This window comes from Leptospira borgpetersenii serovar Javanica, assembly GCF_003046425.1.
GTDB classification, from domain to species: Bacteria; Spirochaetota; Leptospiria; order Leptospirales; family Leptospiraceae; genus Leptospira; species Leptospira borgpetersenii.
Window position 1 is genome coordinate 100,001 of the sequence record NZ_QAJG01000004.1, and the last position, 57,500, is coordinate 157,500.

57 protein-coding genes and 4 pseudogenes (1 of these 61 cut by a window edge) are annotated in these 57,500 nt (G+C 38.4%); 33 read left to right on the forward strand and 28 right to left on the reverse strand.

The window, feature by feature from the left end; all coding sequences use genetic code 11:
- Positions 1–397 precede the first annotated feature (397 nt).
- Both CLV95_RS04345 and CLV95_RS04350 read right to left on the reverse strand, forming a co-directional pair.
- Complete coding sequence (locus CLV95_RS04345; protein WP_002732428.1) at positions 398–886, reverse strand: immunity 26/phosphotriesterase HocA family protein; 489 nt, start codon at positions 884–886, stop codon at positions 398–400.
- 148 nt (positions 887–1,034) lie between these two features.
- A complete protein-coding gene (locus CLV95_RS04350) occupies positions 1,035–2,807 on the reverse strand; it encodes an apolipoprotein N-acyltransferase (RefSeq protein ID WP_016561343.1) in 1,773 nt (590 codons plus the stop codon).
- Positions 2,808–2,996: 189 nt separating this feature from the next.
- Between CLV95_RS04350 and murA the strand changes: the two genes are divergently transcribed.
- Together murA and CLV95_RS04360 are read left to right on the forward strand one after the other, a co-directional pair.
- Positions 2,997–4,295, forward strand: a complete 1,299-nt coding sequence (murA, locus tag CLV95_RS04355) for a UDP-N-acetylglucosamine 1-carboxyvinyltransferase (protein WP_002721370.1) — start codon at positions 2,997–2,999, stop codon at positions 4,293–4,295.
- Positions 4,292–4,999, forward strand: a complete 708-nt coding sequence (locus CLV95_RS04360; RefSeq protein WP_002721403.1) for a 4Fe-4S dicluster domain-containing protein — start codon at positions 4,292–4,294, stop codon at positions 4,997–4,999. The genes murA and CLV95_RS04360 overlap by 4 nt, the downstream gene beginning before the upstream one ends.
- Before the next feature lie 416 nt (positions 5,000–5,415).
- On the opposite strand, the gene CLV95_RS04365 is transcribed toward CLV95_RS04360, so the two are convergent.
- The 6 genes from CLV95_RS04365 to CLV95_RS04390 all read right to left on the reverse strand — a co-directional run bounded on the left by CLV95_RS04365 (position 5,416) and on the right by CLV95_RS04390 (position 9,618).
- Entirely contained in the window at positions 5,416–6,147 is a 732-nt protein-coding gene (locus CLV95_RS04365; RefSeq protein WP_016762560.1) for an esterase/lipase family protein, read from the reverse strand.
- Positions 6,148–6,586: 439 nt separating this feature from the next.
- Complete coding sequence (locus CLV95_RS04370; protein ID WP_002721389.1) at positions 6,587–7,075, reverse strand: hypothetical protein; 489 nt, start codon at positions 7,073–7,075, stop codon at positions 6,587–6,589.
- A 9-nt stretch (positions 7,076–7,084) separates the two neighbouring features.
- Complete coding sequence (locus tag CLV95_RS04375; RefSeq protein ID WP_016749379.1) at positions 7,085–7,405, reverse strand: LIC13255 family lipoprotein; 321 nt, start codon at positions 7,403–7,405, stop codon at positions 7,085–7,087.
- A gap of 308 nt (positions 7,406–7,713) precedes the next feature.
- A complete protein-coding gene (locus CLV95_RS04380) occupies positions 7,714–8,271 on the reverse strand; it encodes an LEA/WHy family protein (RefSeq protein WP_002721418.1) in 558 nt (185 codons plus the stop codon).
- Positions 8,272–8,275: 4 nt separating this feature from the next.
- Positions 8,276–9,295, reverse strand: coding sequence for a zinc-binding dehydrogenase (locus CLV95_RS04385; RefSeq protein ID WP_002721388.1), 1,020 nt, complete (start codon positions 9,293–9,295; stop codon positions 8,276–8,278).
- Positions 9,292–9,618: a (2Fe-2S) ferredoxin domain-containing protein gene (locus CLV95_RS04390; RefSeq protein WP_002721413.1), complete on the reverse strand. Its 327-nt coding sequence runs from the start codon at positions 9,616–9,618 to the stop codon at positions 9,292–9,294. Before CLV95_RS04390 ends, CLV95_RS04385 begins: the two co-directional genes overlap by 4 nt.
- A gap of 513 nt (positions 9,619–10,131) precedes the next feature.
- Here CLV95_RS04390 and CLV95_RS04400 point away from each other — a divergent pair.
- Complete coding sequence (locus tag CLV95_RS04400) at positions 10,132–10,599, forward strand: LIC13259/LIC11441 family protein (RefSeq protein ID WP_002732541.1); 468 nt, start codon at positions 10,132–10,134, stop codon at positions 10,597–10,599.
- Positions 10,578–11,560: pseudogene (locus tag CLV95_RS04405) on the forward strand (hypothetical protein). The gene CLV95_RS04400 and the pseudogene CLV95_RS04405 overlap by 22 nt, the downstream one beginning before the upstream one ends.
- Positions 11,561–11,883: 323 nt before the next feature.
- Here CLV95_RS04405 and purF read toward each other — a convergent pair.
- Complete coding sequence (purF, locus tag CLV95_RS04410) at positions 11,884–13,356, reverse strand: amidophosphoribosyltransferase (protein ID WP_002724420.1); 1,473 nt, start codon at positions 13,354–13,356, stop codon at positions 11,884–11,886.
- Positions 13,357–13,396: 40 nt separating this feature from the next.
- On the opposite strand from purF, the gene CLV95_RS04415 reads away from it, so the two are divergent.
- The 12 genes from CLV95_RS04415 to CLV95_RS04470 all read left to right on the forward strand — a co-directional run bounded on the left by CLV95_RS04415 (position 13,397) and on the right by CLV95_RS04470 (position 24,787).
- Positions 13,397–14,563, forward strand: coding sequence for a ribonuclease D (locus tag CLV95_RS04415; RefSeq protein ID WP_002732559.1), 1,167 nt, complete (start codon positions 13,397–13,399; stop codon positions 14,561–14,563).
- A gap of 32 nt (positions 14,564–14,595) precedes the next feature.
- Positions 14,596–15,267 (forward strand): NUDIX hydrolase, encoded by a 672-nt coding sequence (locus tag CLV95_RS04420; RefSeq protein WP_002724372.1) that lies wholly within the window; start codon positions 14,596–14,598, stop codon positions 15,265–15,267.
- Between the two features lie 323 nt (positions 15,268–15,590).
- Positions 15,591–15,764 (forward strand): LIMLP_16695 family PerRB-regulated protein, encoded by a 174-nt coding sequence (locus CLV95_RS04425; RefSeq protein WP_002724453.1) that lies wholly within the window; start codon positions 15,591–15,593, stop codon positions 15,762–15,764.
- Positions 15,761–16,153 carry a hypothetical protein gene (locus tag CLV95_RS04430; protein WP_002732754.1) on the forward strand — a complete coding sequence of 131 codons (393 nt, stop codon included), beginning with the start codon at positions 15,761–15,763 and terminating at the stop codon, positions 16,151–16,153. The genes CLV95_RS04425 and CLV95_RS04430 overlap by 4 nt, the downstream gene beginning before the upstream one ends.
- Positions 16,150–16,749: an RNA polymerase sigma factor gene (locus CLV95_RS04435; RefSeq protein WP_002724486.1), complete on the forward strand. Its 600-nt coding sequence runs from the start codon at positions 16,150–16,152 to the stop codon at positions 16,747–16,749. The genes CLV95_RS04430 and CLV95_RS04435 overlap by 4 nt, the downstream gene beginning before the upstream one ends.
- On the forward strand, positions 16,733–17,128 hold the full coding sequence (locus tag CLV95_RS04440) for a hypothetical protein (RefSeq protein WP_002732537.1): 396 nt from the start codon (positions 16,733–16,735) through the stop codon (positions 17,126–17,128). Before CLV95_RS04435 ends, CLV95_RS04440 begins: the two co-directional genes overlap by 17 nt.
- Entirely contained in the window at positions 17,125–17,571 is a 447-nt protein-coding gene (locus CLV95_RS04445) for a hypothetical protein (protein WP_002732548.1), read from the forward strand. The genes CLV95_RS04440 and CLV95_RS04445 overlap by 4 nt, the downstream gene beginning before the upstream one ends.
- 228 nt (positions 17,572–17,799) lie before the next feature.
- The gene (locus CLV95_RS04450; protein ID WP_107694870.1) at positions 17,800–18,504 is read left to right on the forward strand and encodes a response regulator; all 705 of its coding nucleotides are present in this window, start codon (positions 17,800–17,802) and stop codon (positions 18,502–18,504) included.
- Positions 18,494–19,885 (forward strand): HAMP domain-containing sensor histidine kinase, encoded by a 1,392-nt coding sequence (locus CLV95_RS04455; protein WP_107694872.1) that lies wholly within the window; start codon positions 18,494–18,496, stop codon positions 19,883–19,885. Before CLV95_RS04450 ends, CLV95_RS04455 begins: the two co-directional genes overlap by 11 nt.
- A 69-nt stretch (positions 19,886–19,954) precedes the next feature.
- The gene (gene argJ, locus CLV95_RS04460; protein WP_002724367.1) at positions 19,955–21,106 is read left to right on the forward strand and encodes a bifunctional glutamate N-acetyltransferase/amino-acid acetyltransferase ArgJ; all 1,152 of its coding nucleotides are present in this window, start codon (positions 19,955–19,957) and stop codon (positions 21,104–21,106) included.
- Positions 21,087–22,391, forward strand: coding sequence for a hypothetical protein (locus tag CLV95_RS04465; protein ID WP_002732542.1), 1,305 nt, complete (start codon positions 21,087–21,089; stop codon positions 22,389–22,391). Before argJ ends, CLV95_RS04465 begins: the two co-directional genes overlap by 20 nt.
- The gene (locus CLV95_RS04470; protein WP_002724446.1) at positions 22,391–24,787 is read left to right on the forward strand and encodes a PP2C family protein-serine/threonine phosphatase; all 2,397 of its coding nucleotides are present in this window, start codon (positions 22,391–22,393) and stop codon (positions 24,785–24,787) included. Before CLV95_RS04465 ends, CLV95_RS04470 begins: the two co-directional genes overlap by 1 nt.
- Before the next feature lie 341 nt (positions 24,788–25,128).
- Here CLV95_RS04470 and CLV95_RS04475 read toward each other — a convergent pair whose 3' ends face one another.
- From CLV95_RS04475 to CLV95_RS04530, 11 genes are all read right to left on the reverse strand, one after another.
- Entirely contained in the window at positions 25,129–25,824 is a 696-nt protein-coding gene (locus CLV95_RS04475; RefSeq protein WP_002732253.1) for a hypothetical protein, read from the reverse strand.
- A 116-nt stretch (positions 25,825–25,940) separates the two neighbouring features.
- Positions 25,941–27,074: a suppressor of fused domain protein gene (locus tag CLV95_RS04480; RefSeq protein ID WP_002732514.1), complete on the reverse strand. Its 1,134-nt coding sequence runs from the start codon at positions 27,072–27,074 to the stop codon at positions 25,941–25,943.
- Complete coding sequence (locus tag CLV95_RS04485; protein WP_002732319.1) at positions 27,071–27,325, reverse strand: hypothetical protein; 255 nt, start codon at positions 27,323–27,325, stop codon at positions 27,071–27,073. The genes CLV95_RS04480 and CLV95_RS04485 overlap by 4 nt, the downstream gene beginning before the upstream one ends.
- Before the next feature lie 403 nt (positions 27,326–27,728).
- Positions 27,729–27,956: a hypothetical protein gene (locus CLV95_RS04490; RefSeq protein ID WP_002732483.1), complete on the reverse strand. Its 228-nt coding sequence runs from the start codon at positions 27,954–27,956 to the stop codon at positions 27,729–27,731.
- Between the two features lie 78 nt (positions 27,957–28,034).
- On the reverse strand, positions 28,035–28,391 hold the full coding sequence (locus tag CLV95_RS04495) for a hypothetical protein (RefSeq protein WP_016749376.1): 357 nt from the start codon (positions 28,389–28,391) through the stop codon (positions 28,035–28,037).
- Between the two features lie 19 nt (positions 28,392–28,410).
- Positions 28,411–29,934, reverse strand: coding sequence for a thiolase C-terminal domain-containing protein (locus tag CLV95_RS04500; RefSeq protein ID WP_002724438.1), 1,524 nt, complete (start codon positions 29,932–29,934; stop codon positions 28,411–28,413).
- A 204-nt stretch (positions 29,935–30,138) separates the two neighbouring features.
- Complete coding sequence (gene ligA, locus CLV95_RS04505; protein ID WP_002724370.1) at positions 30,139–32,184, reverse strand: NAD-dependent DNA ligase LigA; 2,046 nt, start codon at positions 32,182–32,184, stop codon at positions 30,139–30,141.
- A 16-nt stretch (positions 32,185–32,200) separates the two neighbouring features.
- Positions 32,201–33,172, reverse strand: coding sequence for a M23 family metallopeptidase (locus CLV95_RS04510; RefSeq protein WP_002724482.1), 972 nt, complete (start codon positions 33,170–33,172; stop codon positions 32,201–32,203).
- 448 nt (positions 33,173–33,620) lie between these two features.
- Positions 33,621–33,983: a hypothetical protein gene (locus tag CLV95_RS04520; RefSeq protein WP_002724460.1), complete on the reverse strand. Its 363-nt coding sequence runs from the start codon at positions 33,981–33,983 to the stop codon at positions 33,621–33,623.
- Between the two features lie 12 nt (positions 33,984–33,995).
- A complete protein-coding gene (locus CLV95_RS04525; RefSeq protein ID WP_002724432.1) occupies positions 33,996–34,505 on the reverse strand; it encodes an RNA polymerase sigma factor in 510 nt (169 codons plus the stop codon).
- A 7-nt stretch (positions 34,506–34,512) separates the two neighbouring features.
- A complete protein-coding gene (locus tag CLV95_RS04530) occupies positions 34,513–35,058 on the reverse strand; it encodes a Spy/CpxP family protein refolding chaperone (RefSeq protein WP_002730453.1) in 546 nt (181 codons plus the stop codon).
- 166 nt (positions 35,059–35,224) lie between these two features.
- Between CLV95_RS04530 and CLV95_RS04535 the strand changes: the two genes are divergently transcribed.
- Positions 35,225–35,917: a SanA/YdcF family protein gene (locus tag CLV95_RS04535; RefSeq protein ID WP_002724472.1), complete on the forward strand. Its 693-nt coding sequence runs from the start codon at positions 35,225–35,227 to the stop codon at positions 35,915–35,917.
- A gap of 629 nt (positions 35,918–36,546) precedes the next feature.
- On the opposite strand, the gene CLV95_RS04540 is transcribed toward CLV95_RS04535, so the two are convergent.
- Entirely contained in the window at positions 36,547–37,500 is a 954-nt protein-coding gene (locus tag CLV95_RS04540; protein WP_002732362.1) for a GDP-mannose 4,6-dehydratase, read from the reverse strand.
- Positions 37,501–37,584: 84 nt separating this feature from the next.
- On the opposite strand from CLV95_RS04540, the gene CLV95_RS04545 reads away from it, so the two are divergent.
- From CLV95_RS04545 to CLV95_RS04560, 4 genes are read left to right on the forward strand one after another with little or no spacing between them, the layout of a single operon-like run.
- Positions 37,585–38,589, forward strand: coding sequence for an LIC_10202 family protein (locus CLV95_RS04545; RefSeq protein WP_002724490.1), 1,005 nt, complete (start codon positions 37,585–37,587; stop codon positions 38,587–38,589).
- Positions 38,586–39,647, forward strand: coding sequence for a glycosyltransferase family 4 protein (locus tag CLV95_RS04550; RefSeq protein ID WP_002732552.1), 1,062 nt, complete (start codon positions 38,586–38,588; stop codon positions 39,645–39,647). The genes CLV95_RS04545 and CLV95_RS04550 overlap by 4 nt, the downstream gene beginning before the upstream one ends.
- Entirely contained in the window at positions 39,644–40,693 is a 1,050-nt protein-coding gene (locus CLV95_RS04555; protein WP_002724488.1) for a glycosyltransferase family 4 protein, read from the forward strand. Before CLV95_RS04550 ends, CLV95_RS04555 begins: the two co-directional genes overlap by 4 nt.
- Positions 40,677–42,125 (forward strand): glycosyltransferase, encoded by a 1,449-nt coding sequence (locus CLV95_RS04560; protein WP_002737339.1) that lies wholly within the window; start codon positions 40,677–40,679, stop codon positions 42,123–42,125. The genes CLV95_RS04555 and CLV95_RS04560 overlap by 17 nt, the downstream gene beginning before the upstream one ends.
- A gap of 95 nt (positions 42,126–42,220) precedes the next feature.
- Here the strand turns inward: CLV95_RS04560 and CLV95_RS04565 are convergent, their stop codons facing one another.
- On the reverse strand, positions 42,221–43,036 hold the full coding sequence (locus tag CLV95_RS04565; RefSeq protein ID WP_002732543.1) for an inositol monophosphatase family protein: 816 nt from the start codon (positions 43,034–43,036) through the stop codon (positions 42,221–42,223).
- The gene (locus CLV95_RS04570) at positions 43,033–43,347 is read right to left on the reverse strand and encodes a YkvA family protein (protein ID WP_002724384.1); all 315 of its coding nucleotides are present in this window, start codon (positions 43,345–43,347) and stop codon (positions 43,033–43,035) included. Before CLV95_RS04570 ends, CLV95_RS04565 begins: the two co-directional genes overlap by 4 nt.
- 76 nt (positions 43,348–43,423) lie before the next feature.
- Here CLV95_RS04570 and CLV95_RS04575 point away from each other — a divergent pair, with 76 nt between their 5' ends.
- Genes CLV95_RS04575 through CLV95_RS04590 form a run of 4 tightly spaced genes read left to right on the forward strand, consistent with a single transcriptional unit; the run spans position 43,424 to position 46,953 of the window.
- The gene (locus CLV95_RS04575; RefSeq protein WP_002732551.1) at positions 43,424–44,299 is read left to right on the forward strand and encodes a 5'-methylthioadenosine/S-adenosylhomocysteine nucleosidase family protein; all 876 of its coding nucleotides are present in this window, start codon (positions 43,424–43,426) and stop codon (positions 44,297–44,299) included.
- The gene (locus CLV95_RS04580) at positions 44,271–45,308 is read left to right on the forward strand and encodes an SPL family radical SAM protein (protein WP_002724401.1); all 1,038 of its coding nucleotides are present in this window, start codon (positions 44,271–44,273) and stop codon (positions 45,306–45,308) included. Before CLV95_RS04575 ends, CLV95_RS04580 begins: the two co-directional genes overlap by 29 nt.
- On the forward strand, positions 45,305–46,114 hold the full coding sequence (locus CLV95_RS04585) for an SDR family NAD(P)-dependent oxidoreductase (RefSeq protein ID WP_002724506.1): 810 nt from the start codon (positions 45,305–45,307) through the stop codon (positions 46,112–46,114). Before CLV95_RS04580 ends, CLV95_RS04585 begins: the two co-directional genes overlap by 4 nt.
- Positions 46,111–46,953: a carbon-nitrogen family hydrolase gene (locus CLV95_RS04590; protein ID WP_002724484.1), complete on the forward strand. Its 843-nt coding sequence runs from the start codon at positions 46,111–46,113 to the stop codon at positions 46,951–46,953. Before CLV95_RS04585 ends, CLV95_RS04590 begins: the two co-directional genes overlap by 4 nt.
- Here the strand turns inward: CLV95_RS04590 and CLV95_RS04595 are convergent.
- Entirely contained in the window at positions 46,922–47,860 is a 939-nt protein-coding gene (locus CLV95_RS04595) for an RluA family pseudouridine synthase (protein WP_026053983.1), read from the reverse strand. The two genes, CLV95_RS04590 and CLV95_RS04595, sit on opposite strands and share 32 nt — an antisense overlap.
- Before the next feature lie 139 nt (positions 47,861–47,999).
- Here CLV95_RS04595 and loa22 point away from each other — a divergent pair, with 139 nt between their 5' ends.
- From loa22 to CLV95_RS18745, 3 genes and pseudogenes are all read left to right on the forward strand, one after another.
- Positions 48,000–48,587 carry an OmpA family outer membrane lipoprotein Loa22 gene (gene loa22, locus CLV95_RS04600; protein ID WP_002732641.1) on the forward strand — a complete coding sequence of 196 codons (588 nt, stop codon included), beginning with the start codon at positions 48,000–48,002 and terminating at the stop codon, positions 48,585–48,587.
- A 288-nt stretch (positions 48,588–48,875) separates the two neighbouring features.
- Positions 48,876–49,178, forward strand: a pseudogene (locus tag CLV95_RS19245) (transposase); the annotation flags it as partial.
- Between the two features lie 542 nt (positions 49,179–49,720).
- Entirely contained in the window at positions 49,721–49,879 is a 159-nt protein-coding gene (locus tag CLV95_RS18745) for a hypothetical protein (protein ID WP_002737316.1), read from the forward strand.
- Here the strand turns inward: CLV95_RS18745 and CLV95_RS04610 are convergent, their stop codons facing one another.
- Positions 49,880–50,269 carry a helix-turn-helix domain-containing protein gene (locus CLV95_RS04610; protein ID WP_016749370.1) on the reverse strand — a complete coding sequence of 130 codons (390 nt, stop codon included), beginning with the start codon at positions 50,267–50,269 and terminating at the stop codon, positions 49,880–49,882.
- A gap of 129 nt (positions 50,270–50,398) precedes the next feature.
- Here CLV95_RS04610 and CLV95_RS19250 point away from each other — a divergent pair.
- The 5 genes and pseudogenes from CLV95_RS19250 to CLV95_RS20025 all read left to right on the forward strand — a co-directional run.
- Positions 50,399–50,674, forward strand: a pseudogene (locus CLV95_RS19250) (hypothetical protein).
- Complete coding sequence (locus tag CLV95_RS04620; protein ID WP_002732603.1) at positions 50,671–50,976, forward strand: LIC13344 family protein; 306 nt, start codon at positions 50,671–50,673, stop codon at positions 50,974–50,976. The pseudogene CLV95_RS19250 and the gene CLV95_RS04620 overlap by 4 nt, the downstream one beginning before the upstream one ends.
- 32 nt (positions 50,977–51,008) lie before the next feature.
- Positions 51,009–51,188: a hypothetical protein gene (locus tag CLV95_RS04625; protein WP_002730381.1), complete on the forward strand. Its 180-nt coding sequence runs from the start codon at positions 51,009–51,011 to the stop codon at positions 51,186–51,188.
- A gap of 4 nt (positions 51,189–51,192) precedes the next feature.
- Positions 51,193–51,624, forward strand: coding sequence for a hypothetical protein (locus CLV95_RS04630; protein WP_002732495.1), 432 nt, complete (start codon positions 51,193–51,195; stop codon positions 51,622–51,624).
- Between the two features lie 910 nt (positions 51,625–52,534).
- Positions 52,535–52,635: pseudogene (locus CLV95_RS20025) on the forward strand (host-nuclease inhibitor Gam family protein); the annotation flags it as partial.
- A 94-nt stretch (positions 52,636–52,729) separates the two neighbouring features.
- Here CLV95_RS20025 and fumC read toward each other — a convergent pair.
- The 3 genes from fumC to CLV95_RS04650 form a co-directional block, all read right to left on the reverse strand.
- A complete protein-coding gene (fumC, locus tag CLV95_RS04640) occupies positions 52,730–54,124 on the reverse strand; it encodes a class II fumarate hydratase (RefSeq protein WP_002732457.1) in 1,395 nt (464 codons plus the stop codon).
- A gap of 90 nt (positions 54,125–54,214) precedes the next feature.
- A complete protein-coding gene (locus tag CLV95_RS04645; protein WP_002724426.1) occupies positions 54,215–56,293 on the reverse strand; it encodes a hypothetical protein in 2,079 nt (692 codons plus the stop codon).
- A gap of 425 nt (positions 56,294–56,718) precedes the next feature.
- Positions 56,719–57,500, reverse strand: partial view of a malic enzyme-like NAD(P)-binding protein gene (locus CLV95_RS04650; RefSeq protein WP_002732711.1) — the 3' portion only. 481 nt of this gene lie beyond the right edge of the window; 782 of the gene's 1,263 nt are visible here — the last part of the coding sequence; the start codon falls outside the window, past its right edge; its stop codon occupies positions 56,719–56,721.

Below are 57,500 nucleotides of genomic sequence, written 5' to 3' on the forward strand. Positions count from 1 at the left end.
TCGAGCGACCGTAGAAGCGAGACGCTGAGTTTAAGGAAAGCGTTGTGCTTTAGTTTCCAACGCGATCCGTAGTTCCCACATTTGAAACGTTAGAACAACATCCTTATTTAAAATACTTTAAAGTTTATTAGAATTATTAAAAAGTTCAATAGTTGATCTAAACGAAATCATTTCAATAAAATGAAAATTAATTTTTCAACAATTCTATTTTACTCATCCCTATAAAATTGAGTATCTCAATGTTTATCACGAAAGATCGTTTCATGTAAGTAATGTAAAGGGACTCAGCGTTTCGCTTCTATAATCAATTGAAACTATAGATGATTGTTGTACAATGTTCCATGCAATTTATTGACTATTAATACTTTATTATACAACTCCGAGCAGTGAAGAAATTTTAAATCTTCTTTGATACTGACAATTCTTCCGCCAGAACACGAATCACATCATAACCCCAAGTAGAAAAAGTGGGATAAAGATCCGATTCATCTTTTGTCAAAGGCCGGATTTCTTGATATCCTTTCATCAATTTAGAAGTTCCCGACTGATAACCATCCTGAGATTTGAAAAAATCCGGTTCTATTTTATCCAAAGATAAATTTCTATACCCGATTATCATTCCATTCAATCCGGTTTGATGGATTGTTTTAATATGAACTTGACCTTGTTTTATAGTTTGTTTTCCAGCCAAATCGTTTTCTTTTGGAACGACTTCTCCAATCCAATTCATCAAACCTGCCAAAAACATTTTCGTTTCAAAAGGATGAACTTCGATGACTCTTCCACAGGCAAATTTCCCGTTATTCAACGGAATTACCCAAAATTGACCTGGGATCAAAGATCGATTGGATTTTGGAACAAACGGATATTTGACCTCATTTAACATTTATTAGTTTATAATATAAAATATTCGCTCTTTTTTTAGATTCAAATTTCCTTCTAAACAAACCCTAAAAAACGAATCTTCAGATTTATGTGCGCTTAAACAAAATACGAATAGGTTCAAATCCATTTTTCCTAAAAGAATTTTTCAATTAGGAGGACTTTCCCCTTCGAATTCCGATCAAAAGATTGAGATAATAAAGTCCCGTTAAAAAAAGCATCAACCAAGGAACTATATTTCCGTATTGAGTATAAAATGTAGGCGGAGAATCAATCACTTCGATCGTTTCGGAAATAGTTTCCGCAGTCATTAATCCTGTTTTTTTATCTCCTACAAATCTTCCCAAATGGTCTATGTTTGCGGAAATTCCCGAATTCGTAGAACGCACCATCCATCTTCGAAGTTCGATCGAACGCAATCTTCCGAGTTCCATATGTTGATCACTTTCGGTCGTTGTTCCATACCATTTATCGTTTGTAAGATTCACGATAAATTCAGGATTTCCCGCGGTCCTAAATTCTCTTACAAACTCAGGAAGAATTACTTCGTAACAAATCAAAGGAAGAAATTTACCAGACACCTGAACTTCCGTCTTCGCCGCCTCATAATAAGAACGAATCGCCTCGTGACTCAAATTTTCCGTATCATTCCAACCCAAATGTAATCCCTTCGGCGACTTATCTTTATCGGCGGGAGTATAATATCGAATCAGGTTATGAGTCAAACCCGGTTCAAATCTTCCGGTTTGTTGGCTGAGTTCGTAGAGAAAATCAAAGGGCATATATTCCCCGAACATTAAAAGAAATTTCTTTTGGTAGGAATCCCTTCGATCCCCGTTCGGATCGTATAATACGTTATTATTATAATATCTTAAATTACGAGCGCTTGGTTCCCCTTTATATCTAGCGTCAATTTCGTTAAAAAACACGTTGGCCTTATATCGATTGGCAAGTAAAAACATCAAAGAATCGAAACGATGCCAATACAATCTGCGTGTAACCGTCGTAACCGTCGTATTGTGGGCCGAAAAAAACGGAACTCCCGCTTCGGGAAGAACGATAAGATCCGGTTTTTTTTCCATTTTTTTGACACCTTCATCGGTCAGCTTTTCGATCCGAACCATAAGAGATTCGATCGACTCTTTGAGTTCCCTTCCATCTCTAAAACTCAATGGAGCATTCGGCTGAACGATTAACACACTTAAGGATTTAACGGGCTTTACATTCTCCCATTTTTTATAAAGGACAAAGCCTGAAACGATAAAGCTCAAAAGTAAAAGAACAGGTAATGATACAAAACGAAAATATTGTTTCCTTTTTTCTTTGGAATGAAGGATTTCCTTCCAATACCAAGGATTGGATTGAAAGAGAGTGTAAGAAACAACAAATACCAAAAAACTGATTCCGTAAACTCCAGTGATCTCCACGTTCTGTGCGAGGATGATATTTCCGGCCGCAAGATTGCCCCAATACCAAGGAAACAGCTGAGGTCCCACTAACTCGGACAAAAGTCCGCAAAAACCCGCGACCCAAATCGAATGACGGCCGACCTTTCCCGAAAGAAAAGAAAAACTCATCATAAAGATCGGAAACTTTAAACTGAATAAGGCGCCGGCAAGCAGAAGGATAAGAACCGCAACCATATACGGAAAATCTCCGAAGGTGATCGACATGTGAACAATCCAATGAAAAGAGATTGTGTAAAAAACGATTCCGACGATAAGCCCTTGGTAAAATAATTGTTTATACTTTCCATGGTATTTCAAACTCAACCAGAAAAAACCGAAAGGTGCAATCCATACGAAGTGAGTCAGAGAAACTGGAGCAAATGCTAAGAAAGAAAAAAAACCGGTCCAAAAATAACAGAATATGTTGAACCAGATTGTTTTCTGGAACTTCTGAAAACGATTGTGTAAATTATTCATGAATAAAACGTTTATCTCCTCTTTGGAACGAGAAGTCAACAGAATTCATTTAGAACGGCACTTGATTCAATCGAATGCGACCATTTCGGAAAAGCGAGTTTGAAACAAGCCAAAATCTGAAATGAAAACGATTTGAACGTAGTGTTACAATTCGATTGCCAGAAAGACCGTATCCTACAGCTTATCATTATGAGATCTTCGTATTTCAAGATCATTGGAAAAACCCCTCTTCATGGAACAGTGGTTCCACAGGGAAATAAAAATGAAGCTTTGCCATTACTCGGTGCAGTTTGTATGGTTCCGGGAACCGTTCGTATTAGCAACATTCCGGTTATCTCAGACGTACTCATGCTCATGGAAGTTCTCCGCCACTTAGGTATGGAAATCACCGAAGAAGAACCTGGAACTTATACTTTCAAACACGACGGTAATCTAAAGAACCAACTTCCCGAAGAGCTTTGTTCTCGCATTCGTGGCGCCGTCACTTTAGCGGGTCCGATTCTTGCGATTACGGGAAGAGTTTTCTTACCGAAGCCTGGAGGAGATAAAATAGGAAGAAGAAGATTAGATACTCATCTTCTCGCGTTACAAGCATTAGGCGCCAATATAGAAGTTTTTCCGGACGGTTACGAAATTAAGGCAGACCAATTGAGAGGAACGGATATTCTAATGGACGAGGCTTCCGTAACCGGAACGGAAAATGCAGTAATGGCTGCAGTCCTTGCGGAAGGAGTCACGATTCTTCGACATGCGGCGAGTGAACCTCATGTACAAAGACTTTGTCATTTTTTAAACTCCGCGGGAGCAAAAATTTCTGGAATCGGTTCAAACATCCTTACAATCGAAGGAGTAACCTCTTTAAAACCTCCCACAAAAGAACACAAAATCGGATCGGACTATCTCGAAGTCGGCTCGTTTATCAGCTTGGCCGCTGTCACGGGCGGAGAACTGATGATTCGAGATGTAGAACTGGAAGACATTCGTATGATTCGAATGGTTTATTCCCGGCTTGGAATAGAGGTACGCCCACATGAAAACGGAATCCTAGTTCCTTCCGACCAAAAGATGGAAATCATTCCAGATTATCACGGAGCTACTCCTAAGATAGACGATTCTCCCTGGCCGGGTTTCCCCGCGGATATGACCTCGGTTGCTCTTGTAACCGCAACTCAGTGTAAAGGAACGGTTTTGATCCACGAGAAAATGTTCGAATCCAGACTTTTCTTCGTGGATAATATCATCGCAATGGGAGCCCAGATCATCCTTTGCGATCCTCATAGAGCCATTGTTATCGGACATTCCAGATTGTATGGACAAAAGGTGGCCAGTCCGGACATACGCGCCGGGATGGCGATGATTATTGCCGCTCTTTGTGCGGAAGGGACGAGTACTATCCATAATATAGGTCAGGTCGATCGAGGTTTTGAAAATATTGATACTCGTCTGCGTGCGTTAGGTGCAAGAATCGAAAGAGTAAACGCAGATTGAACCGAAAAGATTTTTTTAAAAAAGGTTTTGCGAAGATATTCGACTTCGCTCAGGAAAATGCGGCGGATCTAGTTTCCGGTTTTCAAGAAATCGTTTCCGAAGATTCTCCCTCTTCCAAACCGGTGAAAAATCAACAAACTCAAACCGGATCAGCTCTCAAAAAAACAAAGGCAAAAAAATCTTCGAAAGAAGTTGAATTCATTTTTCCTCAACAAATCAAACCGAATCGAAAACGAAAAATCCGAAACGTTCAATCCCCGCCAGGAGCATTAGACAAGACGGAGTTCTTCAAAAAATGCACGGGTTGCGGAGATTGTATTTATGCCTGTCCTTACAGCGTTTTGTTTCCCGTTTTTGACGAGACCACGGAAAAACATATTCCTCGAATGGATGTCAATCTCAACGCTTGTATGCTTTGTAAAGATTGGCCCTGTATCAACGCGTGCAAGGACGAGGCCCTGCTTCCTTTGAGCGGTCCTCCCAAATTCGGACAGGCAAAAAGATTTTTCGAGTTCTGTATCAACTTTAAAACTGGAGAACTCACTTGTTCCAATTGTAAGGACAGTTGTCCCGTGGAAGGAGTCGTCAACTTTAAAGGAAATAAACCTTCTTTCTCAAAAAATTGCACAGGTTGCGGTCAGTGTGTTAGTGCTTGTCCTACGTTTCCGAAAGCGATTCGAGTCGAGCAAGGGCATACAAACTAATTAGAATTTCATAAATCTCCTTACTATTAATTTCTAATAAATCTGAGCTCAGAGCAAAAACCGAACTTTTATAAAACTGAATTTTTCCGTAAAAAGTTAAACGCTGGAACGACAAGAAGTCCAATGATAAAAAAGCTTATACGCTTATAAGAGATATAATTTGTAGGAACTCTTACAAATCGCGATTTTATTAACATATGCTGAAAGTGTAGGAATTCACACGTAGAAAGTTCTCTCGTATTTTCTTATGTCGAATTCACGTTAATTAGAGCCCGTCTCAAAACTGTCTTCTGTGGGAGCGGCATTGCCGCGACACTGTCCTTAGTCCTCTGAATGTAGGAGTTCCTACATCCGAGGTTTTGGGGCAAGTTCTTAATTTATGATAATGCGAAAATCATACTGAATTGATCTCCTTTTTACTCAGATTTTAAAAACTCACCTGTCTGAATAAAATGTAAGGAAGCTTCTTGCACTTCTGTAGCATCCATTAGAAAAGTATGAGTTTTATCTACTAACAGAAAGTCCTTCATATTTGCCAACTTACTCTTATCAACCGAGACCCTCCCGTCGTCATCGCCTGGTATGATCATGGAAGAAATCGGATCTAACGTTGAATTTCCCATGATTACTCCATATTCAAAATTCGGAATTCCAAGAGAATTTACAAAGCTCATTTTATTAGTTCCTAATTCTTTTAGCATTGGACCTAGTAAATAGTTAATGAGTGAAAATTGTGAAAGAAAATCCGCAACCTCACTGCCTCTATTAGGAGGAGCCAACATCACTACTCTTCCGAGATTTTTTAAATGATATTTTCCTAAAAAGTATCTAACGACCACTCCACCGGCAGAATGAGTAACAAAATGAATTTTATCATGATTACCACAATTTGATTGGACTACTGGTAAAACATAAATATCTGAAATTTCTGCAATCTGATTTACCCGAGAAAGATAGTCAACATAATGAACTGAATAACCGTACTTTAAAAAATAATCCCCTATTTTCTTCAAATGAGACGATGATCTTAAAAATCCATGAATCAATACGACACATTCATTCGATTTATAATTACGTTCGGCGTTATTGTCCTTACTAAAAACGCTTATCGAGTAAAACAGGATCACTGCGTAAAAAACGATTCTCATACAATAGAACAACTTTATTAAAATACAATACTTTGCAAAGAGGTAGAAATTATCAAAAATTACGTTCAACTTGGAATTGTTGGTATTTTTGAAGAGATTCTATATTCCAATTTTTAAAACAAGCTTGTTATAGTATATTATTAATTTTGATGCGTTCGAGTTACAACATTTCCACAGATCACAAATTATCCAAGAGCCCGTCTCAAAACCTGAAGAAAAGTCTCTAAATGATCCGACAAATTTCTAAAAAATGCGGGAGTTCCCACATTCAGAGGATTGGTGACAGTGTTGCGGCAATGCCACAACTACAGAAAGCAGTTTTGGGACGGATTCTAATATAATAAATTCCTAATTATTCGTTTTAAAAAATCTTAAAACCTATCTGAAAATGATCGGAATCAACGTTTTAAATAAAGATAAAGTATTTTTAAGATAGGTTTTAGTAACCCAAATTTTTCCGGATCTTTTCGGGAATATCTTCGAAATGTCTGTATTTATGTTTTTTACCGTCCGGAAAAATCACATAATAAATTCCGTTTAAAATTTCCATATAATACTTACCGGCCTTTTTTTCTCCGGTAGCGCGATGATCCATTTCTTTCACCATTCTTTGATAACGGGAAGGAAGAGTCTGCCAAGAACCGTAGACTTCGATTTCACCGCCCGTATTGACGGTATAAATCCCATTCTCATGCATAATCTTAATCCCATTGTAATCGAAGACTTCCAAAACATTTGTTTTAGGATTTTTATTCTCTCCGGAATCAGAAATTCGATTGATAGAAAAGTTTAAATCATCCTTAGGAAAAGAGTATTTTACGATCGAATTATGAGCGTTTTTTTCTTTTCTCCTTACAAAAAGAAGAAACAGATAAATAAAACCCGCAAACAAAAGGCTCAGTACAAAAAACCATTCCGCAGATTTCATTTTATTTCCTCAATATCGAAACTCAATCGACTTACAAGTCGTCGGAGTGGCATCCGTGGAAACGGACGCCCAAGACTGACAACTTACCGCAAGGACCGCATTCACACAAAGATCGATTTCTTTTTTTCGAGAACGCCCTGGAACAAACGCGGTAAGTCTCCGATTTGTATTACAAATTACGTCTTTCGATTCATACGCAGAGATTAATTTCGTATTCGCTTCTTCAAACGTATAAAAATCTTCATCCGTATTTCTCTGATAACATCCAATACTCGGAAACAAAGATAAAATAAGAATTGTGAATCTGAATTTTTGTATCATACATTTCATGCTTATTTCAGTAAGCTTCGGTAGCAAATCAGATTTCATCTGGGACTTTGCGGATATATAAGTTCAAAACCTATCAACTCTTAAGTGAGGTAGTTTGAAGAAACTCGCATTTTATCCAAGACCAAAGTATAATTTCTTTTATATTTTCGAGATAGTTGTAAAGCAACTTCACGTTGTTTTTTCAAAGAATTCGTTTTAAAACTCAAAAAAATATCTTGAATTCCCGCAAAAACAGTAGCTGCAGTAGAATCCGTCTTGAATCAGCAATTTACGAATTTTAGAATGTTCCTCTTATCGCAAAAAAAATTTCAAATTCCCAAATCACCTTTCCTCGTTTTTAAAGGGATCTTTTCGTTCACCGGAATCTGAACAGAACCGAAAATCGTTTCATATTCGAAGCTTCCTCGAATCGAAAAATTGAGTTCCTTTCCCGACAACCCCGCCTGTAAAATTCCTAAAGCGATTTGTAGAAGATTACGATCCATTTTCTTTTCAAAAAGGGTTTCCACTTGAAGGTCTACCGTTTTCTTTTGTAGAATGGGAACGGTTATTTTCTCTTCGGATTGTACTCTCGCAAATACGGATTCCTTTTCGGCGTCATCCAGAATGAAAAAAGAAAGGTCAAATTTATGAAGAATTACTTCGGTCTCGTTCGGATTCGTGATTTCAACTTTTGCTAAAAAAACAATCTTAGGCACAGGTGGAAAAGAAATCAATTCCGCCTTTAAAGTTTCTAAAGACAAAACCCGAAAACTACATTTCTGAAGAGCCTTGTAATTGTCCTTCAAAGCGGAACAGGAATGAAAAATCGAAATTCCGCATAAAAGAATCAATTCGATTCGAAGTATAGAATATACATTCCTCAATTTCTCAATTACCTTCCGTAAATAAAGTCTGAATCAAAACTTTTCCCTTGGTCATATTGGCAGAGTAATAATCAACCGCCTCGATCGCTTTTTCCAAAGGAAATCTTGCGGAGATATCGGTTTTCAATTCTTTTTTAACCAAAGATTTTAATTGTCTTGAAAGTTTCCAGATTCTGTACGGAGTTTGTTGCGGAGCCCAAGCGGAAAGCCAAAATCCTTCCAACTTCTTATCTTGGAATATCATCATTCCTGCATGAATTGGAATCTCTTTTTCCGAAAGCCCTCCATAGACAATCGCACGACTTCCGTAAGGCATCGCTGACAAAACTTTGGATGTCAACTCTCCTGCAACTGCATCCAAACAGACTGTGGCATTCAGTTCTTTAGAAAGAATTCGGAGCTGTCTTTCGAAGTTTGAAGTTTCCGAATTTAAAATATATTCCGCCCCGACCGCTTTCAAAACCTCTTCCTGTTCGGTCTTTCGAACGATATTGATCACTTTTATACCTTTGCGAGCTGCAATCCCCACGACCATTTTTCCTAAAGCACTCGCGGCGGCTGTTTGAACCAAAGCTTTGGCCCCTATTTTTTGTACTCGCTCTACCAATACGATTGCCGTAATCGGATTCACATAAAGACAGGCTCCCTGTTCTAATGAAAGATCTTTTCCGATCGGAAGACAAGCAAAAGCATCCGTAATCATATATTCCGCGTAGACACCGTCTCCTCGTCCGGCAGTACATGCGACATTCTTTCCTTTTAAATAAGAGGCGTAAAAACCACCGCCGGAAGCGACAACGTTTCCACTTCCTTCAAAGCCCGGAACAACTGGAAGTTTTTTTTTAATTCCGTAAAAACCTCTTAAAAACATTAAGTCGGAAGGATTGATCGGAGCGGAATGCATACGAATCAATACCTCTCCTTTTTTCAACGGGCGAATCGTCTTATCGACAATGGTTAACCTGTCCTTATTTTCACCGTATTCTCTGAGTTCTAATGCTTTGTACGTTTTAGGGAGATTCATTGATTTTCCTTTATGATCAAATGTTCTATTTTTTCCATTTGTTCAGATTGTATATAATATTTTAAGAATATATCTACGTCTTCCTCAGTCCTCAAAGAAAACCATCTTCCTTCCGGATAACTCACCTGAACGGGACCTAACTCACATCGATCCAGACAACCGGCTCTCTGAATTCTCACTTTTCCTTCTATCGAAAGATCCTTCATTTTTTTCTTGAGGGAAGCCAATAACTGAATCGAACCGGAACGACCGCAAGAAACCCTCTCTCCTTCAGCTCTCACATTCTCACACACAAAAACGTGTTTGGTATAAAAGTTCGGCATTAAGTAAGAACCTCGACTTTCATTTTCAGTAGAATCCGATCCCCGGTCGATTGTGCAACCCGTTTCCTGAGAAAGAGTCGATCGAAAAGCAACATAAGAACCCCGTCGAGTGACAATAGAAGCGAGACGCTTTAGTTAGTTCTATCGACCGATCTTTTTGATAAAGCAGAAAACTCAATGCGTCATTTTCTAAGAATCGTTTCCGCAGGTCTTGGGACGCGCTGTAAATAAACAAAGATTATCTTTAATCATAAAGCAGTATGATAATTTATCATTCTGAATGATTTTGATACGATTTGCTTCTTTTAAAAACCTGAGGAAATACGAAGAAACGCCAGGAATCTATCGCAAAAGTAACTTATAATGCCGAACAACGCATTCTAAACCAATGTAGAGAGTTTTTGAGATCGGTTCTAGTATTTTTTAGATTTTAAAGGATTCCGTACTTTACACCAAGGTTTTTTCAAGAATTGTAGGATTTAAGTTTACACGCTTTTATTGGAGATTTGAAGAATGCAGAAAATTTTAATCCTACTAATCAGTATTCTTGCCCTTTTATCCTCTTGTCAAAAAACTCCTCTCGTTATAACAGAATCTGAAAAAGACGTCTTACAACAAATTCTCGTGGAAAACGAATCCATTCATAGTTTTTTAATGAAAGAGGAAGGTAAAATTCCCGACACGAGCAAATTGATCTCTCATATCAATGCACTCATTTCCTTAAACGGAGGACTTAAAAGTTCGGCCGAAAAGATGAAAAATTTTCTACAAGACAAAGATACGAAAGACATCGAAAAGTTCTTTCAAGCCTATTCTTCTTTCTCTGAAAACCTTGCAGATAGTCTAAGACTTGCAGGTGGAACCGGAGTTTTTAATCGATTCTATTGTCCGATGATAAATAAAACCTGGGTGAGTCATGGAACCAAAATTCAAAATCCTTACGCTCCCGAAATGAGAGATTGTGGGGATTTAGTCCGGTAAAAGTGGAAGTTTAGTCTGGATAAAGAAGTCAAAATATGTTGTAAAATCGGTACTTCTCTAGGGGAGCCGTGCCTTGCTAATTGTAGGCAAAACCTATTACCCAACGAATGGAGTCGGGAAATTCGGGAATCCTGTATAGCGAGTGAAAAAATGCAGGCATTTGCCGAAGGAAAAATCGGAATCAACGTCGGCGCTTCCGCTTTTTTACAAGCTCATCCTATCGTCTTGGAGAAATTTATTTCCAAAGGACCGGTTTTTTTCGAAGTTCTAAGATATTTTCTCACACTTATCGAGCCCCAAAAGGTCAAAGAGACCATAGACTCATTCGGCAATAAATTACTTTATAAAATAATAATTTATGAATATGGAATATATAAACAAACCGAGGACGAAAGAAGAAGCCTCAGAAATACCACTTCTTTTTTGGACTTAAAATTGAACGCGTATTGGAGTTCGCTATCTCCAAAAAGAATATGCAGTTTTATCTCATACTGCCTGAAAGAAGCAAAAGATCCGGAATTTGCTTCTCAATTTTTAACCGTTCTTCCTCCGGAAGCGGTTTCCGATCTAAGAAATCTCGCGGGACTGAACATAGAAGAAGAAAAAGAGCTCTATCTTTCTCTCAAAGACGGAATCTACGAATTACCGATTCAAAGTCCGGGAATCTATCGACATATTCTGAAATTATTCGAGGACGATCCGGAAATTTTTTTGATCCTATCCACAATGGAGGAACTTGTTCTAAGGAAACAACAAATCATTGAATCCTCGCACGTAATTCTAGAAAAATACAAATCCGGCAAACTCAATCATCAATCCCTGTTCGGAGACTTATCCATCTTAGAACCGGAAATTACGATGGAAATCTTGGGAATATTTGAAGAAAAAGGAATTTTAGGAAGATCCGAAAAAAAACCTCATTAAAGAACTCCTTTCCAAACACAAAAACCACACTCCTTGAACATAATGTAACGTGAGTTCGGCACAACGAATGTGAAAGTCATTATTATTCTGTGATCTTAGAAAGCACTTTAGTTTGAAAAATTCAGGTGAAACGCTTTTTACGAAAGCGCTTCAATTATCAAATTTGCGAGCACTCGCCCGAACTTTTTTACAGCGCGTTCCAAAACACTAGCTTACTTTGTCAGAAAGATCAAGCTGCAAGATTCTGTCCCAGTTTCGGGACAGAATTTTATATCGAATTCACGTTAATGTGAGAACGATCATGCTCTATAAATTTAATAAAAGATAAGAGCCCGTTGATACGGAATGTCGACGACTCGTTTAATAAACGGCCCTTTCTTCTACTTGGTATTCTTTAAAAAGACTTTTTTGATTTCCTAATTCACTTTGAAACTCTACGGGATATTGAGCCGTGAAACATGCGTTGCAAAATCCGCCGCCCTTATGATCCATTACCGCACGATTCATAGATTCAACCGAAAGATAAGAGATGGTATCCACCCTTAAATACTTTCTAATTTCTTCGATCGTATGAGTCGCGGCGATGAGCTCATTGTGCGTCGGAATATCAATTCCATAATAACAAGGCGAAATGGTAGGAGGTGCGGAAACTCTAAGATGGACCTCCTTAGCGCCCGCGTTTCGGACCATCTTGATAATCTTTCGGCTCGTAGTTCCTCTCATAATGGAATCGTCTACTACGATCACTCTTTTTCCTTCGACTACGTTTCGAACCACGTTGTATTTGATCTTTGCTCCAAAATCCCGAATCTTCTGATCGGGTTCAATAAAAGTCCTACCGATATAATGAGAACGAATCAAACCGGACTGATAAGAAATTCCGGATTCTTCCGCATAACCTAAGGCCGCAATGTTCGCAGAATCGGGAACCGGAATCACAACGTCCGCTTCGACCGGCAATTCTCGGGCTAAAAATCTTCCTAAATTCTTACGAACCTTATAAACAGATTCTCCGAAGATACTGGAATCAGGTCTTGCAAAATAAATATATTCAAAAATACAAAGACTTGGAGTCGCTTTCGGAAACGGATAGTAAGAATTAACTCCGTTCTTATCGACTACAATCATTTCGCCCGGCCCAACGTCTCTTTCATACTTTGTATCCGTGATATCGAAAGCGCAGGTTTCGGAAGCAAAAACGATGGACCCGTCTTCTCGGCGGCCCATCACCAATGGACGAAATCCGTTTGGATCTCGCACTGCGATCAATTGGGTTTTCGTCAGAATAACAAGAGAATATGCACCTCTTACCTTTTTGAGAGCAGAAGAAAGTGCGGAAAGAAAATCTGTTTCCCCGGAACGAGCCATCAAATGAACGATCACTTCCGAATCGATCGTAGTTTGAAAGATACTTCCTTCCTTTTCTAGTTGACTTCTAAGTTCCCAAGAATTGACCAAATTTCCGTTGTGAGCCAAAGAAACAGCTCCGAGATGAGATTCGACTCGAAGAGGCTGAGCATTTCTTAAAAAACTCGCTCCGGTAGTAGAATATCGATTATGCCCGATAGCAGAAGCCCCCTGAAGTTCTTTGAGTTTAGCTTCCGTAAAGATGCTGGCTACCAATCCCATACCCGCGTATCGATAAAGATGCTCTCCGTCCGAGGAAACGATCCCGCTAGATTCCTGGCCCCGATGTTGCATCGAGTAAAGACCTAAATATGTGAAATTAGAGGCTTCCGATGAATTAAATATACCAAAAATCGCACATTCATCTTTTGGTTTGTCATCCTGGGCTTGTCTTCTTACTCTGGATTTATCGGGAATTCGACTCATTCTCTGCCTCTTAAGCTCAAAATCTCAGGTCGCGTTTTTCATGCAAATAAATTCCGATTACATAGTCGTAGATACAATTCGAAGCCTACAACTCGTTCTCATCACTCTGAGTCAGGCCGATTCCATCTCCATCGATACGGAGTCCTCCGGTTATTATACCTATTTCTCAAAGGTCTGTCTGATCCAAATTTCGGCTAAGGGAAAAAATTATATCATCGATCCTTTGAAATTACAAAATTTAGATGGCCTTGGAAATTTATTTGAAGATAAAAAAATCCTAAAGATATTCCATTCCGCCATTGATGATATTAAAGCCCTTAAAAAAGACTTCGGTTTTAAATTTCATAACATCGCGGATACCGGATTCAGTTCCCGTCTTTTAGATCACGAACAATATTCTTTAACTTATCTTGTGGATTATTATCATAAGATAAAACTTTCCAAAAAAGAACAAAAATCTAATTGGGAAAAACGACCTCTTGAAAAAAGTCAACTTCAATACGCGGCTTTAGATACGGTTTATCTAGAAACGATTTGGGAAAAAATGAAGGAAGAACTTACCAAGAGAAATCTTTACGAAGAAGCGCTTTCCGAATTTGAAAAGATCGCATCCGAAGAACCGGGCGCCGAAGGAAATTCCATCTCCATGGATAAGTTCCCCGAGATTTTGGAATACAGCGCCGATGAAAGAAGATTTATATACGACACGTTGGTTTTTAGGGACGATAAATCTAGAAAGTTAAACAAAGCCCCATTTCGGGTATTCAACAACGAAAAGGTGATTCTTCTCGTAAAGTCAAGAAGAGACATGGCAAAGTTAACCGAAATTGTCGGTAAAAAAGATGCGGAAAGTTTATTTCGGATTTATGCGAATCCCAGCGGACCTCCGATTCAAAAATCCGAGCTTTTTAAAAAACCGGGTGAAAACTTGACGAACGAAGAAGGCGAACGTTTCAAACGTCTGAGAATTTGGAGAGAAACGATCATGTCCATCAGAAGAATGAGTCATCAGATGATGCCTTCGAACAAAATGATCGCGGAGTTGGCCCAAAGAAATCCGAAAACTTTAGACGAGTTGAGAGAGATGAATCTTTTCTCAGAGTGGAAAGTGATTCACTACGGCCCCTCTATTTTGGCCGCATTAGAAAATGTACCTTACGAATCGAATATCAAGGGACTCATTCCGATAAATAAAAAATTCGAATAGAAATATTTAACTCTTCCAATGCAGGTGAAAAAATGAGATTTGATTTTCAGTCGCTCAAAAACCGACTTGCAGTTCCTCAGAAAATTTTTACCGGAATTCCAACTCCGCCGATCGGAGAAGAAAAGTCCAAGGCTTCCTCCGTTATTCTTCCTATTTATGAAAAGGAAAATTCGGCACAGGGCCTGATTTTACAAAAAAGAAATTTCAATCTAAAAGCACACCCAGGACAAATTTCCTTTCCCGGAGGAGCTTATTCCAAAACGGATAAAAATCTTTTAAACACAGCTCTAAGAGAATGGGAAGAAGAAATGGGAGAATCCAGTTCCGTTCTGGAAGTTTTAGGAGAATATGACGGATTTTTTACTCACACCGGATTTCATATTTCCCCCTTCATTGCACGTTACAACGGATCGTTTCTATTCGATACAAATCCGGAAGAAGTAGAACGTCCTATCCTATTGGATCTCAATCGCTTGGAAACGGCTCCGTTTTATTCCATTCGAATTCGGAGATCGGGCGCGAAAGAAATTGAAATTTATTACTTCGACCTCGAAGAAGAACTACTTTGGGGAATCACCGGAAGGATCATCGTAAATTTTCTGAGAGACTACGCAAACTTTGAAAGGGAACCTATTCTAGCGGAACCGAATTTAAGTAGTCCTCCTTTTTTTGATCCCGCTCGTAAATTCTTCCAAAAAAATTAAAAAGACATTTTTTTCTTCATTTAGTTTGCCATTTGAAAATTGTGGATAAAACGACATGTTGTTTTAACCCGAATCCTTTTTGGAAAAAATACCGATTAGGATCCTGTCGACTACATATAACACGAACATCTGAAAATTTTAAATTCAAAGACGAAAAACATATCTTACGAATCGAGAAATCATACTACGAATTGTACGAATCTGCCGATAGTTTTATAAGACATAAGAACCGATTCTGAAGACTATAACTTTACGGTTCTTATCGTTTGAATTGACATTTGATTTTTAAAACGTGCTATAATTTTCAAAGGAGGTAAAAATTTATGAAGATGATTAAAAACTTGCTTCAACCCGAAATTCGGAATTCTTTCTTAAAAGAAAGTTTCCAAGAAGAAGAATGGTATCAATCTTTGATCAATCGCCCAGGTATAGAAGAAAGAATTCCCTACTTTAAAACCAAAGCAGAACATAGAAAAATGACAGCGATTGTAAGATGAATCCAGAAGAAAAAGTAAAATTACTAGAAACGCTCGACTTGATTCTGAAACACCTTCAGAATCAAAGTCCCAATCCCGGATCCGATTATAAAGTGGTTCTTTACTTAGTTCCTATCTTCGGAATCGTATTCGGTTGTGCGTTACTATTTTTTGTTTTTTATTGGTGGTACCGACAACGGATTGAAATCATCAAAGCCGGACTTTATAAAAAAGAAACTTTCGATCTAAGAACTTATTCTTTCTTTTTAGGATTGATTTTCACATTCGTTGGAATCGCGCTTTCCATCGGATTCATTTCCGTATTAGGACAATCTCTCGCCATGTTAGGCGGACTTGTTCCGCTCGGGACCGGCCTGGGATTACTCTGTTATTATAAATTCTCCCGATGAGGGAAAACACTCCAATTGTATGCAACCAAGAGGACTGGGATTGCATTCAAAAAGTTTTACACGGCGATTTTAATTCCTTTGAAATACTGATGAACCGGTATCAAGGACTAATTTACTCTCAAGCGATCAAAGCCTTTCGAAACGAAACCGAAGCTGAAGATTTTACTCAGGATATTTTCTTAAAAGCCTTTGAAAGTCTATCTACATTTCAAGGTAGGTCCCAATTCTCCACTTGGTTGTTCGTAATCGCAAGAAACGAAATTATCCGAAGGTATCGTAGAGAACATCCCGATATATCAGGACTCGATACGCTTCTACTTACGGAAAGTGAAGTAGAAAAGAAAAACGAAACCTCATCCGAACAGGAAACAAAACTTCTGAAACAGGAAATTTCCGAAAAAATCAGAAGCCTCGTGGAAAGTCTACCGGAACTCTATCGTAAACCGATCATGCTCCATTATTTCGAGAATATGTCCTATAAAGAAATTTCCCAAAAATTAAACTTGAAAATGAACACTTTAAAGAGTTATATTTTTAGGGGAAAGGAAATCATGAGAGATTGGTTAAACAAAGAAGAGAATGAAAAACAAGAATAATTCCCATTCTAAAGAAATAGATTTCGTCCCGACCGAACTCGAAGAAAAACTGCATTTTTTCGAAGAAGAACCTCTCAATCCTTCGGAAAATACGACGAAGGTTCCGCCTGATTTAAAGCGCAGGGTGATGCTGCACATCGTCCCCATACGTCACATTAAAATTATCTTATCCGGTTTATTTTTCCTGGGATTTTCACCCTTATCCGTTTTGTTCTTTTTGGATTTTGGATTTTTGGTCGAGACCAATCTCCTTCCTTTTATTTTAGTCACAAGCAGCATTCTCTTTTGTGTTTTCTCTATTTTAGCAGGAATCTATCTTGTCCATTATAGAAATCCATACACAAAAGAATGGAAAAACAAATTAGGTTTTTTTGAATGAACTCGACTACTTTAAAAATTTCTCTCTTTTCCCTTTTAATTTTCTCCATCTTGACAACGACAAACAATACGTTTGCAGATAAAAACTCTCTTTCCGGTAACGGAAAATCAAAATCGATTCTGGGAGCGAAAGAGTATCTTAATTCCGATCTAGACCAGATTTTTCCCATCCTCCAAAAGATGAAAAAAGAAGAAGCGGCGATTCTAATCACTCAAATTCGGGAAGAATCTAGAAAAGAGTGGCCTAAGGCGGACAAATTCTATTTTTTAATTTCTCACTTAGAAAGTATCAAAGCAATTGAAGAAGAACATGAAAGATTGAAAAGTCTGAACGAAGTTTATTTCATAGGAGCTTTATTACTCTCTGGCTTTCTCGTTTTTTCAATTTTCCGCCAAAGAGCACTAGTACGAAAGATCAACGCACAATTGGGCGATAAAGAGTAGTTTTTGTTTTCTCTCTATCATGTAGATTCAATTAGGAGCGATAGGAAAAATCGAATTTCTGTTGTTTGTAATTTTTTCGTATTCTAATTGTAACGAATTTCTGGAATATTAAGATTACAGACTTTGCTCGGTCGAAACAGAAAAAATCTAACGGTTTCTGATTTTCTAAAAAAGAAAAGTCGCTTTGTAAAATAATAATGATAGGCCGACAAAAAAGAACAGGACTTCATGAAAAACCAATCAGGGAACCCAGGGCAAAAAGTCCTTGTCGTAGATGATGAGGAAGATATCGCCGAACTGATCCGATTTCACCTCGAAGAAAACGGCTACCAAGTAGATACGTGTCAGAACGGATTAGAAGTACTTCCAAAACTGGAAAAAAATACTCCGGATCTAGTCATTTTAGATCTTATGCTTCCAGGAATAGGAGGTATGGATCTTTGTAAAAAAATCAAAGAAAAATATTCCATGCCGATCATTATGGTTACCGCCAAATCCGGTGAAACCGAAGCAGTTCTTGGACTCGAACTCGGCGCGGACGATTATGTTCGCAAACCTTTCAGCACTAGAGAATTGATCGCAAGAGTGCGTTCCGTTTTAAGAAGAACGAAAGAAGGCGAGGAAGAAGAGCAATTCGAAGGAAATATTACCATCGGAAACATCTTTCTTAATCTGAAAGCACATAAAGCATTCATCAATAACTCCGAAGTCGATTTAACGCTAATCGAGTATAAAATTCTGAATCTTTTCATGACCAACCCCGGCGTAGCTTTTACAAGGGACAAATTATTAGATCGGGCTTGGGGAAAAGATATTTACGTCACCGACAGAGCCGTCGACGTAAATATTAAAAGATTACGCGATAAACTCGGAGACGAAAAGGAAAGACTCGAAACGATACGCGGAATCGGCTATAGATTCAATGAGGCGTAGCTTATTTTCAAAACTTCTTCTCAGTAACTGGTTACTTTTGCTAGTTCTTCTCGTTGTTGCTGGGGCGGTTCTTTTTGCGGAAAAGTTTGTTCATTCGGATTTTAAAATTCTTCTGTTTTCGTTTTACGTTCTTTTCGCGATGTTCGGAACATTCTACATGTCCTATTCGATCGCCAAAAGTGTAGCGGAGCCTTTGGATAGAATCGAAAAAAAAACAGGAGAGATCAATGCAGGCGACTTCGGATCCGAATTGACTCTGTCGGACATTCGAGAACTCGCAGACCTCGCTTCCTCCATCAACTTAATGTCTACAAGGCTTAAAAGCCAGTTTGTGGATCTCACGATCGAAAAAGAAAAATTCGATTCCGTTTTACAGAATTTAAAGGAAGGTGTTTTTGCGATCGACCCCGAAAATGCTTCTATTCTTTTTCAAAACAAAAGTATCCCAGGATCTCTCATTGAACCGAATTCCAGGTCCAGAAAAGTCGCAGACGCAACTCGAGATCCGAGGCTCTTGGAATTCGTATCGAACCACCTCAGAGGATCGGGCGATTCCAAAATGGAACTGGATCTCGGACAAAATTTTTACACAATCAAAATGTACCCTCTGAAAACGAACGGTAAAACTCTTATGTACATCGGAGTGATCAGAAATATTACCGAAGAAAAGCAGTCTCATATCATAAGAGAACAATTTGTTCAGAACGCTTCTCACGAACTCAAGACCCCGATTACGTCCATTAAGGGATACACTGAAACGTTACTCGATCGTCTACGTCTTTCTCCCGAAAGTCACGAGAAAAGATTTTTGGACGCAATTTCAAGAAACACAGACCGTATGGTTCGTATCGTGGAAGATATGCTCACGATTACTCGGATCGAAAACCAAACCAAAATTTCTGGGGAAGAGGAATTTTCCTTAAAATCTCTTGTGGAGAATTTAAGTTATACGGTCGAAGGGGTTGTGTCGCCTAAAGGACAGAGGTTTCTAGTAGAGATGCCGGAGCCTCTAATGATCTCGGCCGACTGGGTTCTTTTGGAGCATATGCTTTTGAACCTAATCTCAAATGCTTCAGCTTATTCTCCCGAAGGCAAAACGATTACACTGAAAATCCTTCCTTTCGAATCAGATCAGGTCCAGTTTCAAGTGATCGACCAAGGAATCGGAATTCAAGACGAGGATAAAAGTAGAATTTTCGGAAGATTTTTCCGAGTCGATAAGAATCGTTCTAGAAAAGAAGGCGGAACCGGCTTAGGCCTCTCCATCGTAAAACATATTGTTCGTCTTCACCACGGCTCCGTAAAAGTTTTCGACAATTCAGAAGGTGGAACTATTTTTGCGGTTACGATTCCCATTCGTTATCAAGCCGAAATGTTCTGAATTCTTCTTTTCGGCAGAGATAATTTCCCAAAGATAGATCCAACTGATACGTTGAGGGATCTTATGACAATGCCCAAAGGCTTTTCATCTTTCGGAATCAATATTGGAATCAAGGACGACACGAAAGACTTCGGCGTTATTTACTCCGATGTGCCCTGCAAAGCGGCGGCCATGTTTACAAAAAACAACTATCCCGGCGCTCCGGTGATCGTCGGAAAAGAACATATTCAATCCGGAGTTCTACAAGCGATCGTCATTAATTCCAAAAACTCCAACGTTGCGACGGGAGAAAAAGGAATTCAAAACTCCAGAGAAATCTGCAAAACGATCGCAGAATCTCTCGGCATCGACGAAAAGCTCGTCCTCCCTTCCTCCACCGGCGTGATCGGAATTCCTCTAAAAATGGAAATCATACTTCCCGCTTGCAAAAAAGCGAAATCTCTTTTAAAACCGGGAAACCTGGAAGAAGTCGCGGAAGCGATTATGACTACGGATAAGAGAAGGAAAATTTCTTTCCGAAAAATTAAAACCGAATCGGGAGAAGGCACAATCTACGGAATCGCAAAAGGTGCGGGAATGATCGAACCGAATATGGCGACGATGCTCTGCTACATTCTTTCCGATGTTTCTCTTCCAAAAGGAACCAATCTCTATTCAGTTTTAAAATCATCGGTCGATCGGAGTTTCAATTGTTTGACCATCGATTCGGACACTTCAACTTCAGATACGGTCGCGTTACTCTGCAACGGTTTGTCTGGCGAAAGTTCGATGGAAGATTTTTCTCAAGCCCTTACCGAAATCTGCATCGATCTTACAAAACTCATCGCAATTGACGGGGAAGGGGCGACTAAATTGATCGAACTTACAATCAAAGGAGCGAAAAACGAAACCCAAGCGAGAAAAATCGGCAAATCCATTCTCAACTCTCCTTTAGTAAAAACAGCGGTTTATGGGGGAGACCCGAACTGGGGAAGATTGGTGATGGCTGTGGGCAAGGTTTTCGAAGAACCGATTCCGTTCGAAAGTCTCCAAATTTATTTTGGGACCCTTCCCGTTAAAGAAGCGAATCCAGAAATCTTAAAAAAGCTTTCCGAATATTTAAAAAATAATACTGAAATTTCTTTAAATGTAATGTTGAATATCGGAACGGTCTCCATGAAATTTTGGGGTTGCGATTTTTCGGAAGAGTATATAAAAGAGAATGCTTACTACACTACCTGAAAGTAAAAACACTCAACGAGGATTTAAGGAAACGTTTCGTTCTCTTGTAACGGATTATTATCTTATTTCAGGAATCATCAATCTATTCGCAAAGGGAACCTCCGTTTTGATCGCATTAGGGTTCTATTTCTTTATCCTCTCCGTGTTCCCGACTGCAATCGAATACTACATGGAGGTAAGTTTACTTTCTACTTTGATCTTTGCCGTTTTTATCATTTTTCCTCTTCAGGAAAAACTCAGCGGTAAGCTTAAGTCCATTCTAATTTCCGAATATTTAAGTGACGATCCCCGTTCTTCCCGATTAGCCTATCGCAAGTTCGACCACGAAGGTTTGATCAAGAATGTTTTTCCAGACCTTGTTCGATTGACCGAAAGTAATTATGGTAAACTCGCATTACTCAATAACGATTTGAAAACGTTCGAACTCTATATGTATGCAAAAAAGAAACAAAGAAAGGTGATTACCCACGATGGGATCAATCCCGAGGCAAAACTTTTAAAATACATTTTGAATAAGAAGAACGGTTCGATCATCGGAGAGCCAGACCAGAATCACGAGATCAACGAAGACTTTGTGAGTCTTAGAGCTAATTTCATCTTACCTTTCGTTTATAGAGAAACTCTCTTCGGTTTTCTCGCCGTATCCAATATTCCCAAGGATTCGGTCAGACAGGATTTGAGTTTTCTTTCCGGAAAATGCGGAATCGCTGTCCACAATCATATCCTATCCTCCCAAGTTGCGGAAAATAAAAAATACAGAAAGGAATTGGAAGCCGCAGGTAAAATCCGAAAATTCCTGGAAGCGGCCGCGGAACCTCCTATGATCGGCAATATCCGCATAGAAATTCTTTCCAGAGAACCGGGAGAACTCGTGGAATTTCTCAATTCGGAGAGTGACGAAACCTACTTTGTAATTTTAAAACTGGGGATCACAAATCAGGTCTCCGTATTAGTTCTTTGTTATATACTGGGAGTATTATATTCGGCGAGAACTTCCAGATCCGTTCAAAATTTAAGCTACATTAAGAATCTTGTAGAATCCTATCTCAAAGAAATATCTTGGAATGAAGAATACGATCTTCTCGTCGGAATCATTCGAAGAAGCGAGAACACAATCTCTTTAAAAACTTCGGGGAAAAATTTCAAGGTTCATAGAAACTCCGACTTCGGTAAGAACCTTCTTTCAACGGGATGGGAAGTAGAAGAAAATATCGAAAATGATCCTCTGGTTATTACTTGGAAAAACCGTACTATGCTTTCTATTCACGATATGAGGTTTCCGTAGTGAGAAACATACTTTTATTATTTATCTCCCTGATTTTACTCAGCATCGTTCTCCTCATCGGAGTTTTACAAACTTCTTCCGAAACGTTAAGACCTCCTTTTTATTATTATCCGAATGGAACAATCATTCAAAGTAGCGAAGAGTTCCCAAGCATTCTCGGAAAAAAAGTCGATCTTTTGGAATTGGAAATCGCCGTAAAGATGGCCGAGTCTGGAAAATCTTACGAAAACGGAATACACATTTACGGCAAGGGGGTAAGTGAGACGATTCCGGTTATTTTAGCCCCAAAATCGTATTATTCTGTCATCCAAGAATTTACGAGGGATATTCTTATCTCTTTACTGTACCTTTCCGTAGCAATTTGGTTTTTCTTTTATACGAGAGACCTCTATATGCTTTTGTTATTCGGATCTTTATCGTGTCTGAGTTTATTCAATTTCTTTTTAGTGGGATTTCACGAGTTTCACTTTTTATTTTTCTTTTTTCTCTATTTTACCGCGTTTGTAATCCTGAATATATCTTTCAGGCTTAGAGGAAAGGAACTTCCCATTCGTTGGTTCGCTCCGGAAGTTATTTTTTCTTTGATCGCCGGTTTTGTAGGCAGGTCACAGAAAGCGGATCCTCATATTTTTGGAATACTCGCAACCAACGGAGTTTATTTTATTTTATTCTGTTCCATAATTTGTATTTTTTTTCTTGTTCTAGATTCAATACGAAATCTTTTTCCCCTTCAAAGTTTATTCAAAAAATTAAGTCTGATTTTTGCATTCAGCGCAATTTCCATTCTTCCATTCGTTTCTGTTGAATTTTCGGAGCTGATTTCTCCGGATCTATCCAAACTTTTGATCTTATCCGCATTTCTGATTTTTCCTGCATTGATCATCTACGGAACCTTCACGTATTCAATTGTTCCGGTCCAAATTGCATTCAGTTCTTCACTCACTTCAATTTATCTGATTCTAATTTTAGCGGGCAGCTATTTACTTTTACTTGGAGCGTTTTTTAAATTCAATCCGATCGCCGCAGACAAATATTTGGAAGAATTCAATATTCTATTTCTTTGTTCGAGCGTTTATACGATAAGTTCGATCAATAGGCGCCTTTCAAATCTAGTAGACACATGGAGTTTTAAACGGAACCATAAATTGCATTCCGCCATGGAAACGATTTCCGCGATGATCAGCGCGCCGATTTCTATGAGAGCAACCATCAACAGTCTCATGAAAAAAGTTTCAGAAGCTCTGGACATCACCAAAATTCTCGTTTTGATACCTGCAGATAAGTTTCCCAGAACCGATCTAAAAAACATCAACTTCATTCGAATTTCCTCCAATTCTGAAATATGGCAGTATTTTGCGACAAATACAGAAGTCACTGTTACGACACATCTTGCCTACGGACTCGGAATTCGGGAATCGGTTTACAAATTTCTTCATAATTCGGGAGTACAATTAACATATCCTATCTTCAATTACTCCAGAGGAAAAGAAGTGTCGGGAGTATTTCTCGTAGGAGAAAAGAACAACCGAAAGAACTTCAATCTGGGAGAATTGCATTTTTTGAAAGAATGCACTCGAATGGCCTCTATGCTCCTTCAAAATTACACTTTATTGGCCGAAGAAGTGGAAAAAAAAAGAATCGTTCGTGACCTTAATATGGCTTCAATCATCGATAAAACCCTACACGTGGCGGAAAACGAACATATCAAAGAAACCAAGATTGGATTTTTTTCAATACCTGCTGTCGGAATTTCGGGAGATTATTTAGACATTCGAAAATTAAATTCAAATACGATGTTGTTAGCTTTAGGAGACGTTTCGGGCCATGGATTAGGAACTGGGTATTTAGTCAGTGCGATCAGAGGTATCATTCAAAATCAAATTCGAAAAAAATCGGATTTATCCACGATATTCAAAGTGATCAATTCGTTTCTTATCGAGCGATATAGAGGAAGCGAGTTCATGACTTTCATCTGTGGAGAATATAACTCCCAAGAAGAAACATTTGAGTACATCAATGCAGGTCATTCTTCTCCGATTTGCATTCGAAAAGACGGAAAAATAGAATTAAGAGCTGAAACTCAAAGAGTTTTAGGCGTCTTACCCACCGAATATAAACGTCTGACGATTCCGATTCACCCGGGTGATAAATTAATTCTATTCACTGATGGAGTCACTGAAACATTCAATGATAACGAAGAGATCTTCGGTGATGAGAATTTTTTAAATCTTTTAAAGAATAATCATCAATTGAATCCACAAGATCTAACGGATCTTGTACTAAAAACGATTCAAGACTTTCGAGGTAAAAAAGATCCTAGCGATGATATATCTTTTATCTGTCTTGAAGTGAATGAGAAGACTCACGAGTTAAAAGGAAATCAGTTAGACAAATAAATTTAAAAAAAATGTAAAAATTTATTAAAACACTTTACATTTTTATCTTGATCCATTAATTATGTCTCTAATCACGGCATTAAGCTTTGAAAACGTTTAGAGCTTAACGTTAGTAACACGGAGGAAGAGTCAATGGTTGCAAAAAAGAAAGCAGCTAAGAAAAAAGTTGCTAAGAAAAAAGCAGCTAAAAAGAAAGTTGCAAGGAAGAAATAAGTAAATCTAGCAACAGATTTTCATTCTAAGAAGGAATGAAATTTTAAAACCCGCTTCAAGAAGCGGGTTTTTCTTTTAAAGACATACTTCCAAACGCTTCAAGTCACTCGATTCAGTATAAATCAGCTTTAAATGCCTAAAAATTCGATGAGAAAATTTATTTCATCCTTCATCTCTGGCAAAATATTACCGTAAACCTTGATCTGCTTGAACTCTCCCTCTGAATTAATCTCATAAAGGCGGTATTCTTGTTTTGTTACAGACGATTTTTCTAATTTGAAGAATCGAGTCGGCTTCTTTGAAAAACGATTGTATAAAGTAAACTTATGATAATAAAATCCCTCCTTGTTTGAATTGACCGGATAAGGTATAAAATATTCCGCTCCAATCAACAATGAGTCAGGTTTTACAACCACCATCCGCGTCCAAGTAGCAAGATTAATCGGATAATTTTCTTCTAAGAAAGATTTCTTATACTTACTTTCCCATATAGAAAGAATTTTTTTACGAATATCATTTGCTTGTTTGTATCTCTGAAGTCCATTTAAAGAGATTTCTAGAAGAGATAAAAGAGGGATTGTCTCATTTTTACCACTCTTAGCGAGTTCAAGTTGGACCAATTTTTTGGAAGAATGAAAATCTTTATTATAAATCTCCTGCCAAATTTTTTCCTGTACTTCTACACTTAACGAATCGGTGCTTTCGGATAAAAGAGACAATGGAAGTGTGATCCATAAAGAAGAGGCACAAATCAAAGCCGATAAAAATGTCGAATGATTCATGTAATGTTTGATAGAGCGTATAGTATCTTCTAAAACAGCCATTTTTAGTGTATTTCAATCGCCACAATTCATAAAGAGATTCTTTTACTCTATCAAAAATACCAAACTGCAAGATTCCATTTCATCTTAGCCTCATTGAAACAATACAATACAAACTTTTATATAAGAGCTGGTCTTTCCGCGTTGTGGTACCAAGAAAACCCTTTTTCATCCCACAGTCGGTTAAAAGATTGGATTCCATCTCTTTGAGCGTATTCTTTTTCTTCTTCAGATATAGGTAATAAGGTTAAAAATCGAACTTGTTTTCCATTTTCAGAGGTGAATCCCGAAAGATCCGGCACATTCAATGAAGAAGTAAAACTTTCAAAGTCTCGAAAGAGAATGGAAGTAAAACTCAAATAAAGAGCTTCAGGATCCTTTCTCGACATAGTGATTGTATGCCCATGGCCGAACCATTTTGCCATATTCCAAGGAAAACGAATCAATTCACCGATTAAATGAGGAACCCAGGATTCGGATCTTTCCAATCCTTCCAAGCCGATTTTAACGGCGAGAACCAGCTCAATTCTCGCATAGTCCTCATAGTCTTTATGAAAAAGCTCGACCGTAGGCATGTTCTGCGCACTCATTCCGATCGTAGAATAGATTAGAATCTCGGAAAACTTTTCCGATTGAAAACGGGCAATTCCGAGTTGCGGATATTTTCCTCCATCCGCGGCCCAATACTTATCGTGTTTACCGAATTTGGATTCTAAAAACGAAAGCCGCTTTTCCTGAATTTCTTTCCAAACTCCTTGTTTGGAACGCGCTTCCCAAAAATCTCGAGACGCCCGCACTCGATCAGGAATAATTCCAAAATCAGAGTTGCCCAAAGGATACGCCGTTAGGGCTTCTGTTTTTGCATGAAACGAGTATCCATGGAAACCTTTGATACCTGACCAAGAAGGAAGAAACGCAATCAAGGTTTCTTTGTAAAAAAGAGCGACCCCATCTCCTTCTTCCGTCCAGATAAAGTACAGTTCCTTTTCCTCTAAAGCGGGATGAGGTTTCGGCTCGTTTACTTCAGAATGAAGAAGAAGTGGTGCCAAACCATTCGAAAGATCTTCCACACTTCTTTTATCAGGAGCTTCCACTCGATTGCAAACCCACACGGATTTGATTCCGAATTCCGGATTCTGTTCTCCTTGAAGATAAAGATAAACGGTTCTTCCATCGTCTTCTAAATACGCAGTAAATGTTCCGTACGGATTCGCTTCTTGATAAATTACTTTAGGTTCAGTAAAATGAGTCATTGAATGGGAATTTCCACAATCTTTTGCCTGAATTTTTCGAGAAGTAATCGAATTGTTTGTTCAGATCTATATCCGTTTAGGATATCCGGAAAATAAAAAGAAGCATTGAGAAGACCGGTAAGCTCGATCTCGTTCCAAGATTCAAAAGAATTTAAAACTAAAATCACTTCTTCCGAAACAGGTTCGTGTTTTTTCTGACAAAGAATAAAAGTCTCGATAGCTCGAGTAGGAGTCATTGGTTTTTTATACATACTTTTCTCGGTCTTTAGACAAAGTTCCATTGGAATGAGAATGTTTCAACTCTCTAAAATGGAATCAATACAAAGAAGGGGGAAAAGAAAGTGAAAAAACAAAAAGCCGAGAGTGTAAAAACATTAACTACTTTCCCGGCTTCAAAATAATTCAAAAACTAACGATGGACATACTGTTTTAAAGCACGAATCGGAACTTTTTCCCGAGAAACCCTGGTTTTATACTGCTCAAACAAAATTAAGAATAGTATAGTGATCAGAAATAAGTTTTCCATATTTACAGTTGACTACAATTCTCGCAAAAAATCGAATCATTTTGGAAAGTTTTTATGAAACGTTTTAATTCTTTGGAAAAAAATTGACTGAACTAAAAATCAGGCGATCGAAAGAAGGCCGTATTTAATCAGCCTTTTAAAGCGTCTTTTGCAGCGGCTTTGATAGAATTCTTGAGTTTCATACGATTTCCAGAAGTCAGTTTAGCCATAATTTCGATCGTTTTCACGAATTCTTCTGCTGCAAGATCCAACATATCCGAAAGTCGGATATCATTTTTTTTTATCGAAGAATTTGCGGAGCCTTTATTTTTTTTAGGAACCGCCTTCTGAACTTTGGTCTTTTTCTTCTGGACCATGATTGAATTCCCCTAGGAAAAAATACTTCATTACGGATTCTATTTTTGTATGAGTTCGAATCCAGCAGAAAGTGATTCTTATTCCAAAAATATTCCCATCACTCGATAACAATCGATCTTACTTTCAGAAATTTCAAAAACAGATCCATCCGGCCCGACTTCTTGCAATTTAATCGTATCGGGAAATCCTGTTTTAGAGACAAAATCAGAAACTACGAAGAAGGTGGAATATTTTCTGAGATTTAGACAGTTTTCAACCTTTCTTCCCTGAAGAAACATAGTTCCTTCTTTTTCATTGGAAGAATCAGGGATTAAAATCAGATCGGAACCGTTAAAAATTCGAACCTGGCCCGTTTGAATATTCTCAGCCTTTATATGCATAAATCGATCCAATCCTGAATTTTGGAGAGTCTTGGGAAATGTCTGACTTATCATTTTGGAAATTTCTTTCAGGCTAAATTAAAATTCCTTTCAAAAAACCATTTTCACTTATCACTTTTAATTTCGAAGAATCGAATCGTAACATATGATCCGTTTTTAAAAGTTTTCCTTGGAAGTCAAATACGTTAACCATTACGTATCCCCCTGCTTTCATCTTTACAAGAGCCAACGAATAAGGTACCTTCGTAGAAAAACCCGGATTCATATTTACCGTAGTTGAAGAATAAACGGTTCCGATTTCGTTGTTCTTGACTTCGTTTTGATTGAGGAAAAGGTGTTTCGGTTTTATTTTTTTCGGTTTGAATGTGGAACGTGTCGAGGAAAAAATAGCGACCGTATTAATACTATCCACTCCTCCATTACCGCCAACTAAAGATTTTCCAGGCCGAGTTATTCGAATATTCGATACCGGTCGAGAATATAATCCGTAGTGTGCTGCAACATCTATCAAACCTGTCGCTGCGGATATAGACATAGCCGCTTGGTAATTTAAAATTCCACCCATCTCGTTGACTTTGATTTTTTTTCCGCCTTTGAGTCGTAATTCTCCATTCTTTAAATGTTCCATAGCGTCCCTTTTAGGAATTCCAAAGTACTCAGATGACTGGAGGATCACCATTCCCGTAAAACAATCATAAATCCAAGCGTAATCTATATCTTCCCTTTCGATCCCCGCGGATGCGAACGCAAGATCACTCGCTTTTCCTGCAGGAGTTGCAAAATCTCCCTTCAACATAAAGTATTCCGCATGCGCAGCTTGACCGACTCCAATAAGATACATAGGATCGATTCCTTTTTTAATCTTTCCCTGTAATTGAAGCCGTTTCGCCTTTTTTTCTGACATGAGTATCGTCGCAAACCCATGATCCGTAACGACCGCAATCATAGGCGCAGAATAAGGATCTGCTATAGTTCGAGAAAGTTGTTTATCCGTGATTTCTTGCTGATAAACATATGCTCTCGGATTATTTATCGCGTTCGCTCTGAATCGTTTTGTGATCGTTTCGAGATCTTTCCGAGTAATGTCATTTTCAAACATCATTCTTTTTATCAGAAGTCCGTACATCGCAATCAAGGTTGCTCCGTAATTAAGTTCATATATAGGATGACAAACGGTTTCGTTCAAATGTTTCATGTCGGAAACTTTTCTAAATGTGGATTTGGGAACGTCCGCGGCGGCAATCAATACGACCGCTTCCGTATCGGAATGAAGGATACTTTTTGCTTGCCCGAGCGCTCCCGTTACACTCGCTCCCCCCAAATCTACGAGATGAGCACGAAATCCAGCATAACCAAGCTCGTTAGCAATCCGAACACTATGCCCATAGCCGGATTTTCCCAAAGACGCTGGTTCGATACTAACAAAATCGGTAAGAATATCTTTGAGTGTCTCTGGCTTCATTTCCAGAAATTGAAGCAAATCATATATTGATTTTTTATAATGCTCTAATACTCTTCTTTCTCCCGACCATCCTTTATAATCCTCCGAAAAGTCGGACGCAATGGAATCGCTTATTCCTAACAAAACAGGATTCATAGATGTAACATCCTATAAAAAGTTGTCAGTAAAAGCGAAAGACAATAACAACGATCAAGCGTTATAATGAAGTGATCGAGGAAATAGAGACAGACAAATACAATCGGAGAAAAGGGATGAAACACTATGATATCAAAGTTTTCGAGATAGATTTTTAATGAACAAATCTGTTTTTAATATCCAATAAATTCTATTTAGAAAATTCTAATTCGTATTCTTAAAATTAATTTTCAAAGATTTCAACAAATCTAGGAATTGTTTCTCATTGTATACTACAATTCCTAGTTCATTCGCTTTTTCTAACTTAGATCCAGCACCCGGGCCAGCCAAAAGATGAGTAGTTTTGGAACTTACAGCGCTCACTTTCCTTCCTCCATAATAGACAATCAAATCCATTGCTTTGTCTCTAGGTTGAAAATTTTCGAAAGAACCTGTAACACACCAAGACTGTCCTGCAAATGGTTGTTGATCGGATACTTTTATTGGATCGGCTTTTAGTTTAAGTCCTGCATTTTTAAGACGAGCAATCAGTTTTAAGATCCGTTTGTCGGAAAAATTCTCTTCAAACGCTTTAATCGTAGAAGGTCCGATACCGGGAATTTCCAAAAGAGATTCGATTCTTTTTTTATCCTTGGCTATAGAAAGAATCTCATCCATGGAATCAATTCCGTGTTCGATTAATAATTCTGTCACTTTGTGGCCGAGCTCCGGAAGCCCGATGGAAGGCAGTAAAAAACGAAAATCCTTTTGTTTGGAATGTTCAATCCCGTTGAAAATAATAGCGAGACTTTTCTCTCCAAAACCCTCCTCTTCCATCAATTTCTCTTTCTGATCCTTCAGATCATACAAGTCGGCGATAGATCGGATATAACCGTGATCGTATAAGAATTCGATCTGCTTATCACCGAGCCCTTCGATATCCATCTGCTTTCTTTGACAATAAAAGATGATTCCGTTTTTCACTCGATCAGGACAATCCGGGTTCGGGCAAAACAAATCGACTAAATTCTCTTTTTTGATCGTTTTTGTTTTACAAGAAGGACAATAATCCGGAATCTTAAAGACGTCCTTACCAGGAGTAATTACTTCTTCCACAGCGGGAATAATTTCTCCACGTTTTGCAACTCTTACGATCGCTCCAATCCCCACCCCGAGCTCATCTATATAATCTTGGTTGTGAAGAGTTGCAAATGTAACCGTCGTCCCCGCAAGATTCACCGGCTCGATCTCGACTCTTGGAGTAATCTTTCCGGTTCGACCGACCGCATAAGTAATATCGACGATCCTACTTTCTTTCATGATTGCATCGAACTTATACGCCCTCGCCCATCGGGGAGAATGTGAAGTATAACCTTGTGCGTCTCTTTTGGAAATATCGTTGAGTTTGATTACAAGTCCGTCGGTTGGAAATCCTAAAGTATCTTTTTTCTTTTTAAAATCCTTGATCGTTTCTGCAATCTTCGATCCATTCACAAAGACCGTGTCAGGCGGAACTGGAAACGTAAGCTTTTCGAGTTTGGAAAGAATTTGCTGATGTGTTTTGAATTTTTTCGTGAATCCCGGAAAGGTTGCGTCGTACGTAAAAATCCGAAGAGGACGTTTTGCGGTATCTGCAGAATTTTTTTGTTTGATGGATCCTGCGGATAAATTTCGGGGATTCGCATATTTGCCGGAAGAAAGTTCGTTGAATTCTTCGAAATCCTTGAAAGTCATAAATACTTCGCCTCTAAGATAAACCGTAATCGGTTCCGGCAGACGAAGAGGAATATTACGAACCGTCCGGATATTATCGGTAACGTCGTCTCCGATTCCGCCGGAACCTCGAGTGACACCGTTCTTAAGCATTCCATTTTCATAATATAATACGATGGACGCTCCGTCTATTTTCCATTCCACGGAATAAAGCCCATCTGGATCAGTTTTATTAACCCAATCCAATAATTCGTCGTCGTTGTAAGTATTTATGAGAGATAAGACCGGAAGTTTATGTTGGAACTTTTCAAAATCCTTATCCAGATCGGAACCGACCACCAAAGTCGGACTATTCAAATCTTTAAACTGCGGAAATTCTTCTTCCAGATCTTGAAGTCGCTTAAAGAGTTGATCGAAGTCAAAATCCGATATTTCCGGTTGATTCTTTACGTAATATAAATACTGATGATGCCGAATCTCATCGGCAAGTTTGGCGATTACTTTTTTCGCCTCTTTTTCCGAAAGAGTGTTCTGATAAGTTTTTTTTTTCTTGGACATATCTAACCCCGCTAAATCAATAAACGGGAACTTTGAGGTATTCTATAGGATCCGTACGATTGGATTCTCCAATCCATACTTCATAGTGTAAATGCGGACCGGTTACATTTCCCGTGGAACCGACCGTTGCGATCAGATTTCCTTTTCGAATTTGTTGTCCGTCTTTCACGAATATCTTCGTACAATGCCCGAAGAGGGAAAAGTAACCGTTTGCATGTTGGATCACGATATGATTTCCATAACCGCGGTTCGAATAGACGACTCGATGAATTCTTCCATTACCGGTCGCATAAATCGGAGTTCCCGGGACGTTTGCAAGATCGATCCCGTCATGATATTCCATATAACCAGTAGTAGGCGATCGTCTAGTCCCGAAGTAAGAAGTGAGATTATAAGAATACAAAGGTTCCCCGAAAGGAATCGCGTCCATCACGTCGTATCTGAGGTTTAAAAAATCGTAAATGCTATCCATTAAAGGACGGTGTTTGTCCATGTAAACTCGTGCGGTACGATATCCATAAATTTCGGAAAGATAACTTCTACCCAACATGAGATCCTTATCCGCCGATTCTTCCGTCTTCAATTCCGCGAGTGCAATCGTTTCGATATCCGACTCATCGGGAAGTTTCAACATTTCGTCGCCATGCCCATCTATAAGAGAGTAAATTTCTTCTAAATTCTCCGTAAGTGCAAGGAAGTCATCCTCAACTCCTTCAAGTTGTTTCGAATATTCGATGTATTCGTCGAAGTATTTCCCATAAACTTGTGCTAAAGCATTGATTTGTTTTCTTGTATTGTTATATTTTACGATTCCGAAAACCGCAATTCCCAAAATGGTAACCAAAAGACTGAACAAAAAGAAAATCGTAAAAACCGAAATTTGAAAATGAAATGATTTATCAAAACCGTGTGGAATAAGAAGCACCGTCAATCTTTGATGCCCCTTCTCCTTAACCCGATCCAATCGCTTGCGGATTTCTTTTTCCATGGATATGATTCCAGATTAAGGGTCTACCCGGGGGAAATATAGGTCAAGTGGAAACCAAATCATTCACGCCCATACTTCGGTCTTGAAGTGACTAAAGGGTCGTCCCATTTTGACTTTACGACCAAAAACTGGCTTTAGATCATGCTTCCAAAGAATTACACTCAAGATCAAATATGGCAAAACACGTTCCCAATATGCACCTTGAACCTGTGCTCCAATGGGTATTTCAAGTAATTCTTTGAATTTTCGCTCAAAAAATCTTTTCAACCAAAACTTTTACGGTTCTTGTAAAATCGAAAATGAAATAGATATAAATCGAAACGTTAGTTCCCTATAGGATCACCTACATGATAAAGGAAGACGTAGTTTTTCCAAAAGTGTCTCTACTAGTATTTTTTGTTTCTTATTGAATTCCAGACGCCAAACTAGATTCTAATTTTCTAATTAATTATCTTCGGTCCAACGAAGCATCGATCAACGTGTCCACATCCAAAAAAGTGGGGCCGTTTCTCGCACTATTTTCTTCTTTATAAATTGTACTCTGGATTTTAGATTCGGCTTCTACAGTCGCTCCATAAATCTGCTCTTGAATCCAAGTATGAAGTTCGTTACGAGTAAGCTCGGCTTTTTGATTTTCAAAAAAAATCAACCAAATCATAGAACTGGAAAAGAAAGCAGATAAAAATGTAATCAGCGCCAATTGAATTATTTTCCAACGGCGTTTTTTGTAAACTGCGTCGCAGATTCTAGAATTCCAAACCTTACTACAAAGTCTGTCCGAAATTTCTTTTTCGAATCTGTTCGATTTCATACTGATCTAATCCTACTTATCTACGAAAAATTTTTTTAGTATCTGTTTTCCACGAAATGCCCGAGATTTTACTGTCCCTTCGGGGATACTTAACTTTTCGGCGATCTGTTGTTCCTTATATCCTTCACCAACAAGACTTAACACCGATTTATACTTCCACGGAAGTACCGCCAAAAGATCTTTTAATTCAAAATCGGTAAAGCTGATGGATACGGCTTCTTTTTCCTGAATGGAATTGTCCAACGTTACTTTCTCTTTCAACTTGTTCGCAAGTGCAGTTTGTCTCGATCTTTTTTGATTCATCCTCAAAGATTCGTTTCTTGCGATTGTATAAAGCCAAGTGCTTACCGAAGAATCTCCGCGAAACTTATTTGCGGAAAGACTTTTGTACGCACGAAAATAAGTTTCTTGCACTACGTCGTCGATGGAATCATAAAACTCGTCGAATAAATTCTTTTTAATCGCCGAAAGTACGATATGTTTGGTCGAATTGATTAATTCGGTAAATTCTTTTTGGTCCATGTATACCTCAGTGTAGGATCCCTTGAATGGGAAGGATGATTCTCTCCGGAGAAAAAAGATTCACGGGAAATCCGGCCCCCGGGCGAGTAAAAGATTCTTTGATTTTGGATTTTTGATCCTGAGTAAGTACTTTTTCAATAGCAAGACGATGCGAAATTTGATTGATCCGAATTTCAGCGGTATATCTTCCAATTTCGACAAGAAGCTTTCTGATTTTCGCAAGGTCAACGTTAGACTCCATTAAAAGTCCTTCAAGTTCAATTTCAATTGGTGAAATTTTTTGAAGCCATTTAAAATGTTCTTGTTTATATTTCTCATTGATCTTCGAAATTTCATCTAATTGCTTTTCGGAAAGAGCAAATCTTTCTCTCACAGTGTCTACATTTCCGAACACTAGACCGAAACTTCTTAATTGGCGAATTGGAGCTAATTGCCGACCTGGAGGAAGATTAGAACCGGAACGAAGCCCCATCAATTCCTGGGAAAAAATGATCATAGGAGCGAAAAAACAACCCACAACGGTAATTTTGACAAATGAATTCAGGAATTTCATGAGATTTCTACTCAATCGGTAGGACCCGTGGTTCAAAAGTTTATTTCCGATTTCGAAGATTTTTTCCGATCAAAACCCGTTGAAAAGAAAAAAAGAATTTTCTCTTTTGAAATTTGTCTTGTAGCCTACCAAAAAAGCTTCTTGATTTTGTCAGATTTTCAATCCTGTGTTTGACTTAAGTTTTCTTAAAAAATCTAAATTTTATGTTCGAAGTTTCTTCGTATCTTGCATCATTATAGCGCCTCCGATTGCAATCGATTTCAGTTTCGAAGAATTATATTTTCGCACGGAAAAATTTCAGAATTATAGGTCCGCAAAATTCGCTACAGTAGCTATAGTTCCCGGAGCTTCGGTCTACAAAAACGAGCCTTCCGCCATTTTAAAAGATCGGTTGGATTGCGCTCTGGAATTGTATCATCAGGGAAAAGTAAAAAAGATTCTCCTCTCGGGAGATAACGGTTCGATTTACTATAATGAAGTAAAACCGATGTTACTTTACATTCTTAAAAACGAAGTGAACGAAAAAGACATATTCGTCGATCATGCAGGCTTTAGAACGTTAGACACGTTGATTCGTGCAAAAGAAATTTTTCAGATAAAAGATCTGATCTTTGTAAGTCAGAAAGTATATCAACCTCGGGCCGCTTTTCTTGCAAATAAAATCGGTCTTAGATTTCAAGCCTTCGAATCAGATCGAAAAATTTATACAAGCGGGCCCTTCAGTAGATTCAGAGAGTTTTTCGCAAGAACTCTTGCCTGGATCGACATGAATTTATTCAAAACGAATCCGAAATACCTGGGCAATCCGTTCCCAATCGAAGAAAGTGGCATTAAAACTTGGAAAGGTTCAGTGCTTTAAAATTTTATAATCTAACGTGAGTTCGGCTTAACAAATGCGAAAGCGATTATATGTTTCGACCTGAAACGGCGCCCCTTAGGAAGCCGTTTCACTGAGTTTAGGGAGAAACATTGAGTTAAATTCCGAAGGAATTGGAGCATTATGTTGCGACCGTAGGCAGCAACATTGAGTTAAAGCGCGATCCGGCCTTTGCCATAACGTTACCCACAAATTAAGAAGGCTTTTGGGATCATAAGGATCAAAAACTGATATTTTTCAAGTGTTCCGACAAGAATGAGGCTTTTTACTTGCAAGAAGTATGATTTTGTGGTAAAGAAAACCTCCCGAGTCTACCTCCTCTCCCCTCCACCCAAAATCAGGGTGGGGCGTAAGTTTCACAGAGGATTTGTAGTAATTCCGACAGATTTATCTTCAGATCCAAGTATTTGTGGGTAAGGTTATGGGCCTTTGCAAGCAAAGGCTGGATTCACCCAAACTTTCGACGCGTCCCAAAAACCCAGTTTACTTTGTCAGAAAGATCAAGCTGCAAGGTTCTGTCCCAGTTTTGGGACAGAACTTTATATCGAACTCGCGTTAATTTAATTTTCGATTCAGATTCTATGAATCGTAAATCCACCCAATCCAGAGTTTCAGATCGTTCGATGCCAATGATAAACGTCTTGAATCGTATCCGATAAATCGAAATTAGGCGCCCAGCCTAGTTTTTGAAGTTTATCTTTGTTTCCGAAAAGGCGCCTCATTTCCGCAGAACGAAAACGAGAAAGATCCACTTCCACCGGAATTTTTCGACCGGAAGCGGAAATAACTTCATCCAAAATGTCTCGAATTACAGTTTCTTTACCGGAGCAGATATTGTAAATTTCTCCGGGCTTTCCTTTTTCGGAAAGGATTCGATACGCACGCACAACGTCTCTTACATCTAAAAAATCTCTTGTAGAGGATAAATCCCCGACTAAAATTTTTCTTTCGGATTCAGGACGTTTCAGAGCTTCTAAAACCTGAAAACAAAAATTAGGAACTACAAAATTAGGACTTTGTTTTGGACCCGTATGATTAAATGGTCTAGCAATCACAACTTCAAGTTCGGGAATCCATCGATGATATTGTAGGCAATAAATTTCCGCACAAAACTTTGAAGAAGAATACGGATTCAATGGTGCTGGAATAACGGATTCTTGAACGGGAAGACAAGATTCCGGAACGTTTCCATACACATCGGAAGAGGAAATGTAAATAAAACGAACTCTCTTTTTTAAGGAACGCAGAGATTCTAATAGATTCAACGTTCCTTGTACATTAATTTCTAACGTTTCACCCGGATCCTCTACCGCTCTAGGAACAAAGGGCTGTGCAGCAAGATGAAAGACTGTGTTTGGTGAAAACTCATGAACGACTGAATGAACCTGATCTACATTTCGTATATCACAGACGACAAATCGATACGATTGAGGAAGTTCAGGATCCTTTTCAATATCGGGGCCCGGTTGAATTCCAATCCCTAAAAAATCGGTATAAGATTCTTTCAGCTCCTTCAGTAAGTAACCACCTACAAACCCCGCTGCTCCCGTAATAAGGCATTTCATAGAATTCTTACTTTTCCGTAAAAATACTGTTGTTTTAGAAAATGAATAAAAAACAATCGAATAAAATTCTTTCCCCTTTTGAGTATGGAAGACAAATTTCAGGAACTATTCGAAATCAGAGATTCTCGGATCAATGTACGAGAAATCATGGAAGAAATCGAATCCAAACTCAAAAAAAATCCTTCCACAAAGGAAGACATCGAAAAACTCACTCATTGGAAATTTTCCCCTCCGAGCCCGGAAGGTTATCGGGATTTTGATCCCGCCGAAATTGCTCATCTTTTCGAAAAAGGAATCTCTCCTCCTAAATTTTCTAATCCTAAACTTCGGTTTGTACGCGGACCTCTCAAATGGCTTTTGATTCGTTTTGCGGAATTTTATTCGTTTTTAGATAAGAAACTTTCAGAAAACAGAACCCGCGCATTCTACAGCGTATTGCACGAATTAATTCTAATCCGTTGTGAAAATCAAAATCTAAAAAGAAAGATGGAGTCTTTTTATTCCGAATTTTTAGAATGGAATCAAACCATCGGAAAAGAAATCAGGCCCGAATTTCTTTGGGCGAACGAGGATCTCTACTCGGAAAACATTGTTGAAGAAAGCGAAAACTTTTTGCTGGAATCCATTGATCCTTCCGAAAGGGTTTTAGTCCTATCGCCGGGTTGGGGCAAGATACTCAAACAACTTTTAAAATTAGGCTCCAAATTCGATTCGGTCAGTTGGAACAAATCCTGTTCGGAATTCATCGGAAATTCAATAACCACGAACATCTACCTGGAAGAACCGGGAGCAATTCCGAAAGATTGTTCAAAATATTCTAAAATTTTAATATATGAGAATTTATCAATTCATCCGCACTGGCTGATCGAAAAGACCCTTCGAGCCCTTAGCTTAGGCGTATCTTCCGGTACGGAAATCCGTTTTCGGTTCTCAAACGAAAACTCCAATTACCTTTCTCCATTTTTGCCCTTAAGGCTTACAAAAATTCAGGAACCGTTGGTTCGGAATTATCTCAAACAACTTGGCTTTAGAAATATTATAGAAAAAAAATCGGAAGACGGTTTTACCGTTCTTTCATTTCGAAAATGAAGGTCTATCAGCACGTCACCGAATTTCGAGATGGAGACGGAATCGGAAACGACATCAAAGGGATTAGAAACGTTCTCGAAACCTTAAACGTTTCTAACTCCATCATCTGTATCAAAAATTTTTCCAAAGAACCATTTCCAATAGAAACCCATTCGTCGATATTTTCTCGTTTTTCTCGGAATGACGTGCATATATTGAACTACGGCGGCTGCGGTTATCCTCTCAATTGGTTTCGAAATCTCCCCGGGAAAAAAATCGTTCGCTATCAAAGTTTTACCCCCGCGATTTATTTTAAGGATTTCGTAAGTCCTGAAATTTATAATACCCTTCAGTTGGACGAAAAACGCTCTTTGTTGGAGCTATATTCCCTTAAGAACGAAACGGATTTGTTTTTACCATCTTCCGAATTTAATGCGAATTTTCTGCGATTTCTTGGTGCGACAAATATCCTAGTCCTTCCCATCGTAAAAAAATATTCGATTCGAGAAACCGTCATTAAGGATAAAAGGGAATATACGATCGGTTTTATAGGAAGAGTCGCTCCCAATAAAAAAATAGAGGATCTTTTGGAATTGCTCGAATCGATTTTAAAATTAAGACAAAACGTCCAACTTTTGATTTGCGGAAACGTTCCACAGATTTTCGAAGAATATTACAATTTTCTTAAGAAGCTTATTTTACGAAAGCGACTTACGGGAAACGTCCAAATTCGCTTGAATGCAAACGATTCTGAAATGATATCCTTTTTAAATTCCATGGACTTATACGTTTGTATGAGCCAACACGAAGGATTTAATATCCCCATTTTGGACGCATTCGGCGCCGGGATCCCCGCAATCTCTTACCATGCCGGAGCGACGCCGGAAACGATGAAAACAGGAGGAATTCTTTTTAAAGATAAATCCTCTTCATCCATGAGTTTACTCACAGGTCTGATCGATAATATTTTAGAAAAGAAAAACTTACGCGAACAGATTTCGGAAAAAGAACAGGATATCGCTAAAGAATATAATTCCTTTCCGTTCGATATTCTTTTTAGAGACAAAATTCTGACATGAGACAGATTCAACAATTTTCCGCTGGCTTCAACCCAGGCGATGCAATCAGCAATCAAATGCTGGAGATTCGCAATCACTTAAGAGATTTGGAATATAAAGGAGATATTTTTTCCGAAAATATAGGCGCATCCAAATTACCTTTCGTGAAAAAATACAAAACCTACGATAAATCCTCAAAAGACATTTTATTTTATCACCATTCGATCCATTCGGGTGTATTCGATTTTTTAAGAAGTTTCCGATCTCCCAGAATCCTGATTTATCATAATGTGACTCCTCATCACTTTTTCGAATCCTACGATTTAAAGATGAGTTATCTTTTAAAAAAAGGAAGAGACGAATTGAAGGAGATGATAGACAGATTCGATCTCGTTTTGGCCGTTTCCAAGTTCAATCAGAAAGAGTTGGAAGAATTAGGTTTTCAAAATGTCGGAATTCTTCCCATCACGTATCAGTTGACTAAAAATTTTGCGAAAGCCGAAAAACCGGATTCGCCGATCAAAAAAATTCTTTTTGTCGGAAGAATCACTCCAAACAAAAGACAAGACGATTTAATCCGACTTGCATACGCATACAAGTCCATGATCTCCGATCAATTTGAATTCTATCTCGCCGGTTTTAGTTCGAAAGAGTTATATCTCTATCGGGAAGAGTTGGAAAGAATGCTGGATTTTTACGACCTTAGAAAAAATATTTTAATCACCGGTTTTCTTTCCGATACAGAACTGAAAAATCTCTATCAAGAGGCAGACGTTTTCGTTTCCATGAGCGAGCATGAAGGTTTCTGTGTCCCTTTGATTGAGGCAATGATTCATAGAATTCCGATTCTTGCATATTCCGGCGGTGCGGTTCCCGAAACCTTAAACGGTGCAGGAATTCTTTTTAAGGAAAAAAAATTTCCGGATTTAGCAATTTTACTCAATAAAATTTTGACGGATATCCCTTTTAAGGATCGAATTTTAATGAATCAAGACCTTCGTTTGGAAGAATTTAAAAAAACGGATTTTAAATTCGTTCTTAGGACAATTATTGAAACCCTCTCTTAAAAAAATCGCGGTCGTTTCTCCGATTTTTTCGGACAAAGTTTCCGGGGGATCGGAAAAACTCATCTTTCAGCTCGTGGAATTATTAGCTACGGATTTTGAGATCACAGTTTTAACAACTCGCAGTTTGGATTATATCACTTGGAAAAATTCGATTCCGATCCAAGAGAAAATCTTTTTTTACGAAGGAACAAATCATTCCAAACCGATTCGATTCGAAGAAAAAACTTCTTCCTTAGGCGGAAAGTATAAGATTCTTCAATTTACCGTTGAAAAACAAAGAAACATAGAACGATTCAATCGTCTTTCCAAAAAAATTTTGGAAAGACCCTCTCTACAAAACAAAGAAAGTATCAATCATTGGCTTATAGAACAAGGTCCTTATGTTCCCGAACTGATTCAATTTATTGAATCTAGAAAAAGTGAGTATGACGTTTTTTTCTTCGTGAGTTACCTTTACTATCCTTTGGTTTTTGGAATACCTCTGGTTGCCGAAAAGTCGATCATCATTCCTACGTTTCATGACGAACCTCCCGCTTATCTTCCAGTATATAAAGAAATTCTAACAGATCAAAGTTCTTATTCGTTTAATACTCCAGAAGAATTGAATGTTTTTCGGAACATTCTTGGATATAAACCGAGTACGTATTCCATAACTGGAATGAACCTCAATTTAGGTCAATGTTCAAGTGACCCCGGTTCGGAAAATAATTACGCGGACTATCATCATAAGAACACGTCAAGCGACAATAAGAACGAGACGCTGAGTTGCCAGCTTGATTTTTCTGATAAAGCAGAAAAATCAATGCGTCGCTCTCTAAGGAGCGCTTCCGCAGGTTTTGGGACGCGCTGTAAATCTTCGCTTGAAAAAAATTCGAACAGAGAAGAAACACCTTTTCTTCTCTACGTAGGTAGAGTAGACCAAGGAAAGGGCTTTCTGGAAATGGCGGAATGGTTCTTGGAATGGAAAAAGAATTCAAAACTTCCTCACAAACTCAAAATCGCTGGAAAGATAGCTTCTAAAATTCCAAACAAAATATTAGAGGATCAAAATATAGAATTTTTGGGATTCGTCGAAGAACAAATCAAATTTGAACTTCTTCAAAATTGTGTATGCTTGATAAATTCTTCTCCTTTGGAAAGTTTCTCCATCGTTTTGATGGAGGCTTGGTTAAAAGGAAAACCGGCACTCGTTAATGGAAAGTCGGACGTTCTCAAAGGCCATTGTCTTAGAAGTAACGGCGGACTTTTTTACTTCGATCGAAAGAGTTTTTTTGCAACCCTAGACTTCATTTTGGACCACCCGAAAGAATCGTTCGAAATGGGCATGAGCGGAAAAAAATACGTGGAACAAAATTTCAACCCGAAAACAGTGAGAGAAAAATTACTCCGATTGATCGATAAAACGATTCAAAAAAAATACGCGAGTTCATAAGAGACCTTTCGATTTAGTACACCTTTTGAATTCTTTAAGCGCATTCCTAAATCTATTAAGACACATTGTATGGTATTCTTATTTCTGAAATAACCCTAACTCAAGTCGTTCAGATAATCCCCCATTCTTTCCACCATCTTTTCGTGAAGAAATCCATTGCTTGCAATCAGATTCGGAACATAGGAAGAAAACGCATCACCATCATAAGTCGACATCCTTCCGCCCGCTTCGGCGAGTATCACGGATGAGGCGGCCATGTCCCAAGGTTTTAAATCTTCTTCCCAAAACGCATCAAAACGCCCTTCAGCAACCCAACAAAGATCAAGTCCAGCCGCTCCGATCCTTCGAACTCCTCTCGCCTCCAATAAAAAGTTCTTATGAAAAAACGTAAGTCGATCAATTTTCTTTTCGTGATCGTACGGGAAACCCGTACAAAGCAAAGATTGTTTCAGATTTTTCGTTTTTGAAACGGAAATCGGTTTTTGATTTTTAAACGCACCTTGACCTTTACGTGCGTGATAAATCTCATTCATTGCAGGAAAAGGAACAATTCCCATCACAACTTCCTTACTTTCCTGATTCTCCAAACCGATACAAGCGCAATACAAAGGAAGTCGATGAGAATAATTGACAGTTCCATCAAGAGGATCAATGATCCATTTAAATACGGAACTTCCCTTTTTATCGGTTCCTTCTTCTCCTAAAATACTATCCAAAGGAAACATTTTTTCGATTTCGTCGATGATCCTTTCCTCGGAGCCTTTGTCCGCTTTGGTAACAAGATCGATCTCTCCTTTGTAAGTGATGTCGAGATCCGCCTCTCTTTGGGTTATCGTCAAAAATTCCATTACTTTCGGAACAAAGTTCAGGAAGTGTTCATATCTAATTTTGATTTCGTTGTCTAAATTCATTTTTTCTCCAAAAATTTCCGAGCCATTTCCCTATGTTCTTCTCGAATCGCCGATTGTACACTTGCTAGTACCGCTGCAATGACTCCCGCGTCATCCAGAAATCCCGCACCCGGAATAAAATCCGGAACAGCATCCAAAGGAAAAATAAAATAAGCAAGTGCACCCGCGATAATGAGTTTAGTTCTAAGTGGAGTTTCCGGATCCATCATGGAATAATAAAGTGCCACAAGATCCCCCGTAAACGGAATCTTGAACATTACGGACTTTAACTTCGGCCAAAATTCCTTTTTTACTTTTTCAATCAGATCCATAAAAGGCTCCTTTTCCTTCCTCAAAGACGATTTCTCTCTTGTCCCCAATTCAAGGCCCGGATATCAAGAAAGAAAGATGATTTTTATTTCCGTCGCACTTTTCCCGGAAGCAAAACCTTTGATCGAAACGTTGGGTTTGAAAATTCTCCGGGATAAAACCCCTTTTCCGATCTATCGAAACGAAAAATATATCTTAATCGTTTCCGGAACAGGCAAAATTTTTTCGGCGATGTCTGTTGCATTTTTGTTAAACGAATTCAAGAATTCGGTGACGGACTCATCCTGGATTTTGAACTTCGGAATCTGCGGCGCCCCGAAAAAATCCTCCAAAATCGGAGAATCGTTTTTAATCCATAAAATCAAAGACGAAGGATCGTCTAAGAGCGTTTATCCGGATATTCTTTTTAAATCTCCGATTCCCGAGTCGGTTTTATTGACGGTCGATAAACCCGTATTTCGAAACGAAATTTCCGAATTTCCGAACACATTAGTCGACATGGAAGCTTTCGGTTTTTTCCAGGCTTCGAGAAAATTCTTTTCTTCGGATAAAATTCGAATCGTCAAAACGATTTCGGATCATTTTACGAAATTGGAATCCGAAAAAGAAATCGGAATCCCCAGCACGATTTCCCTTAGAATTAAAGAAGCTCTTCCGAATATCCTTTCGATTTTGTCTATCCCGGTTTCAAAAGGAAACGAAGTCGAACTTCAACAAAACGAAACTACCGCCTTTTTATTCATAGCCGAATTTTTACGTTTATCGGAAACCGAAAGGATCCAACTGAAAGATTGGATGATCGGTTATAAAATTCGGACCGGAAATTCTTCCGAACAAGGTCTTAACATTTTGAAAAACGCAAATGGAACTCTAAACTTGAAAGAAGCCGGAGTTAAAACAAGAGAAGAAGGAAGGAAAGGACTATATGCACTCAAACAATTTTATCAGTCCTAAAAGATTCTCTCATATCTACGTGGAAGAATCCGCGAAGTACCATCCTAAAACTTCTGAAATTCTTTCCAAGTTTCCCGAATCGTACACGATCGCAATCGATTCTTACAAGGAAGTATTCAATCCTTCAGCTCAAAGTTTCCAAACTCAGAAACGAAGCCCGAAACTTATATTAGCAAAACGAAAAGAACAATTCTTATATCCGGGCTCGGGAATTGCTCCGGACTTCGGATATCAATTCTTCTATTATAACGCCCTTGTACTAAACTGCCTCTACAATTGTTCCTATTGTTATCTTCAAGGAATGTATCCTTCGGCTAATATCGTGGTTTTTGTAAACAATGAAGAATATATCCAAAAAACCCAGGAACAACTTAAACTTTCCAAATCCCTTTATCTTTGTATTTCTTACGATACGGATCTTTTGGCCCTGGAAAATATATTAGGGTATTGTAAAGAATGGATTTTGTTCGCGGGTTCCAATCCCGACTTGATCGTCGAAATCAGAACCAAAAGCGCCAATTTCAAATCCATCGCCGATCTTAAGCCGACTTCGAATACCATTCTTGCTTGGACTCTTTCGCCGGATTCCGTGATCGGGGAACATGAACCTCTGACTCCGAAACTTTCCTCCCGATTGAAAAATATTAAAGGCGCTTTAAATGCGGGTTGGCAGGTCCGACTTTGTTTCGATCCAATCTTAAACGTCCCGAATTGGAAATCCGTTTATTCAGAATTCGTTCGGAAAATTTTCGAAGAAATTCCGGGAGAAAAACTGAGAGATATCAGTCTGGGTATATTTCGGATGAATTCGGACTATTTTAAGAATTCCAAAAAGCGTAGACCGGATTCTTATTTGTTTTACCTTCCGATGAATACTCGCGGGGGAATAAAATCGTATTCGGAAGTATTAGAAAAAGAAATGTTTACAGTCCTTGAAAAAGAATTGGAAACATTTGTCCCTCGAGAAAAAATCCACAGACTCGTCGCCGACCAAACGGAATACAAATGAAAACGAATTCAGAACCAAACAACTTGTTGGCGATCGTCACAGGTTCTTCCAAAGGAATCGGAAAAGCGATTTCAGAATTTTTAATTTCCGAAGGTTATAAAGTAATCGGGATTTCCAGAACGAAGCCAAAATCCACTCTTTTGGAAAATTCTCCTTTGTATCGCCACGTTGTACTTGATCTTTCTGATACGAAAGAAATCAGACTTCGATTGTCAAATATTCTCAAGGAAGAACCTCCCTTGAAAATCTTAGTAAACAATGCCGGCTTTGGAAATTTTTCTCCTCATGAAGAAATCCCTTTCGAAGAATTGGAAAAAATGCTCACCGTCAATTTTGTCTCTCCGATTCTAATCACTAAATTATTTTTAAGAGATCTAAAAAAAAATGGAGGTTGGATCATTCAAATTCACTCGATCGCGGCATTGAAAGAATCAGCTCGGGGAGCGGCTTACGCCGGGACTAAGGCCGGACTTAGGCACTTCGGATTAAATTTATTCGAAGAAACTCGAAAATCGGGAGTCAAATTTATGAGCATCAATCCAGATATTTCGGATACCGAGTTTTATGACTTTTTGGATTTCGAAAAGGATTCCGATCCGGCTTCTTATTTGAACGTTTCCGAAATTTTGAGCGCCTTCGGGCATGCTCTTTCAAGCCCGGAGAATCTGGGTTTTATCGAAATTACGATCCGCCCGAAATACCATCGAGTTTCGAAAAAACCTTTTGTTCGAAAGAATCAATCCGAAACGTTCCTTCGGAAGAATGAAGACGATATGAAATTGTTCGAGGAGGAAAAACAAAATTGAACCTAGGTGAACTGAATATTGCTCTTGTACAATGTGATCTTTCCTGGGAAAACCAGAAAACAAACTACGAACACGTTCGCGAACTTATCCATTCCGCCCTTGAAAAACAGACGGACGAAAATCCTGATTTGATTTTGCTTCCGGAAACTTTTGCGACCGGATTTACGATGAGGTCGGAAAGAATCGCGGAACCGGACGAAGGTCCGACCGAAACGTTCTTAAAAAAAATAGCCAAAGGCACCAAAGCAACGATCTGCGGCGGTTGGATTCAAAAAAACCCGAAAGGAAAGCCTTTTAATACGGTAAGTGTTGTAAGTCCCAAAGGAGAAATCATATTACGTTACTCTAAAATTCATCCATTTACTTTCGGAGGTGAAGATCGACATTACAGTTCCGGTTCGGAAATCGTCAGTTATGATCTCAACGGTTTTAGGATTACCCCTTTTATCTGCTACGATATCCGTTTTCCGGAAATTTTTCGAAGACTTGCGGGAGAAACGGATATTTTTACCGTTCACGCAAACTGGCCGACTCCGAGAATCCATCACTGGGAATTGATCCTAAAAACAAGGGCGATCGAAAATCAGGCTTACGTTTTTGGAATCAATCGGATCGGAATCGCCGGGCATAATAAAAGTATTCATCATAACGGCCATTCTCTCGCTGTAGCACCTAATGGAGATTTTATAGACGTCGGCGAAGGAATAGAAACCGTTCTATTCTACAATGCTCGTAAAAGATCGATTCTGGATTATAGGGAGAATTTCCCGGTTCTTTCCGATCGTAAGGACCAAAGTTTGATCCGAGTCAGAACAGTGGAGCATTCTTCTCAAATCTAAGAAACCTTTCACTGAGCGCAAGAGTCGCTTCGATCATCTCCCCCGTAAACGGGTCTTTAAATTTAAGATAATAAGATAAAAGTTGCAATCCGTACGATTCAAACTGGGAACCGGTCCTTGAATACAATAAATCTCCGACAACCGGACATCTCTGGCTTTGAAAATGAATTCTGATTTGATGAGTCCTTCCCGTTTCCAAACCCACTTCGACAAAACTGAATTTTCTTCCGGAACGGGAATTGACATACTTTAGAACTTTGTAATGAGTTACAGATTTCCTTCCTTTAGGAGAAACGGTCATTTTTAACCTTTCGATTGGATGCCTCGCAATCGGAAGATCAATCGTGCCTGTCTCTGCGGGAAGATGTCCTTGAATCCAAGCATAATATTTTTTTTCGATTTCTCTTTTTCTGAAAAGTTCGGAAAGTTTTCCGTGTGCCCGATCGTTTTTAGCGATGAGCATCAATCCCTCCGTGGGCTTATCCAATCTATGGACGATTCCCGGCCTCGCTTCTCCTCCGACCTTTGACAATTCTTTGAAATGATGAAGAAGCCCGTTGACCAAACTTGGAGAACGATCTCCCGGTCCGCTATGACTTGCAATTCCGGGCGGCTTATGAATGATGAGATAATCTTCTCTTTCTAAGACGACAGGTAATGTCATCGGAATCGGTTCCAAATTGAGAGGGGGCCTTGGAGGGATAGAGAGAAAATATTGTTCCCCTGCTTTTACTTTCCAGGAACTTTTATCGCAAATTTTTCGGTCTTGATTGCAAACATACCCGCATTCAATCCATTTTTGAATCGTGGCTCGGGACATTTCATCCCCAAAAGAAAATTTTAAAAATCGATCCAATCGATTTCCGGAAAATTCTTCCAATACTTCTGCTTTCAGTTCTAAGTTCATTGAAAATGAAAAAGGATTCCAGATTTTTACTCCACACGTTTTTAGCATTCTAAAAAAAAAGTTTCCATTTTACTTCCTAAACCTTAGTGTGACACATTGAAACCAAAACCCCTTAAGATTCTAAGGAAGGAAAAGAAACATGGTCAAAAAAATTTTGAATCTGATTCTGCTCGGTGCAATTGCATTTTCATTCACTCTTTGCTCCTCTGCTGAAAAAAAAGAAGAATCTGCAGCTCCTGAGCCGTCAGCCCAAGAGCAATCCGCTGCTGCAAATAGAAGTGTCGACGTTAACTCTCCGGAAGCGATTGCCGATTCCTTAAACGAAAAATTGAAAAACTTTAGATATCCTGATGGAATAACTCGCCCGGGATTCAGCTATAAAAAAGCAGATGTCAATCCGGGTGATTTCAGTGGATGGTCTAAGGTAAACGTTCCAGTGCTTAAAGAAGGTCTTGGAAAACTTCCCGATAGCTACGCTCTTGAAATTACCGGACACACCGATGCCGTCGGACCCGAGCAAGCTGAAGGAGCTAAAAAGGGAAATATTTTCTATTCCGAACTTCGTGCAAATGCCGTTAAACAGGCTTTGATCAAACAAGGAATCCCCGCAAACCGTATTATTGCGAAAGGTGCCGGCTCCTCAGAACCTGTTTCCGGACTCGATGCTAAAGACGCTAGAAACAGAAGGGTCACTTTCCGTTTTGCGACTTCTGCTCCACAACAATAATCCCAAATAAATGTCCCTGATACTGTTTTAATCAATTACGGTATCAGGGATAAAAATATCTAATCTGCTTCATGTCTTCTTCGATTATTAATTTCATATATATTTAAACTAGGAATAAAAAACCTACAAATTATTGTGATCTGAATCATTTCAAATTCCAGGTTAGAAAGAAATTCCAATCTTCGAAAACGTATTTGCGCGCAATACTAAAAAACCAGTTTACGCATTAGCACTTAACTTTCTACAAATAGAATTCAACTCCCTATATAAAATAGCGTTAATTGAGTTGGTCACATCATTCAATCTTTATTTGAAAGTCTTCATGAAAAAGAGATTCAGCTCATTACAAAATTAAAAAAGAATATGAAGAATAAATTAATGTTCTTATCGATAAAATAAAAAAAGAACAATCGTTGAATCGGTAAATGATGAACTTAGAAATATATGCCAGATTCAATATACTAGAATCGGAGTTTTTTCAATTGGGTCGTTAATCTATCAAACGGTTTAGTTGCATCTTCCTTTTTTCTAAAAAAAACTTCTTTGAATTTGAGATCCAAAGACAATTTACGACTTTTACTCTCTCCTTAGGCCGAACTCATGTTTAAAATAAAATCATTTCTTCTTGATCTGACTTACAGCGCGTCCCAAAACCCGCTGAGTTTTTTCGCTTTGTCAGAAAGATCAAGCTGGTAACTAAGGTGTCTCGCTTCTATTAGGCTGGGCAGGTTTTGATTTTAAAAACAACTCATAACTTTTCGAAATGACACTTTAAAGTGAAATGAAAATTCTTAAGGATTATATAAAAAGTCTGAATTACAAACAGACCAGAAACTATCTCAAAAATATTGTATCTTTGTTCAAAACACCAATTCAAATTATTCTAAGATATTTTTGAGATAGTTTCTCTCTATGTAATTTTATTATCGAGCAAACATACTTTCAGTAATGAGACATATAGAAATTATAGTCATTCAAAGTCATTAAGATCTTGAATTCGAAATGAATTTGAAAATGAACATGAACTCGGACAAAAAAGAGTCACATTTTTGGAATTAGGATGGATTTTGTCAGGGGTAAAAATATACTAAACATACATATAGCTTACTTGTTGGAGTAAAAATTTGGAGACTATGGAAAACCTACGTGAAACTCTTTACTGGAAAGTGGAAAGGACTCTAAAAAAATTGGAGTATGACTTTCAAATTTCTCCGGAACCGATTCAGATCCTTAGACACACTTACTCACAAGAAATCGTAAATTTTATATTCGAATCTCTGGAAAAAAAATAATCACTTTTTCTTTCGAAATTTTTCTATAACAAGGCCAAGAGCTTCCAATTCCGAATCCGGAACTTCCAAAAGGCTTTCCAACAAGACTTCAATCTGCGGACGAGTTCGAATCTTTCTAAGAATGGTCCGATAGCGATCCGTATCAAAATCAGTTTTCATCTCAATTTCAGTGATTAGCATTTCACCTTCACCTGCAATGAGCCAAAGAGGATTTACATTATGCACGATTCGAAGGCGCAGCAAGGATTCTTGTGAGAAGCTCTTTGCCCTTTCATTAATAAGATCACTAATAAATGCAGGTTTAAGATCGATAGACCTTGCAAATTCGGCCTGAGAAAATCCTAAAGTTTCAATAAGTCTTTTTAAGCGATCTGAAAATTTTTTATACATTTTAGACGTATTAAATCATTGACAAAAATACATTTTAGACGTATGGTCATTTGACACGAGGTGAAACTCATCAAGACCAACGTCGATTTCAAAATGGAGCTTGGTCTTTTGCACGACCAAAACTCGCAAATGGAAATGAAATCGCAATCACAAAAAGGAGACTCAATGAGCATCATGAACAGAAACGAATGCAAGGATTTCATTTGTATCACATTAGAAACGAAGATCTTTTCTAAGTTCGCCAAGAAAGTGGAAATGAACTGTGTTCACCTTTCGAAAAGTTTAAACGGGCACTAATCTTATGCAGAAATCATAAGAACATTCAAAAAATGGAATATCATATATCGCACTATTCCCTCAACGCATTTATATGGTAAACGAAAAAACAGGAGAATTTCATTATGAAACGTCATAACATCACTAAAATTACCGATAAAAATCCCGTCCTAAGCAGGGATAATTTGTGCCCGATTGTTCTTTCTGAAATAGAGAAAAAAGCGATCATTCAAATCGCCGAATATGTAAGAGAACAATTTACGACGTTCGATTGGAAATGGAACGATCATACCGAAATGCAAGATAAAGAGATTACCTTTCTTTTTCTTGTAAAAAACGACATCGTCCAAATCTGCAAAAGAAAACCGAACAAAATCAAAGAGTTTATTAGTATTCTTGAGTATATCTTGGAAGAAGAATTCGGCGAATAATTCAAACTAAAAATTATTAAGGAGACTTTATTATGACGACCAACTTATGTATTCAATGTAACCAAAAGGAATCAATGCGTCAAACCGATCTTTGCGAGGAATGTCTGATCGAAAATTTCAAGCCCCTAATTCTTCTTTCAAATGAGATTCGTTCCCTTAACTCGAGCGACACAGGTAATACGACACCTGAAGAACCTAAAGCAACGATGTAAAATTATGAACTCCGAAAAAATCAAAAGATCTATTGTAAACAGAGAAGTTGTTCACGAAGGAAAATTTTGGAAAAGAGGAAGAAGGCTTTCTCAAAGATTGAAACAAATCATCATCGAATCACAACTCAATCTCAAAGACATAGAGTTTAAATATTCCCAAAACTCTCGTGAGGACCATTTGGAACATACCACTTCTCTTTATCGTGAACACCTTGCAGACGTCATCAAAGGGACTCGTAACACCTTACGTTATATAAAGGCAATCGAAGAATCCTGGAAGTTCCCGATCGAAACGATCCGTTCTACTTACCGAGAAGATAAGGAGGCGGAAAGAAAATCGGAAAAGTTAGATCCGGATTCTCTTCAAAACTTCATAAATTGGTATAGGGAAATTCTACGTTCCAAAAAAGAAATTCCGAACAATCCACAAATATAAAATCAAGATACAAGAAAACCAGCCGCCTAAAAGCAAAATTGAAAAGTTAACCTGGAAAGTCTAAAATGGCAGAACAAAAATCTATAAAAGCAAATGTTCAAAAGAGTAAGAAAAAGATCTTCATGAAAAAAATTTCGTTACGATTTTTTCTTTTTCGTCTAATGGAATCACTGTAGGTATGATCCCCAAAAGACTGAAATGGAAGGAACTGTGTCGAAATAAAAAAATTCGCTTAACAAAACGGACTTACTACTCAGATGTATGAAAATGGTACTAAAAATTAATGCTTAATTTTTGCAAAAATGTAAAGTCCTCATAAAATTACATCGGGTCCGAAATTCTTGGCCGTTTTGAAATAGATTTTACGTCCCAAGCTTTGCAAAAAGCACAATATAATACTCTTCTCATGCATTCGAGTAGTAACCTAATTTACGGAATAATCCCTACAAAGATCATACACAATAAGCATAGGCATAAACGGCTCGGAAAAATTAAACGACAGAGTCATCGATGATCAGATCGCCAAAATTCTATCGGATTTTCAAAACGAAACTCTTCCTTTGGATTTAAAAATTCAGGATATTATTTGAGGAATTAAATTTTATCTGGATCCTACTTAAAGGAATTATCTCCCGATTCGAAATATAAGAACCGTAAAATTTTATGAAAAAATTCTCACATAAAATGATCTTTTGGAATAGCTCAACCGTCTTGTTTCTTATAGTCCCAAAACCTTAAAAGAAATCCGTTACAATCATTTGGTAAGTTGGTAATAAAATATAGGAGTTCCGAGATTTTGAGGCAGTAGATTGTAAGAATCTGCCCAGCGCCAATAGAAGCGAGACGCCTTAGTTACCAGCTTGATCTTTCTGATAAAGCAGTAAACTCCGCGATTTTTGGGACGTGCTGTAAATTAAACGGAATTCGCTTACGAATTAGACTTGAATTGAATAAGATCAAATCTTCTCGGAACCTGCAAATACAATCCAAAAAATCGAAATACAATTAAACAGAGGCATTCATATGCATTAGTAAATTATAATACAAAAATAATTAAACTTAATTGCAAAGTTTTTTAAAAGGGACCGCAAAGTTCCCGACCAATTTAATCCACAGAAGGATAAATCATTTTTTCGGGAAGAACCCATTGATCGAATTGTTCGTTTGTCAAAAGGCCCAGTTCGATTCCGGATTCTTTTAGAGTCGATCCTTTTTTATGCGCATTTTTTGCGATCTTAGCCGCGTTGTCATAACCGATATGCGGATTCAATGCTGTCACGAGCATCAAAGAATTATTTAAGTGTTCGTCGAGTTTCTCTTTGTTCGGAGTAATACCACGCGCGCAGTGTTCCTCAAAAGAAACACAAGAATCGGAAAGTAATCGAATAGAATTCAAAACGTTGTGAATAATCAACGGTTTAAAAACATTCAATTCAAAGTTCCCGGAAGCGCCGCCAATATTGACTGCGACATCATTTGCAATCACTTGTGCGGATACCATTGTCATCTGCTCCGATTGAGTCGGGTTCACTTTCCCAGGCATGATGGAAGAACCAGGTTCGTTTTCCGGAATACTTATTTCACCAATCCCACAACGAGGACCGGAAGAAAGCCAACGTATATCGTTCGCAATTTTCATCAAAGAAGCCGCAATCGTTTTCAAGACCCCGCTCACCTCCACAAGAGAATCATGAGCAGCAAGAGCTTCGAATTTATTTTCCGCGCTTATAAAAGGAAGCCCGGTTTCTTTAGCTATCTGAGCCGCCGCTTTAACGGCAAACTGAGGGTGTGTGTTGAGTCCGGTACCTACCGCTGTTCCACCCAATGCAATCCTGTAAACCGCCGACAAAACCGCTTTCACTCTTGCAATATTGTATTTCAATTGTTGAACATAACCGGAAAACTCCTGACCTAAAGTCAAAGGAGTCGCATCCTGAAGATGAGTTCTTCCAATTTTTATAATATTCTTAAATTCGTCCGCCTTCTTTTCGAGCGTATCTTTGAGTTGACCCAATGCGGGAATCAATTTTTGATTCAACTGTTCTGCGACAGCAATGTGCATCGCGGTAGGAAAAGTATCGTTCGAGGATTGAGCCTTATTCACATCATCATTTGGATGAATCGGTTTTTTAGAACCCTTCACTCCGCCAGCGATTTCGATGGCACGATTCGAAATAACCTCGTTAGAATTCATGTTCGTTTGAGTTCCGGAACCGGTTTGCCAAACGGAAAGAGGAAAGTGTTCGTCCAACTTACCGGAGATCACTTCGTCTGCGGCTTGAACGATGAGTTTCTTTTTATCTTCAGTGAGAAGACCAAGTTCTGCGTTTACGATCGCGGCCGATTTTTTTAAAATCCCCAAAGCACGAATCATTTCTCTTGGAAATCGATCATTTCCTATATGAAAATGATGTAAGGAACGCTCGGTTTGCGCACCCCAATATTTGGAATCATCCACCGCGATTTCACCCATTGAATCCGTTTCGATTCTAGTTTTCATGAATCCTCCGAAAAATCACAATTTAATTGAAGCACAAGACCTCTCAAACGAAAGATCAATATTAAATAAGATTAAAATATACTTAAATGCTTATTCGCTCTGAAATTTTCTCAGAGTATCCGCAAGCGCGGAAAACTCCGGTTTTTTAGCAGAAACATTGTCCATATAATCCAAAGTAGTTTGGATCCACGCCGGATCGGACTCCAATTCTCTCCGTATAAAAACATGTCTTACCTGATTCATCGTTCGGATTTCCAGATATCTCCGCTTTTGGTCATAGTATATAAGGTCGGCCACTTTGTCTTTTCCGAATTCCGGTGAAGATATGGCAGCAACAACTTCATCCAACCAAATCAGTCCGTTATTTTTGCGATCCACATAGTCGATCGCCTTCTGAACGCGGGCTGGAATGAGCATTTCTTTTTCTTTAGGTCCAACGATTACGCCGAGAGATTTTTTCTTTTTCGGTTTAGAGGGCTCATGGGAAGTAGGATCAATTTCTGCATTTTTAAAATCCCTTTTAACTTGACCTTTGTTTGTAACTTCCCGTTCTTTGGGAGAAAATTTGATTCCGAATAAACTTAGAATAAATTCGATGATTCTTTCTAAGATCGACTTGGAAGCCCTTTCGGAGCGAATTCTCTCTTTTTCGGTATCTTCTTCCCATTCGGCAATCGCCTTACTCAAACGGATCTGTTCGTCGACGGCAATCTGCCCGTCTTTTACGTCGGAAACTTCCTTTAAAAATTCATATATCCCGCGGGAATATCCGTTTTGACGAATCAAATTATGAACCGAAGTTCTTCTCGAACGAATCTCCACAAAAGCGCGAATAATCATACTTTTCGACAAAATCGTAAGTCCGATTGTTTCCCCATTCGCATTTTTCCTTTCCTTTTTCAAGAAGTCTTCCCTAACGCGAATTCGTTCCAAAACTTCGCGGAACAATTCGGTTCTGCTCATTCCGACACTTTTAATCGCGCCATCATCCACTTCAAAATTGGAAAGATCGAAATGTACCAATTCTTTGGATTCTTTAAAACGAAATAGATTTTCAGTCGTGATTAGATTAATCAAAGACTCTTTTTTAAGGTGTTCAAGAGCTCTTACAGTCTGTAGTAACACTTCGTAAGATTTGATAAAATCTCCTCCCCCCATCCAACTTTTTCCGGATGTAAACGCAGGATGTTTTTTTAACTCCTGCAAGTATCTTTCTGCTTGAACATTTCCGGTCAATTCGATCCAGGAAGATTCTTCTCCCGGGAGAACTTGGAGAAGTATTTTGCGGGCGATCACGGTAAACAAATCGAATATGATCTCCAATTCCGTAAACTTTCCTTCTTCTCTTTTTTCTTTGGAAGCATGTCTAAAACTCAAAAGTTCGTCCAGAGAAGGTTGAAACAAATGAAAACGGGGATGCAGTTGCAACAGAGGAGTCCTTGACCCTCTTTTTTCAATTGCCTGTAAAACTTCCGGTTCTACCTTGATAATAGAAAGTTGATTTAATATCTCCCCGGGTTTTTGATTTAACACTTGAAAGATATTGCTGAATAAATCGCCACGAACTTGCAAACGACTGAGAAGAAATTCCAAAGAAAGAGATTCTAAATTTTGCATGGACTTTTCTAAAAATTTAGAATCCGACAAATTGATCTGTATTCCTTTATCGTCTACATTTAGATAATTCTGATGAACCCAGTCTTCAATCTCTGTATTTTTAGAAGCGTTCAGAATAAACTGATCTCGTGCATATAACATTTCAAGAACTGCCGCTACACTTTGAAGAAGACAACCTCGTTTTACTTTTACGATCTGCTCAGCCTTTAAAGAAGCTGGACGAATAATCACGTCTGCGATTTGAAGTTCCCTGACCTCTTTTTGAAAGTGAAGGAACTGATAAAATTGAATTCCTTTCCGTTCTTCTAAAAATTTAAGATCGTGCAATTTAAGATGTTGAAGTTGTTCGACTTTCGTAAGAGCAAACGGAGATTGATTGAATAAGAAATAATTTTCCACTCCCTTTTCGATCAAATCAATATCCTTGAATGCTCCCGGATTGAATTGAAGCATCAGAACTTTGAGTTCCTGATCCCCAATCATATCCTGAGTATCCTCCGAACTTAAAGTGAAGGTTTCGGGAGTAGGTATTTGATTTTCAGATTTGGACATAATCCACCAAGACCCCAAAGGATATACCATCAAGAGAGTGTAGGAAATTAGAAAAGTCTATTACTGTTTGTCTTAAAACCGGATTTTTCATTCTTGAAGAAGGTCGGGCAACCATTCCGCCGCGATTCAATAATTATTTGGAAAAGAATTCAATTTTTATGATTATCGGAATTTTTTTCAGACGAACTCAGAATCTTTTCCCGAAAGTAGGAGTTACTCGATCGTGAATTTACACCAGCCGTTCCGTTAGTAACATATTTTCAACGCAACTCATACCTTAATGACAACATTTCAATTGTAGAAACTATTCCACGCTTTTTGTCTACCGCAAAACATTCGCCTTCATTCCCGAATGCGGAAACTAATACAGTTTATACATATTCAAAATCCGATTTATGTAAGAGTCGTTTTTGAGTTGTTTAATGTTAAACTCTGATAATTCCTTCGAGAAATCCGAGATATTTTTTTCTCCCCGGATAAGGAATTCGAGAGGAACCACTTGCAACCGCGGCCTCGGCAACTGCGGGAGCCACATGAAATAAAACTCGTTTATCGAACGGTTTCGGAATCAGATATTCGGGTCCAAATGTAAATTTCTCCCCACTATAAGCCTTACTTACTTCGTCGGGAACGTCAAGGCGAGCCAATTCCGCCAATGCACGAGCCGCGGCAAGTTTCATCTCCAGGGTAATATTACGAGCTCTTACGTCGAGAGCACCTCTAAAGATAAATGGAAAACCCAATACGTTGTTCACTTGATTCGGATTATCGCTTCTCCCCGTTCCCATAATTAAGTCGGAGCGAACCGCTTTCGCAGTTTGATAAGGAATTTCTGGATCAGGATTTGCTAATGCGAAGATTACGGGATTTGTTGCCATGGAACGAACCATATCCTCGTCCACCATATTCTCAACGGAAACACCGATAAAAATATCGGAGCCGTCCATCACGTCTCTAAGAGTTTTCGCATCCGTTTTTTGAACATATCTCTTTTTGGATTCATTCAAATCATTTCTATGATGATGAATCACACCTTTGGTATCAACAAGAAAGACTTGTTCCTTTTTGATTCCTATATGTTGAATGAGTTCTGCAATTGCAATTCCAGCGGCGCCTGCTCCGCAAATTACAACTTTAACATCGCTTGATTTTTTACCCGTGAGCTCGAAAGAATTCAAAAGACCCGCAACTGTGATGATCGCCGTTC

Bases quoted from the DNA above. Each gene is read 5' to 3' on its own strand.
- CLV95_RS04420 (WP_002724372.1), top strand. From the start codon at position 14,596: ATGAGATTTGATTTTCAGTCGCTCAAAAACCGACTTGCAGTTCCTCAG.
- CLV95_RS04385 (WP_002721388.1), bottom strand. From the start codon at position 9,295: ATGAATCTCCCTAAAACGTACAAAGCATTAGAACTCAGAGAATACGGT.
- CLV95_RS04500 (WP_002724438.1), bottom strand. From the start codon at position 29,934: ATGAATCCTGTTTTGTTAGGAATAAGCGATTCCATTGCGTCCGACTTT.
- CLV95_RS04425 (WP_002724453.1), top strand. From the start codon at position 15,591: ATGAAGATGATTAAAAACTTGCTTCAACCCGAAATTCGGAATTCTTTC.
- murA (WP_002721370.1), top strand. From the start codon at position 2,997: ATGAGATCTTCGTATTTCAAGATCATTGGAAAAACCCCTCTTCATGGA.
- CLV95_RS04475 (WP_002732253.1), bottom strand. From the start codon at position 25,824: ATGGCTGTTTTAGAAGATACTATACGCTCTATCAAACATTACATGAAT.
- CLV95_RS04625 (WP_002730381.1), top strand. From the start codon at position 51,009: ATGACGACCAACTTATGTATTCAATGTAACCAAAAGGAATCAATGCGT.
- CLV95_RS04440 (WP_002732537.1), top strand. From the start codon at position 16,733: ATGAAAAACAAGAATAATTCCCATTCTAAAGAAATAGATTTCGTCCCG.
- argJ (WP_002724367.1), top strand. From the start codon at position 19,955: ATGCCCAAAGGCTTTTCATCTTTCGGAATCAATATTGGAATCAAGGAC.
- CLV95_RS04365 (WP_016762560.1), bottom strand. From the start codon at position 6,147: ATGAGAATCGTTTTTTACGCAGTGATCCTGTTTTACTCGATAAGCGTT.
- CLV95_RS04580 (WP_002724401.1), top strand. From the start codon at position 44,271: ATGCACTCAAACAATTTTATCAGTCCTAAAAGATTCTCTCATATCTAC.
- ligA (WP_002724370.1), bottom strand. From the start codon at position 32,184: ATGTCCAAGAAAAAAAAAACTTATCAGAACACTCTTTCGGAAAAAGAG.
- CLV95_RS04450 (WP_107694870.1), top strand. From the start codon at position 17,800: ATGAAAAACCAATCAGGGAACCCAGGGCAAAAAGTCCTTGTCGTAGAT.
- purF (WP_002724420.1), bottom strand. From the start codon at position 13,356: ATGAGTCGAATTCCCGATAAATCCAGAGTAAGAAGACAAGCCCAGGAT.
- CLV95_RS04595 (WP_026053983.1), bottom strand. From the start codon at position 47,860: ATGAACTTAGAACTGAAAGCAGAAGTATTGGAAGAATTTTCCGGAAAT.
- CLV95_RS04465 (WP_002732542.1), top strand. From the start codon at position 21,087: ATGCTTACTACACTACCTGAAAGTAAAAACACTCAACGAGGATTTAAG.
- CLV95_RS18745 (WP_002737316.1), top strand. From the start codon at position 49,721: ATGGAAAACCTACGTGAAACTCTTTACTGGAAAGTGGAAAGGACTCTA.
- CLV95_RS04520 (WP_002724460.1), bottom strand. From the start codon at position 33,983: ATGAAATCGAACAGATTCGAAAAAGAAATTTCGGACAGACTTTGTAGT.
- CLV95_RS04480 (WP_002732514.1), bottom strand. From the start codon at position 27,074: ATGACTCATTTTACTGAACCTAAAGTAATTTATCAAGAAGCGAATCCG.
- CLV95_RS04555 (WP_002724488.1), top strand. From the start codon at position 39,644: ATGAGACAGATTCAACAATTTTCCGCTGGCTTCAACCCAGGCGATGCA.
- CLV95_RS04435 (WP_002724486.1), top strand. From the start codon at position 16,150: ATGAGGGAAAACACTCCAATTGTATGCAACCAAGAGGACTGGGATTGC.
- CLV95_RS04530 (WP_002730453.1), bottom strand. From the start codon at position 35,058: ATGAAATTCCTGAATTCATTTGTCAAAATTACCGTTGTGGGTTGTTTT.
- CLV95_RS04645 (WP_002724426.1), bottom strand. From the start codon at position 56,293: ATGTCCAAATCTGAAAATCAAATACCTACTCCCGAAACCTTCACTTTA.
- CLV95_RS04570 (WP_002724384.1), bottom strand. From the start codon at position 43,347: ATGGATCTGATTGAAAAAGTAAAAAAGGAATTTTGGCCGAAGTTAAAG.
- CLV95_RS04485 (WP_002732319.1), bottom strand. From the start codon at position 27,325: ATGTATAAAAAACCAATGACTCCTACTCGAGCTATCGAGACTTTTATT.
- CLV95_RS04375 (WP_016749379.1), bottom strand. From the start codon at position 7,405: ATGAAATGTATGATACAAAAATTCAGATTCACAATTCTTATTTTATCT.
- loa22 (WP_002732641.1), top strand. From the start codon at position 48,000: ATGGTCAAAAAAATTTTGAATCTGATTCTGCTCGGTGCAATTGCATTT.
- CLV95_RS04455 (WP_107694872.1), top strand. From the start codon at position 18,494: ATGAGGCGTAGCTTATTTTCAAAACTTCTTCTCAGTAACTGGTTACTT.
- CLV95_RS04495 (WP_016749376.1), bottom strand. From the start codon at position 28,391: ATGATAAGTCAGACATTTCCCAAGACTCTCCAAAATTCAGGATTGGAT.
- CLV95_RS04390 (WP_002721413.1), bottom strand. From the start codon at position 9,618: ATGCCGAACTTTTATACCAAACACGTTTTTGTGTGTGAGAATGTGAGA.
- CLV95_RS04630 (WP_002732495.1), top strand. From the start codon at position 51,193: ATGAACTCCGAAAAAATCAAAAGATCTATTGTAAACAGAGAAGTTGTT.
- CLV95_RS04620 (WP_002732603.1), top strand. From the start codon at position 50,671: ATGAAACGTCATAACATCACTAAAATTACCGATAAAAATCCCGTCCTA.
- CLV95_RS04370 (WP_002721389.1), bottom strand. From the start codon at position 7,075: ATGAAATCTGCGGAATGGTTTTTTGTACTGAGCCTTTTGTTTGCGGGT.
- CLV95_RS04575 (WP_002732551.1), top strand. From the start codon at position 43,424: ATGATTTTTATTTCCGTCGCACTTTTCCCGGAAGCAAAACCTTTGATC.
- CLV95_RS04545 (WP_002724490.1), top strand. From the start codon at position 37,585: ATGGAAGACAAATTTCAGGAACTATTCGAAATCAGAGATTCTCGGATC.
- CLV95_RS04525 (WP_002724432.1), bottom strand. From the start codon at position 34,505: ATGGACCAAAAAGAATTTACCGAATTAATCAATTCGACCAAACATATC.
- CLV95_RS04490 (WP_002732483.1), bottom strand. From the start codon at position 27,956: ATGGTCCAGAAGAAAAAGACCAAAGTTCAGAAGGCGGTTCCTAAAAAA.
- CLV95_RS04550 (WP_002732552.1), top strand. From the start codon at position 38,586: ATGAAGGTCTATCAGCACGTCACCGAATTTCGAGATGGAGACGGAATC.
- CLV95_RS04415 (WP_002732559.1), top strand. From the start codon at position 13,397: ATGCAAATAAATTCCGATTACATAGTCGTAGATACAATTCGAAGCCTA.
- fumC (WP_002732457.1), bottom strand. From the start codon at position 54,124: ATGAAAACTAGAATCGAAACGGATTCAATGGGTGAAATCGCGGTGGAT.
- CLV95_RS04540 (WP_002732362.1), bottom strand. From the start codon at position 37,500: ATGAAATGCCTTATTACGGGAGCAGCGGGGTTTGTAGGTGGTTACTTA.
- CLV95_RS04610 (WP_016749370.1), bottom strand. From the start codon at position 50,269: ATGTATAAAAAATTTTCAGATCGCTTAAAAAGACTTATTGAAACTTTA.
- CLV95_RS04350 (WP_016561343.1), bottom strand. From the start codon at position 2,807: ATGAATAATTTACACAATCGTTTTCAGAAGTTCCAGAAAACAATCTGG.
- CLV95_RS04445 (WP_002732548.1), top strand. From the start codon at position 17,125: ATGAACTCGACTACTTTAAAAATTTCTCTCTTTTCCCTTTTAATTTTC.
- CLV95_RS04585 (WP_002724506.1), top strand. From the start codon at position 45,305: ATGAAAACGAATTCAGAACCAAACAACTTGTTGGCGATCGTCACAGGT.
- CLV95_RS04510 (WP_002724482.1), bottom strand. From the start codon at position 33,172: ATGGAAAAAGAAATCCGCAAGCGATTGGATCGGGTTAAGGAGAAGGGG.
- CLV95_RS04430 (WP_002732754.1), top strand. From the start codon at position 15,761: ATGAATCCAGAAGAAAAAGTAAAATTACTAGAAACGCTCGACTTGATT.
- CLV95_RS04565 (WP_002732543.1), bottom strand. From the start codon at position 43,036: ATGAATTTAGACAACGAAATCAAAATTAGATATGAACACTTCCTGAAC.
- CLV95_RS04345 (WP_002732428.1), bottom strand. From the start codon at position 886: ATGTTAAATGAGGTCAAATATCCGTTTGTTCCAAAATCCAATCGATCT.
- CLV95_RS04400 (WP_002732541.1), top strand. From the start codon at position 10,132: ATGCAGAAAATTTTAATCCTACTAATCAGTATTCTTGCCCTTTTATCC.